We start from the raw sequence: 57,671 nt of genomic DNA on the forward strand, positions 1-57,671 counted from the left end.
GACGCTTGCCCAATCGGAACAAAGTCAGAGTTCATAATCTACAAATAATTTATACTTTTTACTATATTTTTATAGATTTATTTTAACAGTTAGAAGCCCAACAGCACTTGCAAATACAAGGACGCCATAGCCTGCCGAACTCCATCGTTAGGATAATCCACGAAAATCGTCTCTCCGGAAACAGATTTAATCGTTAAATAGCCTGTTTGAGTGAGTAGGCCGACATCTGTGAACGATTCCACATCGCTTGCCCCTGCCAGCTGTGCCATAGAAATGGATTTGGCTGCCGTGAAGTTGAGAGGGTCTCTTAAATTATGAGATTTGAGGTATTCGATAAGGACTCTTGGTTGGCCGGCGCTCTCGAACCAATAGTCTCTAAAACCTCTGCTCGGATAAGTGAAGAAGCTTAAGAGAGACCATGGCGCAAAGACTTTGATTTTTGCTGTTTCTTCGAAGCAAAAGCCATCATAGTACCTAACCAAAGAATCAAATAATTTTTCCGAATCAACTTCGAGCTCTTTAGCGGCCTTTTCTATGTAACCTGAAAAGTATTTTTTAACTTCATCATGGTGATACCCCACAATGTCGCCGTATTCAGGTATTAAAGAGATATCGGAAAGATTATTGAAGGCGGAAAAGATACTCGTTTTATTGAATTTTGTAATACCCGTAATAAAAATAAAACGGAAAGCTGAATCCTGGGACTTAATAGTCGAAAAGAACTGAGACAGATCCTCTCGGATCAAGGTAAACAGTTGATTGTCATTCAAACTCGTTGTCAGTGGAGAATCGTATTCATCCACTAACAAGACAAACGATCCAAGCTCTTGCTTACTTAACCAAGTAGACAGTTTTCCTAAAAGAACAGTTAAGCGGTACTCTTCACATTCAAAGCACATTCAAAGCCGAATTGACCAAATGCGTTTACAAGATGTACCGAGAAATTTAGCTCAAAGCGCTCTAATTTGATCGAGCTAATCTGTGAAAAATCTAATCTGACAACTTTATACTGCTTATCTTCTTTTCAAAGTTTTGCAATCTTCAATCCTTGAAAGTCCTCTAGTCCTATGCCGAACAGAGCTTCTAGTGTTGAGACAAGCAGAGATTTTCCAAAACGTCGGGGTCTGGTTAGAAAGACTCTGGACTGATTTTGAACCATTGAAAAAACCAAGTCCGTCTTATCAACGTAGATCCTATCGCCCTTACGAAGATTTCTAAAAGAAGATATTCCAAGCGGCAGAGCGCGAAGAACCACCAGACCCCCTCACAGTGTTAGATCTATTGTAAACAACGGCAACATGCCGCTCAAACTTGTTTGATTGCCGTTTATTCAATACCTAAAAAAAAATTTCTCATGAAGCGCCCCTAATGTCATCATCCATAAGGATTTTTAAAGATCTTCTCTGGTTTTCAAGACATAACTGAGCGTGAGGAACGCTTTATCAACTCTAAACTTCAAGCTTCCGTTATTGAGATCGTTCACAAAGTCATAAACAAAACGACCGATCCCGAAGGATCGGCCGGCTCGTTAGGTTAAGTTAGAAATTAAAGTTTAGAGACTTCAATACCGCACAATCTTCCGAATGTGAAGATGTCGCAGATGGCGTTGCCACCCAAACGGTTTGTACCGTGGATACCACCGGTAACTTCACCAACAGCATAGAGGCCGTCAATCGGTTTGCCATAACGGTCAATCACTTGGGAGTGCGGGTTGATAACGACACCGCCCATTGTGTGATGAACGCTCATTCCAGAGTAACCAGCCCAGAATGGAGCTTTCTCAATCTTGGTTAAGTTGCGGGGAGCTTTGCCAAGTTTGTCATTCTGAGCATCTACGCCGGCATTGAATTCATCAATTGTTGCGCGTAAAGCCTTCGGATCGACTCCCATCTTCGTGGCCAGCTCTTCAATAGTGTTGGCTTTCCAAGCGTCGCCCGTTTCAAGCCCCTTCTTTGCACCGTCCTGATGGCCCGGGTTCAAGTCTCCGAAACCTCTGGAGTCAAGGATAGAGAATGCAGTCTGAGTCGGAAGTGCAAGAACTGCATCACGGATATTGTCGCGGCGTTCGTCTTCACGAATGAAACGCTTACCATCCGGACCAACCATAATGAAGTTCTTAGCATAGAGGTGCAAAATGATGCGCTGTTTGCGTCCCGGAGGGCAACCAGGATTGCACTGAATGAAGTCCATACCGACGGTATCTGCTCCGATGTCCTGCATAAGAGGAATCAAGTCACCGGTAGAGCAAGGAAGGTTTGTGGTGGTCAAGTTGCGCATGCGTGGGTCATACTTGGCACGCATTTCCGGATTTGCACCGAAACCACCTGTTGCAACAATTACAGCCTTCTGGGCCTTCACTGTCTTGTGCTGACCGTCTTTATCCACGTATTCAACGCCGAGCACCTTGCCGGAGAGCTGGTTTTCTCTGAAGATGCGAACAACGCGGGAGTTCGTAAGAATGTTGATGCCTTCTTTATCGCACTGAGGCTTGAGAACTTTGATGTAATCGCTTCCTAAAGAGCCATAGGGAGCATGGCAGCGAGGATAAAGACCGCCATAGATTTGATATACGTCATCTTTGAACTTCATTCCCATATCCTGAAGCCACTTAATGGCATCGTAGGAATTGGCGGTCATCGTTTTTACGAGCTCAGGATTGGCACGACCGTCACCACCAGCAATAGTCTGCCGGGCGTGAAGTTCCGGAGAGTCTTTGATTTTTTGTTTTCCCTGTCTGACAGGGTCGACAGAGTTAAAGCCGCCGCCGGAAATAGAAGTATTGCCGCCGAAGAAAGGCATTTTTTCCAGAACTACGATGTTCTTAACGCCATGCTGAGCAGCAGAAACTGCAGATGCTAAACCTGCACCTCCGGCACCGACGACGAGTAAGTCAACCGTCTGGTCCCATTTTTGGGGAGCTTGGTCAGCCGCAAAAGCAGCTTTAGGCAGTGTCACAGCTGTAAGGAACCCGGCTGAACTACCAGCGAGGCTGCCCAAAAATCCGCGACGAGAAAGTTTTGTCATTTGTTTTCTCCTTGTTGAGTGATCAGCGAAGTATCTTCGCTCTTGAGAAAACAATAAAAGATCAGGCAAATTTTCCACACCCCACAAGGTGTATTGACTTTATTAAAATTATTTGCTAGCCAAGGTTTCTGCAGCTGTCATTCCAAAAGTGAGTGCGTCACAAATCCCGTTTGCCCCAATTCTATTTTTACCGTGGACGCCCCCGGTGCATTCTCCGGCAGCATAGAGCCCATCGATGGCCACTCCTTGCAGGTTTAGGCATTCTGCCGAGGAATTAATGGAAATTCCACCCATCGTGTAATGAATTGACATTGCTGACTTTGCTGCCCAAAAAGGCGCTTTAACGATTGGATGATGCTGGCTTCCCAAAACTGTAGTTGTACACAATCGGTTATATTCTTCTACGGAATTTGTGAGATTTTCCGGTGGAACTCCGAGCTTTTCGGCTAATTCTTTTAACGATGAGCCCTTATAGGCGTCACCGGTTTCAATACCTCTGACTGCGTCTCGCCTCATTAACAGGTCATAACTTTCAAAGCCTTCCCTATCGACAATAACAATACAAGATCTTCCCGGCTGAGATAAAACAGCATCCCTGAGGACGTCTCTTCGAGAGTCTTCGTTTACAAACCTCTTTCCGTCGGTGTTGATCAAAATAAAACGTGAAATGTCATTATGGAATCTAACGCGGATTTTCCCATTTGGAGGAACCCCCGGAAGACATTGAATATAGTTCATATCTTTAAGAACCGCCCCACACTTCTCCGCCTGCAGGAGCATTTCGCCTGTTGCTCCCGGGGCGCAGTTACAGGTCAAACCAGCCAGTCGGGGATCAAATTTTTCAACCATCGCTGGATTGGCCCCAAAACCGCCGGAGGCCAAAATCACACCCTTGTTAGCGTTTATTTTTTGTAGTTTTCCATCTTTTAGATAAGTTAATCCAACCACTGCACCCGATTTATCACTGTCCAAACTAACAACCGGAGATCCTGTCCTCAGTTCAACATTGTTTTGGACACTTCTATTGACTAACGTTGATATGTACCCATAACCGTTCGGTTCTTCCGGGACGTGACATCTCGGGAAATGTGACCCGTAGATCTCAATTAGTTCCGGCCTAAAACGCATCCCGGCTTTTTCAAGCCACTCGAGCATTTCCTTTGATTTTGAGACTAAATGATGAATAAGTTCCAGATCGCCCGTGTTGTCAGCATTAGAAGAAATGTCTTGAAAATGCTGTTCTTCTGAATCATGGATTCCATAGGGCAACTGACGCACGGGATCCACGACTCCCAGATAGCCGCCGCTTATCAACGTGCTCCCGCCGACGTGTTTGCTCTTTTCAAGAACGACTATTTTGCCCTTAATCAACTCAGAGGCTCTGAGCGCGGCAGACAAACCGGCACCCCCGGCCCCAACGATCACAACATCCGCTGTCTCTTCAGAGGAGAAAAGAGACGGCCAACAGTAAGCGGAGCCAGACGCGCTCGCCAACAATCCGGATAAAACAAATTCACGACGTCTCAATTGAACCTCACAACTTTCCTATACTGCGCAAGAACTCATTAAGTTCCACAGTCGTCCTTATTCCTAGCTTACCCATCAGTGAAGAGCGGTACTTCTTTATCGACTGCTCGGAAATGTTTAGATCAATTGCAATCACCTTATTTGCAGAACCCTTTGCCAACGGCAAAGCGATCTCCTGCTCTCTTGGAGTGAGCTCCGCAAACAAAGCCTCTTTTGTTTGTCTTTCAAATTTGATTGTCTTGTTTGTTACGTCTTTCTCTACTGCCGCCTTAACCGCCTCTTGAAATCTTTCTTCAGACGGCGGTTTAACCAAAAAATCAACAGCACCCTTCTTCATGGAACTCACCGCCATATCTATGTCTCCATGGCCAGTGAGAAAAATAATCGGAAGGTCTATGTTTCTCTGATTCATCAGCGACTGAAGTTCAATGCCGCTCATCCGAGGCATTCGAATATCCAGGACAACACATCCCGGCCGAGTGAAGTCATCTCTTTCGAGAAATTCTTCAGCAGATGAATACTCTGCCGTTTGCCAGCCGTCCATACGAACAAGGAAGCTTTCGCTTCTCAACACCATCTCATCATCGTCAACCAATCTAACTAGTGGAGAAAGTTTTTTCTGTTCAATCATTTTTTCCTCTGTGATCAGGTCGGTTGGACGGCATCAAAGGCCACTGTAACTTGCAAGCCGTTCGGTTCTTTTTGCTCAAAAGAGACGGTTCCCCCGTATTTTTCAGCTATCGCAAAGACAATTCCGAGACCAAGACCGGCGCCGTTTGCTTTTACCGTTTCCTGCAAAGCTTTTTGCATTCTCTGCAATTTTTCCGAAGTTATCTTTTCTCCGTTGTCTTCAACCTTAATTTCCGCCTTCCCTCCGGACAAAATCAAAGACACTGAGACAGCTCCTTCTGTGCCCAATGGTTCAACGGCCTCCGCAGCATTTTTCAGCAAATTAAAAATGAGAAGCTCGATGGCTAAAGGATCTGCTTCAATCTTGACGTCTGAAGGAATACTCTGCTTTATCTTTAATGAAGTCGAAACATAAGCTTCGAAAGAAGCCACAGCTTTTTCAATAACGTTTTTGAGGGAAATGACTCGAATTTCTGTTTTATCCTGCGCTCGTGCGAATCCTCGCACTCTTTCGACGATATTCGAAGCTCGTGTAATACCCCTTTCTATTCCGTTGACAGCCTCATGAATAATCGGGTCGTTGCTATCCTGCCTATTGACATATTTCCGAAGTCCTCTGACATAGTTCGAAACTGAACTCAGCGGCTGTTTCAATTCATGCGCGATCATGGAAGACATCTGAGAGACCATCCCTCTTCTTTCGATTTGATTCAGTCTTCTTAATCGTTCCTTGGCTATTCTGGCCACTTCATCTCTTTGCTTTATGGCCATCCTCAATTCTGCTGTCCTCTTCAGGACCAAACTATTTACTCTGACAATATGGAATATTAAGCAGCCAAGGAGGATAAACAATAGTAAAATTTCCGTCCGGTACTTATCCCAAAGCTCCTTAGGAGAAAGGAATGTTTTAGCGTAAGGACCGATTTTTAATTTCTCAAAGAGCTGTCCGACATTTCTAAAGTCATTAGCGATACTCCATTTAGACTTCATCAATTCTTCTGGCATCGTCAAAAGGCTGAGCGTGATCGAAGCGGCTGAGTCCGGCTCAACTTTAGGAAAAGAAGAAAACACTACATCCGGATATAAGTTCGTAGAACTTGCGCACTTAAGTGCGGAATTTTTAGGCTCCAAGATCCTGAAGCCGACATTCATAAACTGCCCATTCTGAATGATTCTCTCATACTCACAAGTCGGAAGAATTGCCACATCTGCACTGCCGCGAGCCAAATAAGACAAAGGCGAAGGTAAGTTATAGCGCGTCGGATGGAAAGATGAGAAAAATTTTTCAGGATCAAAGCCCTTTGACGCTATCTCATAGGCTGCACTTAACCAACCGGCCAAAGCGCTGTTGTCATAAGAAACGGCTCTCTTTCCTTTCAAATCTTCTAACTTCCGGAATGGAGAATCTTCTTTAACAACAAAAGTCGCCCCAACGGACTCGGAAGGATTTTGAGAACCTTCAGGCATTCTAGTTACAATCTGACGAAGTCCTGCTTCTTTCAAATTGGCTTCGAAAAAGCCGCTCGGTGAAATGAGAAAGTCAAAATCTTTATCCGCCAGTTCCGGGGCTGTTGTCTCCATCGGGATTTCTTCGGTCAGAATTTTCCAGTCTTTATGTTTTTCTCTGAGAAATTCCATCGTAGGGCCGAAGCAGTCGAGATAGAAATAAGGATCTTCGAGGCGCACAACGCCGATTTTTATGGTTTTCTTTTCTTCCGGCTGACTGAGGTTAACCTCGTTTGCGGCAACTAAACCGATCGCCATCTGTCCGGCAATGGCAAAGTATAGGATTACCGAAGGCACATGGCAGATTTTTCTCAGAGAGAACCGACGTTCCATTTGCTTCACCATTGCCCGAGGGATAAATTGTTTTAATACATTTCTCAAGATAATAATCCATGAAAAGATCATGAAGGAGAAGATACTCGTGGTTGCAGTTTAGGGGTTTCCCCATTGCTATCTTTCCTGATGTCTACTTTCTTCTCCGATTCTTTGATGCCATTCTCCAAACAACAACTATTTTTTTTGTAGAGATCTCTGTGGGCCCGATATAGGGACGATTCAAGATGAGGTCGCTACGATAACGGCGTCCTTTAAGGCGTTTCATATTATTTCAGAGAGAATTTTTTTACCTTGGCACTTGTTTTGTATCTTTTATTTTGAAATTTTCCAATTAAATTTTGAAAAGTCCTCTTCCCGAGGAGACAATCGGCGACATCGATAGGATCATTAGGAAATCAAGTCCCAATCATCTCAAGGAGCCACCATGGACGAGAACCATCGCGGGAAAATCAAAAAAGCACCCGCACCGGAAGTTGTGAAATATCTTATCAACCCGGCGATTAAAACAGACCTAGAAAGAAGTTATCAAACCATCCTCGATATCAACAAAGCTCATGTCTTAATGCTTGCCGAGGAAGGCATCATCAGTACCGACGTTGCAAAGAAGATCTTAGAGTGCACGCAGGAAATCTCTGCAATGGAAGGTCATCCGACCTTTGAAATCAATCCCAATGTCGAAGACCTGTACTTCAACTTGGAGAAGTATCTGCTTGAGCAAACCGGCGCCGAGATCGGGGGCCAGCAGCATACCGCCCGATCCAGAAACGACCTTTTTGCAACAGAAGCAAGAATGGACATCCGAGGTTTCTATCTGCGTCTGTGCGGCATGTTCAATGAGCTTCGCCAGAATCTTATAAATTTAGGAAAGGCAAATGTTGATGCCGTTATGAGCGGCTACACACATCTTCAGCCGTCAGAACCGATTACTTTCGGTCATTATTGCGCCGGAGTTCTAAATGCTCTGGAACGTGATTATGAAAGAATCCAAAATGCTTGGAAGGCCTTGAACATTTGCCCTCTTGGGGGCGGTTCCATGGGTTCTACCACTTTCATGATCAACCGAGACAGAACAAGTGCCCTGCTCGGTTTTGACGAACCCATGCAAAACTCCATCGACTGCACGGCAAGCAGAGATTACTGCCTTGAGATCATCGGCACGATGTCTGTTGCTTCCTGCACGCTTTCCCGCTTCGCTTACGACCTCTACATGTGGTCCACGCCTGAATACGGTTATGTCGAAGTCGACGATTCTGTTGCAGGGTGCTCTTCCATCATGCCGCAGAAGAAGAATGCTCTGACACTGGAATGCTGCAAAGGCAAAGCCGCTCATATGGAAGCTTTCTTCGTGTCAGTTTTCAGTTCACTGAAGAATATTCCGTTCACTCACTGCAGAGACTCTTCAACAGAAGCTATGCGATTTGTATGGACCGCTTTGCAGGAATTTGAAGCTGACTTGGCATTGTTAAATGTCACGATCAAGACATTAACGCTCAAGAAAGAAAGGATGCTTCAAGCTGCAGTCCAAAACTACTGTACAGTAACTGAATTGGCCAATTACCTCGTCCGTCATGACGGAATTTCCTTCCGCAGTGCGCACGGCGTTGTTGCCATGCTTGTCGGCTATATGCAGGAACATAACAAGTTGGCCAACGAAATCACCGTTGATGATATCAATCCGATCTGCGAGCTCCTTCTTGGTAAGAAGACCGGCCTTACCGATGAACTGATCCGTGAAGCGCTTGATCCGACGAGAAATGCTCAGTCGAAGAAGACGATCGGCGGTTCGAATTCTGAAGAAGTCTCCCGTCAGCTCAATCGACTGCAGGCAAACCTAGACCGAGACAACGGCATACTAGAAAGCAGAATCGGCCAACTTAAAGGCGCCAAAGAAGAATTAGAGCGCAAGGTCTCCGAAGCTATCGCATAAACTTTAACCTCCCACTTTTCCAACCAGGCGGCGTTCCATTTGGAGCGCCGTTTTTACGGCTGAAGGGAAGCTTTCAGACAAGTGGTTTTTTGACCATTGAGATTTTGAGGTTGCCTATAGGTCAATGAGCCTAATTACCTTTCTGTTCCTCAGTGGAAAGCTTTCGGAAATTCGAAGTACAGCTCCAAGCTGATGATCCTTCATATAATTATCAAGGAACACGAATGATCAGCTGAGCTTAGATAATGGATAAAAAACAGTGGTCGGAAAATTCCGGTTTCTTCAGTACCGGCACACAAGTCTTCTTAGTAATGGCCGAATGCGGTAATTTGTCGGAAGCATCTTCCGTCTTGGATATGCATCCGTCGACCATTTCTTATCATCTCTCCGAACTAGAAAAAAGCCTAAACCTTCCTCTGTTTGATCATTCCAAAAGGCCCTTAAAGCTCACTTCCGAAGGTTTGAATCTCTATAACGAGCTGAAATATCATTTCTCTTCGCTTAATGTTCGAGTTCAGAAACTAAGACAAAAGAACTTTCTGAAGCCTGTTATCCGAATCGGCATCATTGAAAGTCTCTCTCGGAACCTCGGCGTACATCTCATCGAAAAACTTTCCCCTTTGTCCAATGAGATTTCTCTTTTAACTGGGACTTCAGAAAGATTAATCGAGTTAGTTAAGACCCAGACCGTTGACATCGCTATCGCCTGCACTAAGAAAATCGACGAGTCTTTCTTTGCTCAAAAGTACCTGTTTTCTGAACCGTCAGTATTGGCGCTTCCTAAAGAACCTCGTTTTGAAAAGGATTCCTTTACTTGGGAAGAACTTAAGTTTTGCGGCCTGCCCTTCCTGAGATACAACCGATTCTCAGGAGGCAGCGAGATGACGGAGAATTTTCTGAATTCTTTGTTCATTCATTTGCCTAACCGAATTGAAGTCGATGACGGCGGCGTCATGCTGAAACTCATCAGCAAAGGTATCGGGTGGAGCTTGGTACGCCCCGCCACATTGGTTCAGCATCCTGACTTGGCCGCACGGGTCCACTTCTGCAAAATGCCGGATCCGGTTATGCAGCGAGAAGTGATTCTGATCTTCGGGAAAAGCGTCAATCCGGAATTGGTTGATATGGTCGAGGCATTAAGCAAGAATCTCTACGAGCAGGAACTTTGCCCACGGTTCAATAAGATAATGCCATAGAGTTGAACTCAAGCTAGCTTTAGACTCCTTGGCTAAATCCAGCACAAAACGTGGATTCTGAAGATTTGGCATCAACTTCTTCAGTGTCGCTTGGCTTGAGAAATGTCGGGCATTTTTCTACCCTGCTTTTCTCATTGAAATTCCGAAACTAATCAACTTCAACGGACTGCTTTGAAAGGATAAGAAGGTAAACGCATCTTAGAATAGCTCAAACAGTTCTATGGAGGCTCTAAGGTTGAATAATCCCTTTATGTTTTCACAAGAGCAGTCTGAATTTTTGGATAAAGCTGCCAAAAGGTATATTTGGTGGATGACAAAGGAAGAAGCAATGCTTGATCCGTTTTTTGTCATCTCTCAAGTCATGAATCTTGGAGATATCAACGATTCCGCTAAATTGTTCTGTATTTTTGACCACAAAATTCTCCGTCAGGTTTTATTGAACGCAAAGGCTGGATGGTTTAGCGACAAAAGATCATGGGGAACGTGGAATAACTTATTGTTTTCCGAACATGTTTTTGTAACCCCGGCGATGCCTGTGAGAAAGATTCCTGATTGGGACAGTCTTTGATGTACTTCAAACCTCATTTAGAAATCCTTTCTGAAGCTCAAAATTGGGTTTATCCTCAACTTCGGAATCTGAAAAAACATGGATTTGTCCTTTACGGAGGAACCGCCCTCGCACTCCAACTTGGCCAAAGACAATCTGTCGGCTTTGAATTTTTCTTGCACGAACGATTAACGCAAAAACTTCTTAGAGACGCCTGCCCTTTGTTAGGTGACGAAAGTCTTGTCACTCAAATTCACGATTCCGAAAACACCGTGACCTTTGAAATCTCTCATCCTGATAGCGGCAAAGGGACCGCAACAATTTCTTTTTTCGGAAACCGGGGTTACGGCCGTGTCGGAGAACCTCGATTGGCCGAAGACGGAGTCCTCGTTGTGGCCTCCGCTTTGGATATTTTTGCAACCAAGTTGAAAGGCATCATTCAAAGGCCATCAACCGAAGATTTTGCGGACATCATTCGGTTGATAAAAAGCCAAGAATCCCTTTTCGAGGCTTTAGAGGCTGCATCCATTCTCTTCGGTACAGATTTTTCACCAATGCTTGCGCTAAAAGCACTTTCCTACTTTGACGAACTTAAGCCGCCGCTGAGTCAAGTTGATGCTTCCTTTTTAATAGAACAAGTTTCTAACACTTTGAAAACTATTAGCGTTAGAAATATCAAACGACCTTCACTTTCTTTTAAAAATCTCTGCCAAAAGAATTTTCGAACTTCTAACTTTCTTTAAAAAACCATTTTTTCAATAAAGAGAAGAATGAAAACGTCCCCATGGCCAGCTCAGACTACCTTACTTCCTAGATTGGCAAAGTCTCTTTCTGCCTCTGAAAGTCATTCATGACACTTGATTAGGACATCATACTTATTCCCGTCAACGAGATCATTCTTGACTTTGATCTCATAAACCAATTAACCACAGACGAATCCGTCCGGAGAATCTTTCGACTCTCCGGACGGTTACTTACTTCAGGAGATCAAAGTTAGGTTTTTACTTCTGGTTTGCAGCCGAGTTGCCGGCAATGCGACCGAAAGTGAAGATGTCGGCAATGGCGTTGCCGCCTAAACGGTTCGTACCGTGGATGCCGCCGGTGACTTCGCCTGCAGCATACAAACCTTCAATAACCTTGCCCTGACGATCAAGTACGCGAGTTTCTTTGTCGATTCTCACGCCGCCCATCGTGTGGTGAACGGCCATACTGGACAAAGCAGCCCAATACGGAGCTTTTTCAATCTTGTGAGACAGATTGCGTTCTGCTTTGCCGAAGTCCGGATCTTTCTTCTGATCAACCATGGCGTTGTAGTCCGCAATTGTCTTCTTCAATTGATCGGCAGGAACGCCCATCTGCTTAGCCAAATCATCCAAGGTGTCGGCCTTGAAAGCATCGCCCGTCTTCAGACCTTTCATTGCGTCATCACGAACGACCTGGTTGTAGCTGTTGAAACCGTCGATATCGACAATGGCGTAGCCGAATTTTTCAGGCAAATTCAAGATGGCGTCGCGAAGAACGTCACGGCGGGCGTCCTCAGCCACGAAGCGTTTGCCGCGTTTGTCTACGAACACATAGCGGGAAACGTCAAGGTGCAGAGCCTGACGAGAGGTATGTCCCGGAGGGCAGCCGGGGTTGCATTGGATGTAATCCAGACCCATCAGGTAAGCGCCTGCTTCGTTGGCGGCAAGCATCACTTCACCGGTAGAACAGGCTTGGTTGTTGGTGGTTGTAAGCGTTAACATGCGAGGATCATGGATCGCGCGAAGACGCGGATTCGCAGCAAAACCACCGGCTGCCAAAACGATACCTTTTGTCGCACGGATGTAGAAAGGTTTGCCTTGTCTTTCGGCCATAACACCGAGTGCTCTGCCTTCATCAAACTGTTCACGAATGATCTTGACCAGCTTTGTATTGGTCATGATATCAACGCCAAGTTCTTTGGCTTTTGTGGAAAGCACGCGGATAAAACCTGTTCCCTTCGGTTCAGTAGCAAGGTGGGAACGAGGCCACAGGGCTCCGTAAACTTGCATGACGTCAGGACGGAACTTAAGACCCATGCTTTCGAGCCAATGCAGAGAGCCTAAAGCGTTAGAGCAAAGAATGCGGACCAACTCAGGATCGGCACGGCCGTCACCTCCCGCCAGAGTCTGTTCGATATGTTTTTCGATACTGTCTTCGATACCCTGTTTTTTCTGACGTTCAGGGTCGACGGCGTTGAAGTAGCCACTGGAAATCATTGTGTTGCCGCCGATGAAAGCTAATTTTTCAATCACGGTAACCTTTGCACCAGCCTGTGCTGCAGAAACGGCGGCTGCAAGACCTGCACCGCCGGAACCGACAACGAGTACTTCAGTCGTTAAATCCCATTTATCAGGAACAAAACTTGACTTCTTTTCCTGGGCAAAAACGGAAGAAGCCAGAGAGGCGGCAGAAGCTGCGACACCGGCGGACAAAAGACCGCGGCGAGATACAGTAAATTTGCTCATATATTCTCCTTGGTTTGGATGACTGCCTGTAGTTCAGGCTATGTCATCATCGTAAGGAGAGCGGGCTTTTTCTCATATCCGATGAAGATCGGATGTGCAGATCATCAAAGACCAACCGCGGCATTTTCTCCTGCAATCCGACCGAAAACAAAAGCATCCAAAAGGCCGTTTCCGCCGACTCGGTTAGAGCCGTGAACGCCGGTTGTCACCTCCCCTGCCGCGTAAAGCCCTTTGATCGGTTCTCTTTCCTTAGAAAGAACCTGAGCCTTTTCATTGATCACGATGCCGCCCATGGTGTAATGGACGGCCATTCTTACGCGAGCGGCATAAAAAGGAGGCGTTTCAATCTTTTGCGTCAGCATCCAAACCTCTCTGCCGTAAGGATCCTTTTTAGTCTCAACGGCTTGGTTGTATTCCTTAATGGTATTGACGAGATTTTCGGGAGGAACCTTCATTTTCTTGGCAAGCTCTGCCAAGTCATTACTTTCAAAGTGCTCGCCTTCGATCTCTCCCAAGATTCCCGCCTGCTGGAAAAGAGAACTTAAATTTTGGAATCCGTCCTTATCGACAATCGAATACACGATCTTATTAGGCTGCTGTAGCACAGCATCACGCAGGTAATCTCTCGCTCCGTCTTCTGCTACAAATCTCTTTCCGTGGATATTGACCAACACATGCCGAGTCACATCAAGATGGTATCCGGAACGATGGGTATAACCGACGTCCGGTCCGAGATTGCACTGGATATATTCCATATCAGAGACAGCAGCGCCTGCTTTCTCCGCAATACCAATCATCTCGCCCGTTGCCGAGGAGGCGCCGGTAAATGTCATTCCTTCTAAGCGGGGATCCATTTTTGCGTAAAGGGCTTTGTTCGCACTAAATCCACCAGAAGCAATAATGACAGCCTTATCGGCATAAAACTTTCGCAGCTGATTTTTAAATCGAGCTTCTACACCTACAACTCTTGAACCTTCCTTAATTAAAGCGACCACCTCAACATTCGTGAGAATCGGAATATCTTTTGCTCGGCACTGCTCTGACAAAGCTGCGACGTACCCTCTCCCGTGAGACACCGAAGGATAATGACCTCGAGGCCATAAACCCCCATAAACCTGAAAAACGCCTTTTTTGAATTTAACACCGATACTCTCCAGCCATTGAATGGTCTGATATGAACGATCTGTCAAAACTTTAACCAAGACAGGATCGGCTTTGTCGTGACCGGCCGCCAGCGTCTGCTTATAAAACCATTCATTCGAATCTTCGATACCTTGCAGTTTCTGATTTTTTTCATCCAGAGCATTTACCACACCGCTGGAGATCAAAGTGTTTCCTCCGATGATGGGCATCTTCTCAAGAACGACGGTCCTTGCGCCTTTATCCTTTGCAGCAATAGCAGCAGACATGCCAGCTGCTCCTGATCCGATGACGATGACATCAACTTTTTTCGGAAGCACTTCTTCTTTCTGAGCCTCGTCTTTAGATTGAGCGAAAGAGCTAAGGGGCAGCAAACCTAAAGCCAGGAGGCTTTTTAAGAGGTGCTTTCTTGTCCACATATTGTTCATACTATTAGCGAAGATTCAGGTTGCGAAGAAAATCAGCTATTTCTACCGCATTGATGAGATTGAGTTTTTTGCAGGCGACACCGCGATGCTGCTGCACCGTCTTCTCAGAGATCTTGAGTGTATCGGCAATCGTTTTGTTCATCATGCCTTTACCGACAAGTATTACCACGTCTTTTTCTCGATCCGTCAGAGAATCGAAACGCTTTCTGTCATAGGCAAGTTTTTCAGCCTGGAATTTCACATCACTTGAGACTGTCAGCGCCTTCTCGACAGCTTCAATCAGTTCTTTTTCGGCCGGAGGCTTCAAAAAGAAATCAAATGCTCCGTTTTTGAATGCCTTGACCGCCATGTTAACGTCACCATGGCCGGTTAAGATGATGATAGGACGTTTGTTGCCCTTTGCGTTCAGGCGTTCTAAGAGTTCTAATCCGTCAATCTTCGGCATACGAATGTCAAAGATAAAGCATCCGTCTGCAGCAAGTTCTTCATAATCGATTAGGAAGGTTTCGGGATCATTCCAAACACGGGTCCTCCATCCGAGAGACTCAAGGAAGAATGCCAAAGACTGAGCTGTTTCGGCATTGTCGTCAACTATGTAAATCGTTCCGTTTGTCATTGATTCTTCCTTATATCTTTTGCTGGTACAGCCATTGGAAGACAAAGCTTCATGACCAAATGACCTTGTTCGTTTCTTATGGCAGTCAAGCTACCTCCCTGCGATTCTGCTAAAGCCTTACATATTGAAAGACCGAGTCCAAGGCCATCCGTTTTCTGGCTGACTTTCGGGATAAAGATAGAGTTGACTAAATCCTCAGAAATTTCAGGTCCGTTATCTTGAATTTTGATGACTGTTTTCTGTTCTGACTGTTCAACACTGATAATGATTAAAGGCTCAGCTTCATTTTTGCAGGCTTCCAAGCTGTTCTTGAAGAGGTTATAGAGGACAAGATCACTTTCGAGCGGGTCAACTTCTACCTCAATTGTCTCAGGGCAATTCAAATCAAAACTCAGTCTAGAACCCTTGATCTGCTTGAACTTTTGGATGGATTTTTTCAAAAGAGCCAGGAGATTCACTCTAACCTTCTCCGCACTATGCTGCTTTGCATAAGCTCGCACTTTATTGACGATTTGAGCTGCAGTTTCGCTTTGATGAGTAATCCTCTGAAGCGTTTCCTGCAAGACTTCAGGATCCAAAGATCCGCGTTCATTTCGAATTCTCAGTCCCCGGGAAAAGTTTGTAATCGCATTGATCGGCTGCTGAAGCTCATGGGCTATCATCGAAGACAACTGTCCGACAATACCTGCTCTCTCCATCGCTGAGATCTTTTCTTGTTCAGAGTTCACAAGATGCTGAAGTTTTTGGGCTCTTTGCATTGATGCCGTTAATTGAGCCGTCCGTTTGCGAACCAGCCAAGAAACGTAAATCGTGTGAGCAAACAGCAAAAATAGGAAAATAACAAAGGCTCCCAACCATGGACCATATTTACTAAAGAAATTCTTCCAAAAAGCTTTGTCTTTATTTTCATCTTCCAATGCTGACAGCAACGATGCAATGGCGTCGTTGTTGCTCGGCGTTGACCACTCCATTAAACCTTGAAGTTTAGGAACCGTTGGCAAAACAGAACTAACTTTTAAGATGAGATTGCGTTCTTTTTCTGTAAGTTCTGAAGCCGGCTTAGATACAGCCATTACCCAGCCGGGATACAAACCTGTCGAGTGGCGGCAGCGAAGATCGCTGCTGTCACGCGGACTGATGACTTTTAAAGAGTCCGGAGTGATGTTGCCGTCACGCTCCATTCGCTCCAGGAGACAGGCGTCAATGATTCCTACGTCGCCTCTTCCTTCCAAGATCTCGTGTACAACCTTTTCAATCGGAGCACCGCTGAAGGAAACTTCCTTGGAGAAATGACCGGGACCGAAAATTCTTTGGAGTTCTCTTAAGCCGATCAGATAGCTCAATGATGAGGTCGGAGACATCCCTACGATTTTCTTGTCTTGCAGATCAGTTAACGAATTGATATCCGTCCGATCTTTCCGGGTAATGAAAGCGGCTCCGCTCGTATGAGAAGAGTCAATGGCCAAAGGATGTTTCATTGCAGCAACCGCCCAGGCCCCTGCCTCCGACAAGGCTGCGAAAGTCACCGCGTCCGTAATGAAAAAGAAGGCTGGATTATCTTTGGTCTTTTTAAGAAGGTCTTCCTTGGCAAGATAATTCAGTTCAAAGAACTCGTCGGATATTTCTTCGCGCAAGTGATCCAATGTAGTCGCTATCGTTTCGATCACACTTCTATCTTCTCCGATAACCTGGGCATCTAGAGTCACGGCATGTGCACAGCTTGTCCACGACCATATACAAGCTGCGGTGAACAGGATCGGGATTCTGGAGATTAAGGGATCGAAGATTCGGCTTGCGCCCATGACTGTCAAGGGTAGTTCTATTGGACGTAACTTTGCCACAGACGCAATCAGCGATCAATTGAGATAATTACTCAAGCTTCCACAGGCAGGGCTTATCCGACTTATGGCCAAAAGGACGTTTAAGGAAAAAGCTTGAACTGCATCAAGGGCTCTTGGAGTTTTCAGAGCAGTTCCTTGCAGTCCAGCCATTCTCTGTCTTCTAAATTGCGTCGAGTGCTTGCTTGAGCTTTCTCAAACTTGTCTAGAAGATCGTCTAAATGGAGTTTTCTACGTGTCCGACGAGATGCCGGAATGTCCGAGTCTTTATCCTCCTTAGACTTGATATCCTCTAACGTGTTTTGCAGCGATGTCTTCATTTCCGCCCTCCATCCTTTAAAGCTCATTTTGGCAGTGACCAGGAAATGTGGCCGACGGAAAGCGAGATAGAGCATTAAAATGATCTCGCCCTCCTCGGCCTCTTTACTGAACCCTATTACAGTTCTGTTTTCTTTCTAGTAAAGCTTGTATTCCTTAGGTTTGAACTTGCAGGGCGTTCCGTCGGTTAAGTAGATGATCTTCTCGTTCACATCGATCACCATGGACCAAACAGAACTATGTCGATGGTAAATCGGAAGTGTTTCATCATCATGTCTGCAAACGCCGTCGGGATAACCGGCATGGTCAGACAAGATTTCGAATATCTTTTCTACCGACAGCTTGTCCTCTTTCTTGACCAACCTTCTAGCTCGATCGAGTCTAATGAACGTTGAGTTGTAAGAATAGTTCTTGGCTTCGGGACCAAGAATCATTTTTAAGGACAGCCAGTGATTGCTGTGGCAGCAAGGTTCTCCCTCTGACAAAAGAATATCTAAGTCATTTGGAGCGTACTCAATGAACAAAAGCAAACCGTCGGCTCCTGCAAGACCCACGCAGGCACTCCCGGCTCTATTGGCTTTAGCAATCGCATCAATGGCTTTGGGAATCGTTTTACAAGACAAAGCTCCTCGGAGAAGGACTTGAAGCGGGACGCCAAGTTTTCCCTTCTTTACCGACATGGCGTTCATTGAAAGAGCTATTCCGCAGTCGTTCAATCCCTTTCCCCCGACAAGACCGGCCTCTGTGATGATTATGGCTTTAGCGAATGGCTTTTGTTCAACTTCCAAAAGTACGGTTGTTCCATATCCCATCGACCACCAGTCCCAGTTTTGGGCTAACAGTGTATGCCCGTTCTCGCTAGCTTCAGGCGGCACGCCGATCGTTGTGCACGCGTCTTCGGCAATATCTGCCTTAGCAAACATGATTTCGGAGCGACAATTAAGCGTGAGGATCGTATTGAAATCAAGACCGGCGCCGTCTGCAATTCCCTTCATCTCTTCAACAAGATCCGGACGATATTTTTCTATTTCTTTGCGATAAGGTTTAGAGAGTTCATACGCTTTGTCCCAGGTAATGAAGGCTTCTTTTTCAAAAAGGACTTTGTATTCTTCGATTACTTTATAGATTCTTTCCTTTGCCTGCGATCCGTATTGAAATCCTCTTTCATAGGGAGTCCCGGATACTTTGATGTATTGATGCATATCGCTTCTCCTTAACTTTTAGGCATTGAGTTATTGATCATTGGGATCTCGTAATTTAAAAGAACCAAGAAGTATTAAAACTATTGTTTTCCTTCTTCCAGTATTAGTTTTAGTTCTTTAACGTTGTTGACTTGTAATTTTTTATAGGCAACCTGGCGATGACACTCTATAGTTCGTCGGCTAAGTTTCAGTGCTTCGGCAATCTCTTGGTTACTTAAATCCTTTAAAACCAATTCAACAATTTGCCGCTCGCGTAATGTGAGACTTTCAACACGCCGCTCGGCTTCTTCTTTTGAGACGCTCCACTGCCGTCTCTTTATGTCCCATTCGACATGTTTTTCGACAAGCTGAAGCAGTTTTTCAGGATCCAAGGGTTTGACGAGGAATTCGGCTGCACCTTCTTTCATGGCTTCCACAGCCATCGGAATATCTCCATGCGCAGTCAAGAAAATTATCGGAACTTTCGACTCCCGAGCAATTAACTCCTTATGCACTTCAATGCCTGATATTCCGCCCATCTGGATATCCAGAATTATGCACCCCGGAACGGAAGGTGCTTCATTGACCAGAAATTCTTCGCCACTGGAAAAAACTTGTACTGTCCAATCTTCATTTTCCAAAAGAAACTGAATCGCCTTGGAAACCGCTCTGTCGTCATCGACAACACGTATCAACGCTATCGCTTTAGGATCCATTTCCCTTTTCTCCATTCACTAATCGAAGGTTGAATGAAACCAACAAACCTCCCAACGGACTACGGCTGTAAATCAAGGTGCCTCCATGACGTTCGACAAAAGTTTTCACGATTGACAAGCCCAGTCCTAGACCGTCAGCCTTGGTTGAACCGGAAGAATTTGAAATCTCACTCAGTTGCTCTTCAGAAAGTTGAGGACCGTTGTCCCAAACCTCTATTTGGAAATTGCCGCTCTTTCTCTCGCCCTTCAAATAAACCTGAGGTTCGGTCTTTTTCCCCACTGAAGCTTCATAAGCGTTTTTTATCAGATTAGAAATGATCAGTTCAATTTCCAATGGATCGCCCAGAACTTTCGCGGGGATCGTTTGCACTTGAATTTCGCAGTCAGGGTGGCCAAGTGAGAAGCTCTCAATCGTTTTCCTAAGAATTTGATCTAAGTCAACCTGCGTGAGATCCCTTGACTTGTCCTTCACGTAATCACGCACTTTCTGGATAATTTCGTCTGCCCGTTGAGCCTGCTCATTAATTTCCTCTAATCCGGAAGCAAACTTCTCTTTATCTAAGTTGCTTCCGGCTTTCATCGTTTGTTTGAGTAGGCTGTAGGCGTAACAACGTATCGCATTCAGTGGCTGCCTTAGTTCATGAGCAAACAGGCTGCTTATCTGGCTGACAGTCCCTAATCGTTGAAGCTTTCCGAGTGCCTCTTCACTTTTCGCTGCTTGAACCTGAAGCTTTTCTCTTTGTTTTAATGAAGCCTGCAACTGTGCCGTTCGCTTCTTTACTAGGGCCTCAGTTCGAACACTATGCGCCATTAGACCGAGAATAAGGAGCAGAAAACCGACAAATATATACCAATATTTATTCACGACATTTTTCATAGTCCACTTTCGTTCTGAAGCGTATGCATCCATGTCTAGACTTCTTAACAAACGGTCTACGCTGTCGTAATCAGAAGACGTACCCCAATACATTCCGCCTTTTATGGCTTCTTGGCCTAATAAAATTAACCTCAGTTTTCTAGATAACTCTGCCTGCACGGACGGAAGCATTGCAAAAGTAGTACTCGGATAAAGCGACGTAGAGTGAAGGCAAAGTAAATTCGGATGGTTCTTCTCATTCAACACTCGAAGGTTTAGAGTGTTGATCTCATTTTTTTCGGCCTCTTCTTCTAGAAGGCAACTGGGTAAGACAACGGCATCCAACTTTTCTTGAGACAAATCGTCAAGTAACTCCTTGACAGATTCATCTCGGGCTGTGAGCTTATTAAGAATCAACGAACTATCTTTACCTGATTGTTCAAGCTCTCCTTTGATTAAATAGACGGTCTCTTGTCCGTAGCGAGGATTAAAGACGACTGTCTTATCTTTTAAGTCAGCAAGACTGTTTAAGCCGTTAGCCCCTTCTTTAACAAGAACTAAAGCACTTAAACCTTGATTCGGATCAAATGCGCGATCAGATACCAAGGTAGCAATATCTCGGGCACCGCTTTTTGCCTCGGCTATAAAGAAGGGGGTCGAGGAAATGAAAAGATCGACTTCGTTATTTTGTATCGCCTTCTGTAGGTCCTTCGAAGAAAATTCGGAAACCTCTATATTTCTGTTAAGTTTTAACTTCAACGAAGAGATGGTTTCATTGATAAGTTCTTTTTCCTGCCCTTGAAGAATGGTTTCCTGAATCCCTATTCGAAGAGTCTGAGCACACCAAACTTTTCCTCCGAAGCAGAGAGCTATGAGCAGAATCAAGAACATTCTTACCATATTGCAAGCACTCCTGCCGCGGTTTCCCCTGCTACTCTTCCAAATGCCAGAGCCTTTCCAAAACCACAACCGGGTGTGAAGTTGACACCGTGAACGCCGCCCATGATTTCACCTGCGGCCAATAGGTTCTTCACAGGATGCTTACCCTGAATCAAGACTTGCGTTTTGGCATTTACACGAATGCCACAGTAAGTTCCCATAATTCCGCATGTAGCTGGCATTATGTAAAAAGGAGCTTTTTCGATAGGAACCGGTGTTCCGAATGCTCCGGACAATGACAAGCGTTTAAAGGAAATTTCTTTTCCTGTCTTAATGCTTTGGTTGTAGTTTTGGATTGTTCGAACGGTATTTTCCGGATTTAAACCGGCTCTTCTGGCGGCCTCAGACAAATCTTCAGCAAAATAAATATATTTACTATCCTGAGTTATGTTGCCAAACAGTCTTTTCTCAGGCGGTCGATTCTGCAGCTGCATGAGCCGAATGTTTTCATCAAAAACGATATAGCTTCGGCCGTTCGGTTGTACTAATGCAATGGGTCCGATATCTTTATAAGACATCGATTCGTCTACGAATCGTTCTCCGTTTTGGTTCAAGATAACGGCGCCGCTGTAGAAAATCATACTGAAGTCATTCGCGTCTGCGGCGTTCCTTATAAATCCATAGGATGGTTTGATATATTCCGTATCAATGAGTTCTGCTCCTAATGCCATCGCCATCTGATGACCATCACCCGTATTTCCGTTTCCCGAAAACACCTGGACGTTTTCCAAGTCACTGACATAGCGTTCAAGCATTTTTCTATTATTTCCGAATCCTCCGCTTGCTAAGAGAACGCATTTTGTTTTGACAACCTCGGTTTCGCCCAGCTTCTTGATTTCTACACCAGTGATTGATTGCGAGTTGTCCATTAACAACCTCTGTGCTTTTACTCCTGTTAATACTTTGACACCATGGTCAATTGCAAACCTCAACAGAGTTCTAACTAATTTATGAGGATCAAATACATGTCCTCGAGGGACTCCGGATCCTCCCGACGCCCATAGGCTGAATGGTTGGACGCCGAGAGAGTTCAGAAACTCATACTCTTCACGACCCTTTTCAATGAATACCTTTACAAGCCGAGGATCATTTTTCCACTGTCCGGCTTCCATCAAATCCGAAAAGAACCATTCATCTTTATCCTTGATATTTAATGAACGTTGATACTCTGTTTGTGAAACAGACCAATGTCCTCCGCATCGAATACTTGACCCTCCTATAAGAGGTTCTTTCTCTATTATCAGTACCTTTTTCATGCCCAGTTCAACTGCCCTGCAAGCTGCGGCTAAACCTGCTGCGCCGGCGCCTACTATCAATAGGTCAACCGACGTTTGGGTAGAAGCGATTGCAGATCCGGGAATTAGCGGAAGTACAGAAAGCGATAGAAAGGTTCTTCTAAACATGGTTGAGCGATTTTTATAGGTCGGTATAACTCAATCTTAGTGGGAGACAAGATATTTCGCCAAGGATTGATATTTATCAACCTACCTAGGTATTTTGCAACCTAAGATGAACTCAGGTTTTGAAATCTCAAGACTGATCAAATTCAAGGAGAGAAATATGACGTTATCCCGTAGAAATCTTCTCAAAACAGCCGGCCTGAGCTCTCTGGCCTTTATTCCCCTGAGCCAAGCTTCTGCTGCCGGTTTTGATAAAGAATATGACATCGTGATCATCGGTGCCGGCGGAGCCGGGTTAGCAGCGGCCTGCCGTGCCGGCGAATTAGGTCTTAAAGCCATCGTCCTCGAAAAAACCGGAATCATCGGCGGTTCCAGTGTTTTATGCGGCGGTCAATTTTCCACGTTCGGTACAGATTTGCAGGCAAAGAAAGGTAAAAAAGACACCGCCGAACTGTTCTTCAATGACATGATGAAGACAGGCAAAAACATGAACGATCCGAAAGTGGTTAAAGCTTTCGTCGATATGAGTAAGATTCAATATGACTTCTTAACGAAGACCTTAAATGTTCATCCAAGAGGCGTTATGGCTGCTTCCGGCATGAGCGTTCCTCGTGCCCATACCTTTAATCCTCCCGAAGTAATTAAAGCCATGACTAAGTACGCTAGAGATAAGGGTGTGGAAATTGTTCTTAACGCCTCTGCTCATCGTTTGGTCACTGACTGCACCTCTGGAAGAGTCATTGGAGTCAAAGCAACAATTAACAAGAAAAACGTTGTATTAGGCGCAAATAAAGGTGTCATTCTCGCGGCCGGCGGTTTCTCTCGGAATCCTCAGTTGCTGGCCAAGTTTAATCCGATTATGGCAAAAGCCGATGCGATTGCCGGCGCCGGTACTCAGGGCGACGGTATTCTTATGGCTCAAGCCATAGGTGCTGACACTCTTGACACAACTTACATTAAGGCCTCCTACGGCTTTAAACTTCATCCGACAATCATTCAGGACATGAGCCTTATCACCTACAGCGGTGCCATTATGATTAACAAAGAAGGCAAACGCTTTACGGATGAATCTCAGTCTTACAAACTCCAAGGCGACGCTTCATTAGCTCAGACAGACGGTTATTCTTACCAGTTATTTGATAAAAACATTCTGGACTACGATGTCAAAAACGATACTCAAGGCATCGAGATGATGACTGCTCTCACAAACGATCCTGCCGGTCAAAAATGGGTTTATTTCGGAGAAACACTGGAAGAAGCAGCTAAAAAAGCAGGTCTTGATCCTAAGGCCGTTAAAGAAACCGTTGAGAAATACAACAAGGGCATCAAAGGAGGCAATGATGAATTCGGAAGAAAATCCCTCACCAGCGGCTTCGGCAAACCCGTTCCTATTGAAAAGGGACCGTTCTACATCATGCCGACAACCGCTGCCCTGATCGGAACATATTGCGGTCTGAAGATTAACGAAAAAGCTCAGGTTATCAATGTGTTCAATGAAGTGATCCCTGCTCTTTACGCGGCCGGTGAATTAACCGGTGGCGTCCATGGCGCAGCTTATATGACCGGCACGGCTTTCGGCAAGGCGATCTGTTTTGGCCGTATCGCCGTGGATTCGATTGTCGGAAAGTAGGATTCTTAAGTTGAAAATATGAAACCGACTATCAATCGAATGATTAGTTAAGGTTTCAAAACCACCAGCCACACATCCGCCCGCTTGGGCGGATTTTTCTGAAAGATGAAGTAAGCTTTAAAGAACGGGTCTCCTACAATAAGCTTTGTTCTGCCGAGGCTGAGGGACTGTCTGGGTAACTTCGTGATGATTTTTTCTTCTTCAGAATAAGAAGCTTACAAATATCCTTAGCTAACTTGCGTGACTGGCGAAATAGGATGCTTTTGTGAAATAATTTCTCCCTGATTTAATTCTTCTTTAAAAAAATTAAGAACAGAGGATCGGAGTGTAGCTCAGTCAGGTAGAGCCGTGCGTTTGGGACGCAAAGGTCGCAAGTTCGAATCCTGCCACTCCGACCATCTTTCTTTAGTCAACCCCTATTTTTATCTTAATCTAACAATTCGAACGAGAGAACGCCAGAGAAGTATATATATTCAATCCTCTTTGGGTTCGAGGGATTCCCGCTTCAAATGAGGTAATGTTTATTTTGTTTTATTCAGTGTTATTTCTCGCACCGCAAAAATGATTCAGCAATCCATTAAAACATTTTTCAACAGAACCTTATTTTTTATAAAGAACAAGATTAATCAAGAAGTTTTTAAATCATCTAAGCAACGTTTTATCCTCAAGCATTATCAAACAATAAAAACATTTCATCTTCGTTTTTCTCTTTAAAGAAACATCGATTCATAATATTAAGGGTCATTTTTTTGACGGGAACTTAAAGCCGCAATCCTTTAATATCGTTTGAAGAACAGTACCTACAGATGTAGAGGGATTATTCTCATAGAATTTGAAACCATATTTCTGATTTGAGAGACCATTTTCTTCACAGTCCTTCAATATTAGTTCAGAATTTTCAATTGCTTGAAGAAAGTCTTGGAAAGTCAAGGCGTTTAGAATAGAACAGAAGTTATCGCGGTGTTTATACTCGCGAAAATCTTCAAATTTCTTGTTGAATATTTTATTGATTTCTACCAAATACTGTTTACGATCTGTAAATGACCTTCTTAAACATTTTTTGTGTAAAAGGAGCCAAAGTTCAAAACAAAAATTTGAATATGCTGGTCCATAATTCACTCTTTTTATACTCTTTGCTTCTTTTAATTTTTTAAATATCTCGTCTCTAGCTTTAATGTGGCAAGACGCAGGGCTTTCAAAGTCAAAAAAATGAAATATATTCTCGCCACCAAGAATAACTTCACTTTTTACCATGCTTAGAGGATTTTTCTCGACTTTAATATCAAAGGAGATTTTAAATTTCAAATCACTCTCTTCGTTGATTCTTTGTTGAAGCCATTCCAAGTACATTTTCTCTGTTTCGCCCTCTACAGAGAAATAATATTTTTTTGTCTGCTTCCTTTTATGGTTTTTCATGATGTTTCTTCTCTGTTAATCTGGATACGAGACTAGAGAAATCTACCCGGGATATTGCGCCATATCGATCAATGAAATAATTTTTCATATAATCATCAGTTTTTCTCACTCCACCCACACCACTTGTCCCAAAGTCAGACAGGGAGTAAATAGTACTACTGTTATTTTCCTCTCTATCTACGAATTTAATTTCATCCCTTCTGAAGAGATTAGCATTTAAGAAAATTGGATTATGTGTATTAAAAATCAACTGAGCTTTCTTCTTATTTATCTCTTCATTATGAAAGACGTTAATTAAGCTCATAATAGCCATCGGATGAATCGAGGCATCAAATTCGTCTATGAATAAAACCGTACCATTTTCAATCGCAGATAAAATTAAAGGAAACATATGCATGAATCTTACGGTGCCATAAGACTCATATATTTCTGAATTAATTGTTGTCCGCGCGCCCTTTAATTCTTTGACAACAGAATAAAGAACATTTTTTTCCTTGTCTGTACTTCCCTCGGTATCAAAAGAAAAAGATAAAGATTTTGATCCAATCGCTTTTGCAGCCGAACTAAGTATCTCTAATACAAGCTGATTAGTTTCAGAATTTGTGCTACCGCCAACGCGAACCTTTTCCGAATGATAAAGAATTCTAAGGTCATCCCTAAACCAAGAAAGTACTTTATTGGCAACTCCCGGACTTACAATATTTTTAAATCCATTCGATAAAAACAATTCTTGTGGATGCAACCCTTCATTTGAAAGCTGATTAATTAATTTCCTTCCTTCTTCAGTATTCATCCTGGCATTCGAAAGATTATTTTTTGCGAGTTCAATATTTCCATCTTTTCTTTCGAATAAAAGCTTCTCATTTATTTTGAGCGACTCTTGAGAGATGTGACGGTTATATGCGGTATCTAAGAATTCTCCTAGGTCCAACTTGATATCGTACTCTACCTTAAATTCTTCAGTTAAAAAAGTAATGCCGAGTGAAACGGGCCTTCTCTCAACTAACGAAGAGTTCGGGGCTAGAGGGAGGAAGGAGGAAGTTGGATTCAAGCCGTTAAAAGAGGCGCTATCCAGAATATTTCCCCTTAAAACCACGCTTCTAAGAAAATCTACTGCACAAATAATATTAGATTTTCCTGATGCATTAGGACCGTAGATTACAGAAGAACATAGGGCCTTTTGAACCTTTGAAATTCCATCTATCTTCTTTGTTAACAGACTGTACTGTAAATCCTTTTGTTTAGGGGCTGGAACCAACGAGAATACGGTAGGGTCCAGAAAGGATTTAAAGTTTTCAAGCCTAAATTCGAGAAGCATATCAACCCCACTTTTTCAGTAGAACAAATCAATAAATATCAAGAAATAAAGTGATTTCAAGTTACTGCAAAAATGCAAAATTTCCGCAACTCCTAGTTCAATAATAGCGAAAAACCTTAAAGTTGAGCATTAATTTTGCAGAATTTTTGCAAATTAGGAACAGCTTAATATCACTTTTATCATTGTTTCAAACTATAGAAAAATCGATTTATCGAGGCGAAAGACCCCACAATGACTCAGCATCAGCATTTATGGTGAGCTCTCAACCTCTCAGACAAAACATCTGAGTGAGCTATTGGAAGGATTTCATTCATTTGCAAATCAGTTACCCAAGAAACTCCTTTCTTATAAACACTTTCTCGAATGTTCTAGCTGAATGCCAACTTCTTGGTATCCGTTTTTCTATACTTCCTTTATTACCTCAATAACAAAGGAGATATTCATATGACCACACGTCGCAACTTTGTTTCAGGCTGCTTAGCTGCAAGTCTGACACCATCTTTTGCTTTTGCTGCCGCTAATGGCAATGCTTCCGATTTTGACATGAAGCAATATCTCAATGAACTCAAGGAGTTAGTATCTATTGACTCAAAATCCGGACACGTTGAAGGCGCTAACAAAATAGCTGACATCCTAGAAAAACGTTTCAAATCGATCGGATGGAAAGTGACTACAAGAGACTGCGCCGGAAGAGGCAAAGCATTAATTGCTACCAATACACCTAATCAAGATCATTACGATGTGGTGCTTTCTGTCCACTCTGATACTGTTCAGCCGGTCGGGAACGCTCAAAAGTATCCTCTGACGATTAAGGACAATATTGCTCATGGTGCCGGCGTCGCCGACGATAAAAGTTCCCTAAATGCAGTCTGGTGGATTTGCAAGAAGATCCCGCCGGAAGCCATGAAAAAACTCAACATAGCGGTAATCGTCAACCCCGGAGAAGAATCCGGATCTCCAGCCTCCCGTGCCTTCATGGATGAACAAGCCAAGAAAACCGATATTGCATTGGTTTACGAACCGGGCAGACCGGGCAACGGATTTGTGCGTTCTCGCAAAGGTTCTATGTTCTTGACGATCAATTTCCACGGAAGACCCGCTCATGCAGGAAACAATCCGCAGGACGGAAGAAATGCTATTGAAGCCATGGCGAAAGCCATTCCTGAAATCAAAGCGATTGCCTCTGAATATAAAGATGTCACTTTGAACGCTGACGTCGTCAAAGGCGGAACGACACCCAACACTATCGCTGAAGACGCAACCGTCGTATTTGATTTCCGTTTCTTCAACGATCAAACACGCGATGCCGTGTTGGACAAGATTGAAGCACTTTGCAAACGAGGTTTTGCACCTGACGTGACGTCTGAGCTGAAGTACGTTGCTAAGAGCTCTGCTCTATCGCATACAGAAAATTCTCAGAAATTAATTGAACTGGTGGATCAGGCATCCAAAGATCTGAACCAGCCTGCTCCAAAATGGATGGATGTCGGCGGCGCTTCCGACGGCAACCGTTTCTCCGGAGGCGGAGCAGCGGTTGCTTGCGCCATGGGTGTAGTCGGCGGAGATTTACATAATCCTGAAAAAGAATGGTCTGATCTCTCTACCGTCAAACCAAGAATTGAGCTCGGCAGAAAAGTTTTAGAACTCATTGCCAAGAACAAGGCTAACTAAGCGAGCACTATGTGCGTCCCCAAAAGTACGCACGAGAGCATTAAAACAGGAGCCGGTGGACCCCGAAAACTTTGGTTTCGGATCAATTCACCGGCTCTAAAAATTGGGTTTGGAGATTATTAAGAGAAATTACTTCTTCCAGCCGAAGTATTCACAAACAGTATTCCATGCGACTTCCTGGAGGAAATGGGCTGTCTTTTCTTCTACTTTCTCAATACCGTAGTATTTCAGGCCAACCGGAGAACGATGGTACATGCTGGCAAAGACAACACAGGCTTCCAGGTAGGTTCCTTCAGGGGACGGGTGTGTCTTATCGGCACGGTAAAGTTCTAACTTCGGATCTTGCTTGATCGCTTCGGCAAAAGCCAAACCAACCGGAATTACCATTGCATCGGCTTCGTTGCCGACTTTTGTTGTGGCATCTGCCAATTGCTGTGTCATTTCAGGCTTGTTCTTTCTTGCCCAAGTCATCATGATCAAAGGTTGGATGCCAAAACACTGCAGATCGTATGCATGCTGTTTTGCATACTTCTCAAAGATTTCTTTGCGCTGCGGATGGATCGGACCGGTGCTGTTGTCCTGAAGAATGACAGCCTCAAAAACCTTTTCTTTCCTGAAGTCAAACTTCTTGATTTTGCCGCCGTCGCTGTGGTCGACATAAGTAGAAGCCATTCCGGAAGGACGCACCAGTTCCCAGACATTGAACCAACCGAGGTCAGCTGCACCAATGGTCACCATACGGTTGCGTCTGACTTTGATTCCGGCAGCTTTTGCCAGACCGTTAACAGCGCCGGCAAGACCGCTCGAATAATATGTATAGGAATTGCCTACGAACATATAGCTGTGCGGGGCTTCAATGGAAGTAACCTTAGGCTTTACAGAGCACTCCAGAGATTGAGCAGCAAAAGGCAGAGAGCAAGCAACGATCAAACCGGTGAGAGCAAGGAATTTTTTCATAGTCATTTTCGATTGAGGGATTTGAGAATTTCATTTTTTCACCGACTATCGACATATCCAATGCATTCTAGGCAAAACAATTTTGCTACTTACGCAAAATGTCGGCGTGGAAATCTAATGTGAGAGTAGGACTTAATGAGAATTACTTTTTGGAGAGCTCCCAATTAAGAAGTCCTTATCTAATAACTTATTATCTTAATAAAAAAAATACCCCCTATTATCCAAAACTAGAACCAAGGTATTATTTTCTTTTTTTAGCTGCCTTCATAGACTGTAGCTGTTATTTTCCAAGGAGATAATATGAAAAGCTTTAAATTAGCTACGGTTACACTTTTAGTCGCGGCGGCAGCTTTATCAACTTCTGCCTTTGCTAAAGACGGAACCTACACTGCTCAGGAAGTAGGTAGAAACGGAGCCGTCAAAGTACAGGTCATCGTAAAGGGCAATAAGATCGAATCCGTTAAGGTTTTGGATTGGTCCGAAACGCATCCCGTTGCCGATTTAACTCAGACTCAATTGATTCCTGAAATCGTCAAATATCAGACAACAAACGTCAACAACATCTCCGGTGCAACGCTCTCCAGCTTTGCCATTAAGGCAGCAGTTAACAAGTGCCTGAAGGAAGCCGGCTTAGATGTTAAACAGTTCCAGAAGCCCGCTCCTAAACCCGCTCATTACAATGACACCGTTACTGAAGACACCAATATCGTGATTGTAGGTGCCGGAGGTGCTGGTCTTTCCGCTGCTGTTGCAGCGGCTGAATCCGGCAAGAAAGTTATTCTTCTTGAGAAGAACGGATTTGCCGGCGGAAATACTTCCGTATCCGGCGGCTGCTTCAACGTTGCCAATCGCAACCAAGACCATCTGACGATGTCTGAAGGACAGAAGAAGATTGTCGAAGGCATCATCAACCAAAAACCACTGAATCCGCTTCACGCCGAATTAATTAATAAAGTTAAAGACCAATGGACTAAATACAAAGAAAGCGGTTCAAACAAACTCTTCGATTCTCCAGAACTGCACGCTCTGCAGACATGGAAGTCAGGGGACAACCAGGCAAACCTCAACCTCGTCTACACCTTAACCAAGAACGTCTCCGGCACAATGGACCAGCTCTCCAAGATGGGCTTTGTCTGGCGGGGAAAGGCCAACCAGTTCGTCGGCGCTCTTTGGCCGAGATCAAACCGAGCCGAAAACTTCAAGTCCGGCGTCGGTTATGTTGACACCTACTTAGCCTACATCAAGGAAAAAGGACTTCCGGTCACTTTGATGCTCAACACAGCGGCTGATGACCTCATTGTTAAAGGCGGCAAAGTCATAGGTGTTCTAGCTCAAAACAAAAACGGCAGAAAATACGTCATCAACGCAAATGACGGCGTCATTCTGACAACCGGCGGTTTCAGCGCTAACGTTAAGATGCGTAACGAGTATGACGAACTTTGGGGCAAAAAACTCGGTAAGAATACTCCGACAACCAACCTTCCCTCTGCTACCGGCGACGGCATTAATTTAGCCAAGAAGGCCGGCGCTCATTTAACTCAGATGGGCTGGATCCAGTTGTTCCCTGCCGGTGATCCGAAGACTGGCGCAACAAGCTTCAAACTCGGCGAGAACTCCTGCATTTATGTAAACCGTAACGGCAAACGCTACGTGAATGAGTCCGAACGCCGCGACGTTCTTGCAAAAGCCAATCTAGCTCAGAAAGATCAGCTCTTCTTCGTGATTTCTTCCGCCAAGCGTGCTCTCGTTGATAAAGACGGCCGCAATGCTTACGGTGTGAAAGTCGAAGACATTCTTTCTTCGGGTAAATCCTTCAAAGCCGACACCCTTGAAGAACTGGCTCAAAAAGCCGGGATCAATGGTAAGAACTTAGTCGAGACTGTTAAGAAGTGGAATGAATTCTGCAAGAAAGGTACCGGTGACGAAATGGGACGTCCGACCTGTATGGATGACCATCGTCTTGACGAGGGCGGCCCCTACTACGCAACGCTTATGACTCCCTCTGTTCACCACACCATGGGCGGCGTTCAAATCAATGAAAAAGCCCAGGTTATTAATAACAGCGGCAAAGTCATCCCCGGTCTGTTTGCTGCTGGTGAAATCACCGGCGGTATCCACGGAACCAACCGCGTCGGCTGCAATGCGGTTCCTGATGCTCTGACATTCGGCAGAATCGCGGGTCTTACCGCTGCAGGTAAATAAACGGCTGAATAAAGATCGCTAGGCCAGGCGGAGTGCCTTCACGGTACTTCGCCTTTAATTTTAGCGGCTTGGCGTCCGGCAATACGTCCGAACACAATGGCATCCGCCAGTCCGTTTGCTCCAAGACGATTTTTACCGTGAACATTTCCTGTAATTGTTCCGGCCGCATATAAACCCGCGACCGGCTGATTGTTCTTGTTTAAACCCGAGTTTTTTCATCGATGGCGATACCGCCTTCAGTGTAATGGACCGTCATCCCTGCATAGCAAGCCCAGAAAGGGGGATGAGCAATCGGAAGCGTTAAGGAATGAATTTTCTTGCCCAAACGATCTTTACCCAACCTAACCCCTTCGTTGTAGTCTTCAACCGTCCGAATCAGATTATCGGCGGGAACACTCATTTTGTCGGCAAGCTCTCTAAGCGTTTCGCCTTTCCAAGCCTCCCCTCCTTCAATTGCCTTTACCGCTTCTTTCTGCACTAAGATTCCCGCCCTTCTAAACCCTTCGTCGTCGATAATGATGAATCCGTACTTTTCAGGCAGCGAGAGAACGGCGTCTCTGAACTCATCTCTGGGACTATCTTCACGGATAAACCGTTCTCCGTTTTTATTCACGAAAATGAAATGAGAGACGTCATTATGAAAACGGACACGATATTTTTTACCCGGCGGGCAACCCGGCAAACACTGAATAAATTCTAGATTGACGAGTTTTGCTCCGACTTTTTCTGCTGCCAACATGGCGAGCCCATTAGAACCGGGCGCATTGTTAGTCGTCAGCCCTTTGAGTTTCGGCGAGATCTTCTGTATTAAATCCGGATTAGCTGCAAAGCTTCCGGCCGCAAGCACCACTCCTCTGCGCGCATAAAACTGCTTATACTCATTTCCGCAATAAGCCCCGACACCAATGACTTTATTGTCTTTAGTCAATACTTCTCGAACTTCGCATTTAACCTTTAGTTCGACTCTCCGCTTTACACAAGCATCCGCCAAGGTTCGAATGTATCCTTGTCCGAGAGGCAAGACTGGAATGTGGGCTCTGGGCCAATGGGCGCCATAAAGTTCAAAAACTCGAGGCTGAAAATGCATACCTAATTTTTCCAGCCATTCGAGCGACTCCTGCGCCTCTGTCACCATTGTTCTCACCAACTTAGGATCTCCTAAACGGCCGCCGAGTTCATAAGTTTGCTGAACATGCAACTCTACAGAATCAGTAATTCCCTGTTTTTCTTGACGTTTTTTATCTACCGAGGCATAAAAGCCGCCGGAGATTAAAGTATTTCCTCCGATTTCCGGCTGACTTTCCAATAGAAGCACAGAAGCGCCGTTATCAGCAGCTTCCACGGCCGCTGATAATCCGGCCGCACCTGCTCCGACAACGATTACATCCCAAGATTTACCTTTACTGAAGATGTTTTCAATAAAACCGGCGTAGGAAGGTCCGGGAAGGATCGTTAAGAGAAAAGCGGAAAACAAGCTCCTTCTATTCATCTCCAGTAACCCTCCCGATATCGAGTAAAAATGCACTCGCATCCAAGGCTGAGCGAAGTCCGAGCTTATGCATCCGCATTACCTCGATGGATTTTGACGGTTTGCTCAGCAATATTTAGCTCATTAGCGATCTGTTTATTAAGCTTGCCTGTAGCGACTTCCCGAAGCACCTCTTTTTCTCTATCCGTCAGGCGTTCAAATTTATTGATTTTTTCTTGAATAAGTGCTTTCGACAACCGTAATTCCTTGTTCTGTTGCAGATGAACTTTAACCACTTCAAGAAGCTTTTCAGGCTTAGCCGGTTTTTGAAGAAAATCTACTGCGCCGTTTTTTAGAGCCATTACAGCTGCATCCACCGTCCCGTGACCCGTTAAAAATATAATCGGCAGATCGCTGCCTTTCTCCAGCAAACAACGTTGGAGCTGAAGACCGCTCATTTCCAGCATTCGGAGATCCAGAATAATACAGCCCGGAACGGTCAAATCATCTTTAGCTAAAAATTCTTCTGCTGAGGAATAGGCAGCAGCAGGAATTCCTGCAAGCTTGAAAATAAAAAGCTCTGAGTTTCTAACCGTTTCTTCGTCATCCACGATTCTTACTAGGGCTTCCACTCTAAATCTCCTTATTAGCTTTAGGCAAATGGAGCGTCACGATCAAGCCTTTGGAATTATTCGGCTTAAAGGTTAATTTGCCTCCATGGTTTTCTGCGATAAGACGGCAGATTGAAAGTCCCAAACCTAAGCCGTCTGAAAGGCTCTTGGCGGGATGCGAAAGCCGACTTAATAATTTATCTGAAATCACTTGACCATGATCAGATACACTTAACAGCCATTCGTTTGCTTCTTCCGACAATTGGACGCTTATTAACTTTTCTCGGCTGTCCTTGCTGGCTGCAGCGGCATTTTTGAGCAGGTTCACAATCAGCAATTCAAGTTCAAGAGCGTCGGCAAGAGCATCAGCTTTACCGGGAGCTTTTACCTCGACATCTATTCCTGAAGATAGAGACGATCTTCTAAATGAAACCAACGCCCGATCTACTATCTCGGATAAGTTTTCTTGCTTAACTTCGTGATGCTGCCGTTTTGCGTAGGTTCTGACTCTTTGAATGATTTTTGAAAGTCGATCTGCCTGCGTTGAAATTTCTAACAGCGCTTCCTGCACTAATGGATCTTCGCGTTTTCCTTTCAAATAAAGCTTTAGGCCGTCGGCATAATTAATTAGAGACGCGATCGGCTGATGGGCTTCGTGAGCAAACATCGCAGACAGTTCACTCACAACGCCAGCTTTTTCTAACTGGAAGAGATTTTCTCTGCTCTCGCGAGCCTCTTTTTCGGCTTTGTCTTTTTCCTTCAGTGCAATAGTCAGATCTCGGGTTCTGATGCTGACGATTCTTCTCACGGAAGCCGTATAAAGAAGAATTAAGATCAATAGAGTAGCGAAGCCATATAAATAATGACGGTATCGTTTTGCAAATCCTATGAATCCGGTTTCTTTTAAGTACTCATAGGGTCCGATTTCCAGAGAACGGTATAAAGAGGAAACCGGCGTAAAGTCGCTGGCAAAGCCCCAACTGTCTCCTCCTCTCGTCCGATCCATGGTAAGCAGTCCCACTGACACTGTCTTAACTAAATTCGAGTCTGCTTTAGGCAAGGAAGCAAAGACAACATCCGGATATAAGTCTGTGGACACTTTGCATGAAATTAAAGAGTCATTCTTAGGGTTTAGTACTCTTAGGGCTCCTTTTGCTATTGTCCCTTCCCTCTCGAATTGCTCCAGATCACAAGTCTTGAGTATCCCAACGTCAACCTGCTTATTGAGCACCATAGAGGCGACGTCCGGTATCCCATAACCCGTATAGGTAATAACTGAAAACAATCTTTTAGGATCTAAGTTTTGAAGAAGTAGTTCTCCTAGCGCAATAATCCAGCCATCGAAGGAATTTGAGTCCGTCGCAGCAACGGAAACCCTAACCAAATCGGAAAGAGTATTAAACCGAGAATCGTTTGCACGAACCACAAATACAGAGCCTACAGATTTAGAAGGATCTTTGGCTCCTTGCGGATGGCGTGTTGCAATATGGCGCGCGCCGGCAGATTCTGCCACATAGGCAAAGAATCCACTCGGAGCAATAAAGAAATCGAGTTCTCCTGCTTTAATCGCCTTTTGCAGGTTCTCGAACGACAACTCGACGGACTTGATTTCATATTGAGGAATCACCTTTCTCAAATGTTCCATCGTTGGCCCGAAGGTTTGAACATAAAACCAGGGGTCAATCGTATCTAAGATGCCAATAGTGATCGTCTTAGACCACACAGAAGTCGCACAAGCTGCGCCAAGGGCAATCAAGAATAAGAGTTTAGAAATTGACCTAAACACAACTTATCTCTCAAGGGGTTAAAAATTGAATCTCACTGAAAATAAAAGAATGAAGAATCAGGTCAGACAATATTTAACTGCTTCAGACTGTCTTGAATTCCACTAATCGACGAGTCGGAATTCGCTGAGCCCGGATCGTCTTGTATCCGAAACACATCGCACTAAAACATTCCTCGTCTTCTTTAATCCCCAAAAGCTCTCGAACTTCCCTGCTTCTTTTTGCGGCAGCGGTTGCATAACCGGCAAAACAGCAACCGATATTCATCGTTTCTGCTGCAAGATTGAAGTAAGTCAGATTAATCCCGCTCTCGACGCCGCCCCACACAGCAGTCTTGGGTCCAACACTAAAGACAACGGAAGGCGCATTGCGGAGAATCGGATCTTGTCCGGCACGATAACGCTCTAGGATGGAATCGATTTTGCTTGCATAACGTTTGCCGTAAACCGGATCGGTTCGACAGTCCCCGTCGAACCACTGTGCGATTAATTCCAAGAATTTTTTAGTCGTTTCCGGCTTTGTGATGATTAAACGCAAAAAACGGTTATTTCCACCCGAGGGCGCATACCCGACCACTTCAAGAATCTTTTCGAGATCGGATTGCTTCACCGGCTGAGAGGAAAAACTCCTATATGAACGTCTTTGTTTGAGGGCCTGAATAATTGTTTTTGAGGCTGAAGAAGAAGGCATTGATGTCTTCTCTAGATCGGCAGCCAAAATACCGTTGTGAATAGCGGCCCCTACCGGACAATATGCTGTGCATTGTCCACAGTCGTTGCAAAGATGCTCCCGTCCTTCGATCATTTTTGGACGACCATTATCAAGAATTAACAGGCGCTTCGGACAGACAAGAATACAGGTTCCGCAGCCGATGCAGTTATCAGAACTCGTTGTGCAATGAGATGGCATGATGTTCTCGCTTGGGTTGAGTTTGGTTTTTCTTCTATGAGTGAAATTTTCTCATCAATTAGGCCAGGAATTCGGTTTTCGACCCGGCGTTTGAACCAACGGGATAAGTGTTTTATGGCCCGAGTATCTGTGAAAGAAAAAATGGCTCCCGCGGCATGTAGCCGACCGGAAGCCATTAACAGGAGTAAACCTAAAGATAATCAATTAGATCTTAGAACTCGTGGCACAGACCCATAAAGAAAGATCTTGTGTTGACGCGTTCTACGGTGTGTTTCCATACCTTCTTGGATAACTTGGTGTTCTCAGATTTGCCGTGGATATATCCAACCGCGCCATAGGCATAGGTTCTCTTAGAGAGCGGATATTTGTAGCCTAACATTGCCTGATAGACATCCGCCTTGGAATCTTGGTAATCCCGCTTGGCATGTGCATAGCCGAGAGTACCGTTCAATTCGCCGCCGAATAATTTGATTTTCGTTCCGAGTGTGACAGCATTGGTGTCGTAACCTTCAGCTGCTTTGCTGTCTTTGGCGTCGTATTTCGCAGCAGCAATTGCATCTGCGTCACCCTGACGAGGTGTCTTAATGTTCTGACCAAACTGATATCCTAAATACATGCGTACATCGCCGAAGTCGTAGGTACCACCGATGTTGTAGGTTCTTTGGTCCTTCAGATTTTTACCGGCAGCAACTCCGGCATCTGTTTTGACGGCAGAGTCGTTATAGAACAGGTTATCGAATGCGGCGATCAATCTTAAGTTCTTGTATCGATAAGTTGCGCCTAAAGCGATGTAACGATTCTTCTGTGAGGAAACGACATCGTCATCGTCGATACCGTTTGAGTATTGGGCGTAAAGCTTAAAACCACTGAGTTCAGGCGACTCGTATTTGACCATGTTATTTACACGAGCTGCGACGTTACCGGCAAAGACTTTGGTCAATGCACCTTCTTTCCAGGTGATTCCAAACGGACTCATTCCTCCAACGATACCGCCGTGGGTACCTGCGGTCAGAGCACCTGTGCGGCCGAGTTCAAAAGCACCGAACGGAGTGGCTACACCCATGTAACTGTCACGATAAAAAGCGGAGTCTGCGTCTTTTGCGTCGCCGTTATCACTTTCAAAACCTTGTTCCAGCCGGAAATAGACTTTGTATCCGTTGCCGAGGTTTTCCTGACCTTCAAGGCCGAAGCGAGAACCCTTAGTGATACCGGAAGCCATTTCAACAATGGTTTTGCCATTAGAAGCATGATGAGCGTAGACACCTGTGTCCAATACACCGTAGAGTGTTACGTTTGAAGCTGGTTCTGCTGCAAACGCAAGGCTGCCGCTGAAGGCACAAAGAACAAGAGCCGTTGTTTTAGAAAGTTTCATCTGAATTCTCCTTGGTTAGTCATCTGAGATTTCAGATCATTCTGATGACGGCCATTTCTAAACGACAGGCAAAATTCAAAAGACTATTTTGCTTTTTATGCAAAGTCGTTATACCGGCTGAGGTGTAATCCAGTCTGTATAAGCAGAAACAAACAAATATTAGAAAATGTATTTTATTAATTATTCTTTAATTCAAAGAGATAGTTGTATTTTGCAGATCATGCAAGGACGTTGTGCAAGTAGTGTTTTATGGCGCGAAAATATCGGTCAGACCTGCATTATGAGCATGATTGAATGCTCCAATTCCTTATATTTCCAACGAACAAATTAGACAAAAGCCATTTCGCAATCAACTTTGATGCATTCTCAACATGGAAGAACCGCAGCTTAAACTTGGTGTCTTGGTTTCAACGACTATTGACCTATCTCCATGGCGGCTAGGAAGATCTTCGAAAAAAAAAGGAGCCCGAAGGCTCTAAAAACTTCTCTAGTTTTATGAAATTCACCCCAATGCTATTTCAATAAGACAAGAAGAAACTTTGATCTTCTCTTGGCCTTTTCTTTTTCCAGCTTCTGCAAAAAGTCTATTTCTTCAGCCAAGAGATGATCTGAATAACTAAGGAACTACATAACGGGACATCCGATCGGCTTCATTTCTCGATACTGTTCAACCTTAACCGGAATACCGGACCGACAAAATGCGCCGGCATAGTAGTCATTCAGCGCTTTAACTGCGCCCGGCCGAGTCGGATCCACAGGAATCAGTCGGTTAATGGCGGTTCCGCCTCCTCTCCTTCTCGCCACAGGCAGTGATTTGCCGTCAACTTCTCTAACCTCGGCACCGCCGGCCCAGTGACCGTAGGCATGAGGCACACAAACCGTCATTTCGGCAACACCGTCGTCGCAAGCCAGTACGCCTTCAGCAGTGACGCCGTCCGGACTTGTTAACACCACGCGTTCCTTGTCTTTGAGGCCAAACTGCTGGGCCGTATTCTTGTTCATGTAAATGAAGTTCTGCGGAGAGACTTGATTGCAGTGGTCAAAGAACCCGGAATAATTAGATCTGAGGATCGGTTTATAAGTAGATAAGACCAACGGATATTGATCTTTGTCCCAATGCTTTTCCCACTGATCGCCGTTGAAGAACTTCGGCTTCTCATAGACCGGAATACCGGGATAGGCTTCCCCGCTGAAGCAATGCTTCTGAGCTGCGATAGCAGGATTAAAGATCTGAAGGAATTTTCCGCCGCCGTTGGCTAAGAAGTCGCCGTTGTATTTATCCGATTTTTCATAGTAGCCGCCGCGGGAAAGCAGCGCTTCAACTTGTGCGCATTGTTCCGCTGTAAGCACGGGTTCCAAGGGCTTCATTGCCCGCGGCAGAGCCGCTAATTCGCGGTCGGAATCCGTTACTTCGGGCAAATGTTCGCACTGGGTGGCAACATTGCTCAAATAATAGGCATACCAGTCGTCGAATCGTTTCAGCGGAGCCTTTGACCCGTCTTTTCTTGCGACGGCTTGTTCTCCGAATCCCGGAAGATTTAATTTTTTTGCCACATCAAAAATAAATTCTTCCATGCAGATATGGCGGCCGTCTGCAGTTAAAGCGGTTCTCGGCGTGACAACTGGGACTCCGGCTACGACACACTGGTCAAAATTGCCCCATGTTCTGTCGCAGCCGTATTCTTCAAACATGACGCGATCCGGAATAATGTAGTCAGCATTCCTGTTGGTTTCGTTGACATAAGCATCAATCGCCACAAACAGCGGAAGTTTCTTGACGTCACGAAGGGCCTGTTCAGCCTCACAGGGCAGAGAACTGGCGCTGTAAACGGGATTGCTGCGCCAGTTAATCAGAGCCTTGGCCTGATAAGGTTCCTCGTTAGCAATCGTAAGCAGAACTTCAGCGGCATTGAGACCGGTATAGTCGGATGCCAAAGGATGGTAGACATGTTTGGCCGGATACGGATTTTCCTTGTTCTTCACGTGCTCGGCATACTCGGTGGAGCTTTCATAAGGATAGTTCCTGCAAACACTCACTACCCCGTCTTGAGATACTCCGCCTTCGACATTTTCCAGGTCATAGTTGCCGCTGAACCCCATGAAGGCTCCGTTGCCGTAAGCGGCACCGCCCTTTCTGTCATGAGAGCCGGCCAAAGTATTCAAAATACAAATCAGCCAAGAACTCATCACGGAATCCCAGCCGTTATTGCCGGTATTGGATACTGCAACCACTTTTGTTCCGTGAGACGTAAATTCTTTAGCCACCGCTTCAATGGTTTCGACCGGAACGCCGCAAACATTAGAAAGATATTTCAGGGAATGTTCGTTCGCGTTTTCTTTCAAAACCTGCAAGGCAGATTTGTAGCGAATATTTTTAGGCGCAGCATTTGTGAATACTCTGTCCACATAGAGTTCTGCCGGACCGCTCTTGGAGGCAGCCTGAAGAACGCCCTCGGAGTAAACCACGCCGTCACCCTTCTCACCGAGTCCGAATTCAGAAGCATCCGCCAATGTATTCGTCTCTGTATTGATGAGATAGGCAGCATTGGACCAGTTGATTTCGCCGATCTTTTTAGCTGCAGTTTCGTTCGGCGCGCTCAGGAATTTTTGATTTTCTTTGCCGGAATTCAGAATGACCTGAATCAAAGCAAGCAGGAACGCCGTATCCTCACCGGGACGAATAGGTACCCACTGAGCACCGGTTCCGTTCGTCACGTTGCTTCTTAGGATGGGATCTACGCAGACGTACTTAGCATTACGGTTTACTCGCGCTTTGCTTAAGCCCGAACCTGTTCTGTTGATACTGGAGCCGGAGCAGCCGGGCGCTGTTCCGATAAAAATCGCATACTCGAAATTATCCCAGTCCACGTCGCACATCCCTGCTCCGATCTCTGGAGCAAGACCCATGGCGTAACCGACGCCGACAGGAGCACCGCAGTATCCGTGTTTGGTTGTCACATTCACCGTTCCGAAGCCTTGACGCATAAATCTGCCGTAAAGGCTGCCGCGCATCGTATCTTCTTCGTTAAAGGTCGCAAACAGTTGATTGCTTTTAACTCCGAACTCAGAAACTCCGGGTACCACCGGCGTTTTTATGTCACGAATCGCACGCAGACCTTGAACCTGCCCTTCACCGAACAGGTTTCCGCCTTCAACGATTTCCTGCAGAGCCTGTTCATAAGGAATGGTGATCCAGCGATCTTCACCTCGTTTGCCGGCGCGTTTTAAGACTTTTAGAACACGGTAAGGATCATCGACGGAATCAAGACCGCTGGCACCTTTACCGCAGGAGGTCGCTCTAAAGATTTTGCCGTCCTTCCCGAGATAAAGCGCTTGATAGGCTTCCGCAACCGTTGTCTTCAGAGGAAGCGGCGCGCCTCCGGTCACAACTTCGCAATAAGGATTGCCGGCGAGTCGGGTAATTTTGTCGGTGGCTTCATCCACGCGATAACGTAATCCGCACATATTGTTGCAGGTAAAGCAGCGTGTGAAGCCCACTCTGACGCTCGGCTGCAGGGCAACACCGGCTCGGTTGACTTTCAGTTCGGGTGCAGCGTGGTTGCCGAAATGGTTTGCATTTTTTGTCATCGTTCTCTCCCCTTAGCGCTGCCAGTTTTTGAAATCAGCCTGCAGCCACTTCTTATCTTCAAAGTTCTCCGGCAAACCGATGTAGAAAATGTTCGGTTTTGTGCCTGCGGACTCAAGCAGCACATAAGGCTTATTGTTTTTAATCAGTTGATAGACTTCGCTGTTTTCGTCATTCAAATCGCCGAAAGTACGGGCGCCGCCGATACAGCTTTCTACACAAACCGGCAGCAGGCCTTCGTCCAGTCGATGGATGCAGAAGTTGCATTTTTCAGGCGGATTCTTGTGTGCCGGATCCGGCTTTCTGGCCCCATATGCGCAGGCCTTGGTGCAGTTCATGCAGTGAATACATTTGTCGTAGTCAATTACCACGATGCCGTCTTCCGGACGCTTGTAGGTCGCCTTGACCGGACAGGCCTTAACGCAGGTCGGATTCTCACAGTGGTTGCACTGATTCGGCAGCGCGATCATGGCTACGGCGTCGTCATTCTTTAAAGAGAGCTGGTTCACGACCGTGCGTTCGCGACCCGGTTCTGTTTGGTTTTCAATGCTGCAGTTGACCGTACAAGACAAGCAGCCCGTACACTTTCTGACGTCAAAAACCATGGCGTAATGCTTACCCGGGGTTTTGGCAAGCACAACTTGCGGGGAGACTGCCGTGAAAGCCGTGCCTGAGGCAATGAGTTTTAGTAATGTTCTTCTGTCTAACATTGTTTTAATCCTAGAGATTCTTTAGTTCGGCTCCGCTTAGGGGAGCGGAGCCGAAGAGGCTTTCTACTTGTTCTGACCCTGAATCTTGGCGTACCAGAGGTTATGGTTTTGTTTCGCCCAGTTTTCGTCACACTTGCCGCTCAGCATGTTTTCCATGCCGCCTTCGCTCATGACGGCGCCCATGTAGATATGAACTACAGAGAAGGCTCCGAGAATGATGGCGCTGCAGATGTGAATGATGAGAGCCAGGAGTGCACCGTTCTTAGACAGAGTTCCGAAAAGACCCGGGAACAGCAGGAGCAAGCCGGTCACCACCAAAGCCAAACCGAAGATCGTGAAGGTCCAGAAGAAGGCTTTCTCACCGGCGTTAGCAAAACCGGCATCCGGGTGCTTGGGTTTGCCGCCGAGATTGATGTATCCGCCGAGCGCAAGGAACCATTTGCCGTCACCGCTTTCGGGAAGCTGATTTCTGCTCCACTTCACCATGAGGATAACCGCTGCAATGATGAATGGAATAGCAAAGATGTTATGGAACAAAACGCTGGCGTAAACCAAGCTGTGGAAATGGGCCGGCGTCATCATGGGAGCCAGCCAAACTTTACCAGCGCCGATCACAAAACCGGACAAAATCAGGATGATGCACGGGACGGCTGCACACCAGTGAAGAACCACGTCGCCCACGGACCAGCGTTGAATCAGCTTGCCGGAAAATCCGTCGGAAAGTTTTGCGCGGCCGTTGATCAAGACGAACACCGCAAAAAGAACAGCGACGGCGATGATAGAAGCGAAGATTAAGTTTGAGATCATCTCCGCAGACTGCAGGAAGCCGAGATAGCCGGAAGAGACTGAGTTCGGATCATACGTCGACATGAGCAAACCTGCGTTGTCGGTATAACCCAAATACTGAGGAATATCTCTTTGAATCTGGTGTTCCACGACCGGAGACCAAAATTCAGGCTGCTTGACTGCTGTCTCTTGGGCAAACGCCGTTGAGGAGATAACGGAGACAAGTGAGAGTAAAAATTTATTCATGATAATTTCCCTTGGAACGGGGGCAAAAGTTAGACAGCTTGAGTACGGCGGAGCTCTGCTTTAAGCGCTTCAGAGGCCTCTTTCCAAAAACTTTGGTCGGTGTTTTCTGCGATCGCGTTTAAGAAAGCTTCGTACCATTTGTCAAAATGCTCGGACCTAAATGATTTCGACAAACCTTCAATTTCTTTCAGAAGCTGTTCGGAATGTTCCTTTTGGCGGGTTTCTTCTGCAACAGCTTCCAAGAAATAAAGAAATTCCAGTTCGTTGCCGAAGAAGTCCGGCAGTTCATTGAACATCGAGCCGCTGGTAAGGCCCGCGGAGGCATAGAAATTCGCCACATCGGCAGCCACCGGTCCGTTGAGCTTCCTGGAACTTGTCACCCAAGCCGATTCATAGGGGATCACAACCAGACGGTAGGGTCCGATACAGAGCCTATTGAACTCGGCTTCGGTTTCTTCCGGAGCGGCAGAAGCATCTGCAGCCTCCTTTGCGAGCGCCGGATAACCCGAACGTTCAGCCCAATCAGAAAGGTTCCGGTAGGTTGAAGCCAGCCCGGGTTTCAAGAACAGGTCTTTGAACACCTCAAGCGTCTTTCTCTGCCCATTCGATTTCATTTTCTTTCTCGGATGATGATCATGTTGGGTTTGTTCGGACCGTCGGTGTAGCCGATGCCTTCTTTCGAGGCAGAGGCTTTCTGGGCCAGAACCTGCGTAACGTTGCCGACCTGCAGGCATTTCACCGGGCAGCCGTCCACACAGGCGGGATTCAAACCGGCATCCAAGAGCTCGACGCAAAGGTTGCACTTAGCAGCTTTGCCGTCGATCTTGCTGATCGTAATAGCGTCGTACGGGCAGGCTTCCTTGCACAAACCGCAGGACGTGCACTTATTTCTATCCAGAACGACGATGCCGTCGGGACGCTTGGTAAAGGCTGCTGCCGGGCAGACCGCCAAACAAGTCGGGTTTGAGCAGTGCATGCAGGCGTGAGAGAACCAAACGTCTCTGACGCGGCCGTCTGCGGACCTCACTTCATAGAGGTCCACTTTGCGGAAGCGGACATCCTCGGGCAGTTCGTTATGAATCTGACAGGCAACAGAGCAGCCGCCGCAACCGACACAGTTTTCCTGTCTGAAAATGAAACCTTTTTGAAATTTGTTGCTCATTTCGTACTCCTATGCCTTGCTAAGGTTCACTCTGGTTGAGTGGTAAGCAGAACAGCCACCCATGTCCGTCAGCTTGCCGGTTGTCAAAGAATTGGTATTGGTGTTTTGACCGTATGGGTTGGTGCTTCTCCAGTTACACTTAGCCGTGCGGACCACACCCGGAGCGACACGCGTCGTCACGCGAGCCACAAAGAATGCTTCGCCTCTTTGATTGTTCAGACGAACTTTGTCACCGGACTTAATACCCAAGCGTTTTGCATCTTCCGGATTGACTTCACATTCATAGGCGTTGTAGGCGCGAATGTATTTAACGTTATAGAAAGAGGAATTGACGCGCTGAGGGATTCCGGGAGAAAGAAGACGGAACGGCAGGTTCTTTTCTTCTTCGGGCATTTCTTCTTCGCACAGCGTCAGATCGATCACCGGATCAAATCCCGCTTTCTTCATAATGTTGGAATAAAGCTCGATCTTGCCGGATTCCGTTTCTGCCTTACCGCCAGAGCGAACCGGGACGCTTTCGGGCATATCGAGATGGATGAACTTTTCTTTTTCTAGACGTTCAAGCGTAATGCCCTGATACCACGGTGTTTCTGTCTGCAGGAACTGACGGATAATGTCCTTCGGTGTGTCGCGGAAAGCCTGATCCTTGAAGCCCATTCTTCTGCCCCACTCTGCGAAGAAATCCCAATTTGGTTTGGATTCGCCTACCGGTTCAATCACTTTCTCGCAGATCTGGACGTACCAGGAGTGGTAATCGCCGATAATGTCATCGGTTTCGAACTGGGTAGAAGCCGGGAGGATCAAGTCGCAGTACTCAAGAGAGTCGGTCATGACCATGTCGAAGCCCACAACGAACAAGTCTTTGCGCTTGAGGTTTTCGATCACGGCATTGACGTTCGGAGAGACTGCCACCGGGTTGCCGTTATAGATCACTAAGAGGTGGATCGGCTTGATCGGACGATTTTCTGTGGTCGGATTTTCTGCCTTCAGGGCCATATCCAAGTCCGTCATATTGACATGCTGCTGTTTGCCTTTACGCAGATAGTTGCCGCGGCCGAGATTCAGGTTCATGCCGGTAATCGGACGAACGTTATCGTAAATAATGCCGCAGGACGGTTTGTCGAACATGCCTCTCATTGCCTGCATGATGGCAATGGCACGCGTCATACGAGCACCGTTGTAATTACGTTGCATACCGTAGCCGGCGCGGATAATGATTCGCTCGGCACGGCCGTACACATCGGCAAATTCTTCAATTTGCTTTTGCGTGAGACCGGTTACTCGTTCGATGTCCTTCCAATCGACGGAGTTGACTTTAGCGATCGCCTGATCAGCACCAATGCAGCAGTTCTTGAGGAAGTCGTGATCGATCATGTCATGGGCGATCAAATACTTCATGACACCGGTTGCGACCCATGCGTCGGTAGAAGGTTTCGGCTGCAGATAGATATCGGCCTGTGAGCAGATCGGTGTACGGTTCGGATTGACGGCTAAAACTTTGGCGCCTTTGTCTCTGGCTTCATTAATCAGCTTAATTCCGTGAACATTAGAGACTGTTTCATTGAAACCCCAGGAAACATAGCAGTCGCAGTTGGGGATGGTTTCGGGGTCAGGACCGTCTGTAGTGCCCTGCACGCTGCCGTAGCCCCACACACCTGCTTCCGTACAAACCAGGCGATCCAGAATGGAAGAACCGATGCGGTTGAAGAAACGGTCGGCGCCGCGCATACCGATAGCACCGTAGTTGCCTGAATAGGAATACGGAAGGATGGCCTCGGAGCCGTATTGCTCGATCACTTCATTGGTTTTCTTGATCAATATATCCCAGGCTTCTTCCCAGGTAATTCTTCTCCACTTATGAGAACCCTTTTCTCCGACTCTGACCATCGGATGAAGGATTCGGTCGGGCGCATAAGTGTATTCAACGTATGTCAGGCCCTTAACACACGGGCACGAGCCCGTTTTGTACTGTTCATCGGCACCTCTGACATAAGTCATGCGGCCGTTCTGAACGCTGAACTTCATCAGGCATCTGTCTGCGCAGTTTCTCAGACAGCTGCTGTATTTAATGGTTCCTGCTCTTTTTGCGAGAAGCGAAGTATTTGCGCCGTAGCTGTTCATCGCGAGCGCTTTGGTCGGAGCAAGTCCTGTCAGCGTTCCAAGGACAGCCGATGCGCCGATACCCTGAAGAAAATATCTTCGCGTAAGCTTCATCATGTTTATGACTCCTTTAGATTTGGGGTTTTAAATAGCGTCTTTTCCCAAGACAGCTCCGGATCCTGCCCTAGTTGACTGCTCTTTATTCATTGAGGGCTTTCTGCCACTCTTCAGTTAAACCTTTTTTGAGTTCCTGCTTTACCCAATCGAAGGCAGGAGACTGATTCGTATTGCCGTAAACGATGTAATTTCCGATCGGGCGCTCTGCGCTGCGCATTTTCTTAATGCGGTTGATGACCTGCCGCGGCAGCGTCATATAGGAGACGCCCGGAACCAGTTTGGAATACTGGCGGGTAAATTGATTGCAGACGACCGCCACCGAATCTGTAGACATCAGAAGCCGGAATGCGGCTGCCAAACTTTCGGTGTAGTTCGAGACCTGCATCTGAAGTCCCTTCTCTTCGCATACGCCCACCAACAGAGGACAGGCCACATCGCTGTAATTGTCGATTTCCAACAGCGGATAATTAGAAATATCATCGATCGAGAATTTCTTCTGTGTAAACAGCGGATGGCCGGTTCTTCCGAAAAGATAGATGTCGCTGGTTTCGGCGAAGCATTCGTAATTGAGACGCGGATCACCGAAACCTTCATAGACTACCGCGAAGTCCACTTCACCATTGATTAGCTCAGGGATGCAGTTGTGAGAGAGAATGCGGATATTGAAGCGCATCTTCGGGGCTCTAGGGAGCAGCTTCTCATTGATCACTTTCAGCGTCGGAAAGCAGAACTCGTCATAGACACGAAGTTCAAACGCACCTTCCGAGGTAAACGGATCAAACTTGGAGTGCTGCTTATCCATTTTACGGAAGAGCTGAACGATCTCGACCATCGTTTGCGAGACCTCAACGGCCTTCTGCGTTGGGCAGAAGCCGCTCTGCGTGCGAACAAACAGCGGATCGTCGTACATTTCCCGCAAGGAAGCGAGTGCACGACTAATCGCAGAATTGCTGATTCCGAGCTCAGTTGCAGCCTGACTTGCATTTCTTAACTTGAAGACTGCAAGAAAGATTTTGCAGAGCTGGTACGTTAACTGGTTAATTGTCATATTGGGGCTTCTTTGGGGCTTGAAGTTGGGTCAATTATATGAAGCCGCCATCCTAAAGAATTTGATAATTATCAAACTTCTTAAAATTGATTTTTTCGAAAAAACCAATTTTTAAATTATGAAAAACGTTTTAATTCAATAAGTTGTAAGTATCGTTTTGCAAGATAAGAAAAATTAAGAATAATGATTTACCCCAATTTACTTTTGACTTATCAGATGCTTAAGATTCTTTAAGAGATTGCTCTAATTGCCTTATTATTTTCGAATAAGTCACGAAGACTTTTGGGGGCCAAAAGTTTAAGGTCCACGAAGAATTGAGTAGCCGAAATTTGGGATGACTAGGAACTGACAACGCTGGATGCCGCTTGGACAATTCCCAGCCACCGCCGTTCGAACACATTTTTCAGAGTTCTCCTAATTTATTTTGTAGCTTCTAACTTCTAGACTTTATTCTCGTGTTCGTTATCACAATCGTCAGTGATGAAAAGACTTATCACGGGTTTATTCATTTTCCTTATTGGAGTAACTTCGGCCCACGCCGCTTCTGGTAGTTTGATGTTTGCTGCTACGGAAATGCCTAAGCCGGACCCATGTCTTCCTTTTATTGGTCAAACTTCTTCTTGGTTAAATGAAAATTTCTCCGGAAGGGTAAAGTTTGAATATTATGAAAGAAAGGAACTTGAGAAAGCTATTCGTGATGGCAAGGTTGACATCATCTTATCTGAGGCCGGAGAAGCCGCAAGACTGAGAAAATGGGGAACGAGGCCGCTCTTGACAGCCGTCAGTATTCGCCACCCTAACCCGCAAAGGGGCCAAGGTTCCGTGTTCTTTGTTCGCAATGACAGAAAAGATTTGACAGAATTAAAAGATCTTCGCAGCTTAAAGCTGGCAGCAACCGACGATAATGACTTTACCGGGTTCCATGCCGGGATGGGTGAATTGATCCATAGGGGATTTAACCCGGACAAGTTCTTTTCCCATATTCAGTTCATAGGCAGCAGCTCGAAAGTCGCCATGCACCACGTCGTGGATGAAGTTATTTCCGGCAAAGCCGATGTCGGTATCGTAAGGACTTGCTTCCTGGAAGACCTCGAAAAACTCAGCGGACAGGCTTATCCCGTAAAAGTGATCGGAGAAAAGCCGAAAGACAGTTTCGCATGTAAGCGTTCCACGGATCTCTATCCCAATTGGACGATCTCTTCTACTAAAAATCTTTCCTCCGAAGATCTAAGAGATGTCACCAAATTTCTGCTGGAAATGCCCAAAACCTCTGATGGAATGTATTGGTCGTTAGCCCCCGATTTAAGCAATGTTGAAAATTTAATGAAGGAACTAAAAATCGGAGAATACGACTTCCTTCGACACTGGTCCTTGAAGCAAGTCTGGGCTGAATACAAAACTTTCATACTTCTTATCCCATTTGTGATACTTAATTTGATCTGGTTCAGCTGGCGATCCTCTAAATTGGTCGAAAAAAGAACGAATCAGCTTAGAAAATCTTTCAAGGAGCGGGAGCAAATACGGGAAAAAGCCGAAAAAATTAAAGGAGAACTTGAGCAATTCCAAAAGGCTTCTATCGTTGGTCAGATGTCTAATATTTTTGCCCACGAAGTCAAACAGCCCTTACATGCCCTTTACTGTTATGCCCACGCTCTCCAAAGAAGCATCGACAACGGAAAATCCGATGAGGAGTTATTAAAAGAAGGATTAAATAAGATTCAGGACCAAGCTCAGCATATCGGCAAAATTGTCGAGGGCGTTCGAGTTTATGCAAAAGGGAAAGAATCGGAGAAAGAAAATGTTGATTTAAATCTTCTTCTCCAAAAAATTTGTACATCTCTGAAGAGAAAACACAAGCTCCTTCTGCGCCTACCCGAAGGGAATTTCTTCATAACTGCAAATCCTCTTGAAATACAACTCATCTTCACCAATATCTTAAAAAATGCAGTTGAAGCCTCTGAAAAAAACGATAACCCGGAGGTTTCAGTTGAAGTGAATCATGTTTCCGAGGGCCCTTCTCACCACTACGTTGTCACTGTTTCCGACAATGGTCCAAAGCTGACTGAAGCAGAGTTTAATGAGATCGGCCTCCCTTTAGTTACATCCAAAAAGAACGGCTTAGGGCTCGGAATTAACATTGTTAAAACCTTGCTTCTGAAATACGGGGGCAATTTAAAATTTATTCAAAAAGAGCCTGCAGGCATTAAATCGGTTATTACTTTACCGATAACTCAGAATAATGAAGAGAAACAATAATGAGTAAGGATTTGGAATTAAATTTTCTCCTTCGGGTGGTTGACGACGATCCACGAACGCTTGATGCCGTCACCTTCATGCTGAAGTGTGAGGGTTATGAAGTTGCCCCCTATTTATCGCCCGCAGATTTCTTCTCCAACGACATGCCTTCCGTCCCGGGCTGTGTCATCTCAGATATTAAGATGGAACCCATGAACGGCATCGAATTCTATAAGGAAGCGATGGCCCGAAGGTACACCCATCCGTTCATTTTCCTGACCGCATTTGCCGATATAGAACTAGCCGTCAATTCGATGAAGGATGGTGTTATTGACTATCTGGTTAAACCAGTTGTCGCTGAAAAACTCTTTTTGTCCGTCGCTCGAGCCATCCGAATTGATTCTCTTCAATATGTAGGCATTGAAAACAAAAGAGAATGCAGTAAACGCTGGGACAGGCTGACCAGCCGTGAAAAACAGATTATGGAACTGGTTGCATCGGGTAAAACCAGTGTGCAAATCTCTGTAATCCTCGCAATCAGTGAGAGAACCGTGCAGACTCATCGATCCAGTGCATTACAAAAACTTGAACTCTCTTCTCCCGCCGATGTCGGAATTTTGATTTCCCACTTAAAAGAATGAAGGATCTTTGACAACAATCAACATACGTACGTAGGTCCCGTCAAAGCGGATTTTTATACTTTTTTCATCGAATCCAAACAAACTCAACTAAGGAGAAAACGATGAAAAGTATATCCAGACGACAATTTTTCAAGGGTTCCACCGGTATTGCCGGCGCTGCAGCCTTGATGCCTTTTGCACAAGCACAGCAAATTCCTCCGCATTGCCAGAACGTTCCGACCAAATGGGACTTTACTGCCGACGTAGTGGTAGTAGGTGCAGGTGCTTGCGGAATGGCTTCTGCTATTCGAGCAGCCGATGCCGGTGCCGACATTTTAGTCGTCGATACAAACTATGATATCGGCGGCCATGCCATCTTATCGGCCGGTTCCATTGCATTAGGCGGCGGAACAGCGCTGCAGAAGAAATACGGTATCAAAGACGATCCGGAAACTTATTTCAAGGATTTAACCGACTGGACCGTGACAGAGACCGACGGTATGCCGGACTACCGTTTCTGCGACAGAGAACTTCAGCACTCTTTGGCTTACAACGGCGCAGCAGTTTTTGATTTTCTAAAAGCCAACGGTCTTCCCTTCGAAGACGAAGCACCCGACAATTTCCAGGCTAACCACGCTTCCGGTGTCTCTGCCCTTCGTTCTCATCACGTCAAATGGAGAAACGGAGTCGGCGGCCCGAGCCCATCCGGTACTAACGGAACATCGGTTATGCGTCCTCTCGATGCTTCGGCACGCAAGAGAAAGAACATCCGCTTCCTGTTCAACTACCACATGGATCAGATTTTTAGAGAACAGCCTCTTGCCGGCCGAGTCATCGGCATTGAAGCCCATTACACGCCGACCATCCTTCCCGGACAAGATAAACCCCTTGTCAGTTGGAATAAAGAAGGCAACGTGGAATGCAGTAAGCCCACTATCACCATAAAGGCTAGCAAGGGAATCGTGATCGCAACAGGCGGCAATACCGGCAACGTAGAATTCCGCAGAATGTTCGATCCGCGTCTGACCAAAGAATTTCAGTGTGCAGGTGCAGAATGGTCTCCGCAAGACGGTTCAGGTGAATTAGCTGCTATGGCCATCGGTGCCGCCCTTTGGGGAACATGCAATCAGGCTATGAACCGCAACGGAGCTCTAAGAAGAGGAGCCTTTATCGGCAGCCGCACCGGATATGTAGCCTGGAAACCTCAGAGTCCTATTTGGGGCAAAGTTAAAGCAACGGGCTTATTCGTAGGCAATTGGCAGGACTGCATTGCCGTCAACCAAGCCGGTCATCGTTTCTATAACGAAATCGCTGCTGCTTACCCCAACGGTACCTGCTACGGCTTCTATGATAAAGCCGGCGGTTACGTCAGAGGTGACTGGAGAAACCCCTCTAAAGTCCAACCTAAGTTTAAGAATTACATTGATGCCGCTTGCGCGATTAATGAGGGTTCAACCGGACCGGACTGGGCTGCAGGTCCTCAGTGGGCGATTTTTGACAGCGATGCAATTAAGCGCGAGAAATGGAATATCACTCCGCAGACCGGGGAAGAAGGCTACTTCTTTGTCGCCAATACTCTGGACGAGCTCCAGGACAAACTCACCCAGAATCCCTACCAAAACTACAAGATGCCAAAAGGCCGTCTTGCTGAAACTGTCGCTCGATACAACTCGATGGTAGATAAGGGCGTCGACGAAGATTTCGATAAACCGAAACCCAAATTCAAGATTGAAAAAGGCCCCTTCTATGCTGCCTGGTGCACTTTCAATACACACGATACCTATGCGGGTTTGAGAGTCAACGGAAAGAATCAAGTCGTCGATTTCAAAGGCGAAGTCATTCCTGGACTTTACTGCGGCGGTGAATCTGCCGGCGGTTTGAGCCAACATGGTATGGGAAGATGCTTCACAGCCGGCTACATCATCGGCGGCGAAGTCGTTAAAGGTTAATTTAGATTCTTGACAGGGCGGAAAAGGGAAACCTTTTCCGCTGCAATTATGAAATTTAGAAATCCTATCTTTCTGGCATTGCTGTCCCTGGCTTTTGTTTGTTCCACCTCAACCGCAGCAAATTTAGGCGCTGAAAAACATGCAGCAAAAGGCGTTAACTGCGCCGTTTGTCACGGAACCACAAACCCACCTATAGCTCCCGAGACCGCAACTTGCATACAGTGTCACGACAAGAAAGCATTAATGGAAAAAACATCAAAAATAAAACCTACCAACCCTCATACATCACCACACTACGGTGATGATCTGGACTGCACAAATTGCCACAAGATGCACTCTCCGAGCGAGAATTACTGCTCACAGTGTCACAACTTTGAATACAAAGTTCCTTAGACAACTCACCCCCCCCCGACTATTGATATTGCTTCAACCACCTCAACTTGTGATCCTTAAATGACATAGGGCGCCGCCGGCGCCCTATATGCATTAATTATTGCTCAATCAAGTTCTCAATTTTGCAAAGACTTAAGTGCTGTCTGAGCTGCGATCTTACCGAATACAATATTTCCGGTGACAGCGTTTCCTCCGTATCGATCCATTCCGTGCCATTCACCGACGACTTCGCCTGCGGCCAGAAGACCGGAGATTGCCTTACCATCTTTATCAAGAACCTGCATAGATGGATTTGCCTTTAATCCGCCTAAGGTTCCTCCGATCCCAGGGATCACTTCGATTGCATAAAGTTTTCCTCGCATACTGCTCAGAAGTTCTTTTCTATTGAAATCGGGGTCGGATTTGTTATCGAAGTATGTGCCGTACTGTTTAATCGTATTGGCAAAAGCTTCCTTCGGGAGACCTAACTTTTCGGCAAGTTCTTCGGGCGTTGCTCCCTCTTTCACAAATCCGAGTTTCACATAACCTTCGTGAACCTTCTTACGCTTCTGGACAACTTCATCGTTATAAATGAGGAAAGCAGAAGACCCCTGCTGCTTCAGAATTTCCGGCCCTAATTTGTTTCTTGCCGCCTGGTCATCAACAAAACGTTTACCGCTTCTGTTCACCAAAATGCCACCGTTGTTTCTAATGGCTTGGGTAATCATAATTGTCGTGCCCGCTGCCGCATTAGGATGGATTTGGACTCGTTCGAGGTGGTTGATCTGTGCTCCCGCGTTTCCTCCCAGCTGTAAGCCGTCACCATGCGAACCAGGCTGTGCTGTCGTGATAATGCCGTCGAATTGAGGATTATTCTGTGCGACTAATTTGCCATTGTTGGCATAACTTCCGGTGGCCAAAATAACTACTTTAGCGTTGATTTGATAGAGGCCTGAGTGTTTGCCTTTTACTAAGACTCCGGTGACAGTTCCATCAGCATTCTGCACAAGCTTGACTACTTTTGAATTGACTCGAACATCTGCTCCGGACTTCATCAAAGCTGGCTCCATAACTTCCACCATGTAACGTCCGATGCCTCCTGTCTTCGTATAGAGCTGGCGGGGATGTGTCGTTCCTCCGGTTTTGCCTTTCTGCAGATCCAGATGACCGCCCAGGTCTTCAAACCACTTATAAGCATCTAAAGATTGCTCTCCAAGCGTTTGGATCAATGCTTTATCGTTTTGCTGCTTGCCGAGCTTTAAGGAATCCTTTACGAAGGTTTCTACATCATCGTTTACACCAGCTTCTTTTTGCTGAGGTGAACCTACGACATTCATGCCGCCTGTTGCTAACAAGGACGAGCCGCCTAAGACCGGCATCTTTTCCAAAACGACGACATTTTTACCCACTTTTCTTAATTCGATTGCGGCAACCATGCCGGCTCCGCCACCACCTACAATGACGACATCCGTTGTTTCCTCATGATTCGGAACCGCATTCTTGTAATAAGACAAGTCTTCGGGGACAAACGGAACCTTGGCTCTGCCAAACTTCATGGGCATATTAAAGATATGACAGTTATTGCAATATGCAAAGCTTGCGGTATGGCCTTGATGGCATGTCGTGCAGCTGTCTATTGACAAGTGCCCTTGGTGCGCAGAAATAGCCAAGCCGTTTGACTTGTCTTTCTCTCCCATTTGAAGGTAGCTGCCGTGACAAGACTGACAATTCTTATCTATCTCTCTTTCCGAATCCGAGACTGTCCCCGACGGATGACAAGTATTGCAGGATGCATTTACTTTTTGAGCATGGAAGCCTGCTAAATAATCCGCTTTGACGCCGTTTGTATACAACTGCTGTCCCGACATTTCATTCATAGAAGATGCAAAAGCTCCGCTCATGGAAAGCAGAAGTGAAACAGCAACTGAGGTTAACTGAAAGTATGCAGTCATGATCTCTCCTTTGGGTTATATCCATGAGTGTATTTAACTTACAAAATAATTAAAATTGATATATTTTCATTTATCACATAAATATTTTTTATGGATATTATCAATCGCCTTCCTGAGCTCCGGGTCTTTCATATCGCAGCCGAAAATCTCAGCATGACTTCTGCCGCAAAACAGCTTTTCCTCACTCAGCCGGCGGTCAGCCACACGATTAAAGAACTGGAGAAACAATACGGCCATAAGTTATTCATTAGAGCCAATAGAAAAATCAGACTCACTTCTCAAGGTGAATTTTTATCCCAGCTCTGTGAAAAAATATTTGAGACTGTTCGGTCTCAGCAGATCAAATTAGATGAACACTTTAAGGTCAATAAAGGAGAGTTGAAGTTCAGTGCAACGCAGACGATTGTCAAATATTCTCTTATGTCCGCCATAAAAGAGTTTCATTTTTCAAACCCGGAGGCAGTATTTAAAGTCCAGTCGAGTTCTAAATTAGAAACTTATCGCTTGGTTTCTTCGGGTGCAGTGGAATTCGGATTCGTGACCACACCCCTTCCAGTTGGTGCCTTAAGCGCCGGCCTTAAATATCAAAAGCTCTTTGATATTGAGGATGTCTTCATCGGTAATTCGGATCGTTACGGCGACTTAAGCAGAAAGCTGACTTTTGATGATGTTTGCAAAAGTTCTCTCATTACCTTGGGGAAGAATTCTCTCTCACACCGATACCAAAAGGAATTTTTCGAACGCAACAATTACCCCTTAACCCCCGACATTGAGTGTGACAATTTGGATTTGGTAGTCGAGTTTGTAGAGGCAGGTCTCGGTATCGGGTGGATTACGGAAGCCGTTCTTATCGATGCCATCCAGAAAGAACGAAAAATTAAGAAGCTCGATTTCGCGACCCCTCTTCCGAGACGAGAAATCGGCATCATTTCCAAAGCTGACAAAGAACTCTCTTATTTGGCAGAAAAATTTGTAGACTTGGTCAAGAGCCTCAAAGGAAGTTAAGAAACGTGAACAACTCAAAATCCCTGTGGCTGATACTCGCCTCATTTTTCTTTTCATTAATGACCGTTACGACAAAAGCGGCCGGGGCAAGCTATCAGTTCTATGACTTGATGTTGTCTAAGTACGTTCTCGTCTCTGTATTGCTCTTTATTCTCCTGAGGATAAAAAAGATTTCTTTAATACCTCAGAATCCGTTACCACTGGGAGGTCGATGTGCCTGCGGAGTTTTGACAGCAGCAGCGAACATCTATCTCATCACCTGTCTGCCAGCATCCGTGGCGCAATGCTTTAACTACACGGCTTCATTTTGGATAGTCTTATTTTTGTTTATCTTTCTTCTTTCTCAAAACAAGCGAGTTCCGTTTTTTGCTCTGCTCCCCGTGATTTCGGGGTTTGCGGGCATTTTGTATATGGTTAGCCCCCAAAAAACAAATATCCCCTTTTACGTTTTATTCATTGCCATCGGATACGGACTGTTTTCCGGTGCGGCTTCTCTGTTCTTAAAGCGACTTGGAACCTTAGAAGAACCGACTTTAAGAGTAGCTTTTTATTTTTCTTTGGCCTGTTCAATATTCTCAGGGATCTTACGAGCTTGTAATGGCGGTGTTGGATTAACAACCCTCCTCACGGATCCGCTGATTTGGCTCACTGTAATCTTTGCCCTTCTCTATCAGGTTACTAAGACATATGCGTGGCAATTCGGCAATCCTTTCATCAACTCCGTCTTTCTTTTTCTTGGTATGCCGTTTGTCGTTGTGCTGTCAAAAGCGATCTTGAGTGAGAACCTTCTTCCTCATCAATGGATCGGAATGACGATCATCCTTGTGAGCGCCTCCTTTTGTTACTACATAAGAAAAAACCTCAAATCATAGTTATATCTTTTAGAGTAAGTTTGCTTACCTGAGTATAAAGTTCATCGACCTTAATTTTGCGTCCTCCACAAAAACAGAAATTATAATATAAATCATACTCCCTATTTATCTTCTATCTTGTATAATTCTGATAAAGAAAAATTAGTTATTTACTATTTTAGTAGTAACTAGAAAACGACCCTTCAATCCCTTCTCAATATTAATCTTTTATGAAAATATTTCTCAATAAAATTCGACAGATAGTTAGAGGCAAACTAGAAATAAAAAGAGAGTCTACCAATTCATACAAGCCCCCTTTTGGGTTCTCTATACCTGAAATTCCTCTAAGGAAAGATATTCATCCCAGAGACTATTCCTCTATTTCTTCATTCTTAAATGAGAAATCCCCGAGTTTTTCATGCCCAGTATGCGGTTTTAATCGTCTCTTCGCATCCACTTTAAATCCAAATGGTATGACCCCAGTTCTCCACGAATCAACTAAAGTCGAGCCAGCAAAGAACAATAAAGGGATATTAGAAGGATTTTTACCTAATCAAAAACAAAGAGCCAGACCAAAAGTTGAATATATTTGCCCAAACTGTGGATACGTAATGTCTTTTGATTACTTAACGATCATTGCAAACATGGAAAATAATAATGAATAATCAAATAGAAGAAAACGGTTATTATTATAAAAATCAACCAAGAGGCATAAGAAATTTCTCTGATTACATATTTTTTTGTGATGAATCCGGCGATCAAGGACTAAATAATAAAGGCAATAAAATATTCTTATTGAATTTTTGTATCTTTAATAAAGATGATTATTTAGAATTTTCTAAAAATTTAAAAGCGTTGAAGCTTAAATATTTTAATGATGATGTTTTCGTATTTCATGATAGTGAACTGACAAAAAGAAGATATCATAAAGAAAAATTAAAACGAAATAAAAACACTGAAGAAGCTCTACTTTCTCTAGA

46 protein-coding genes, 1 tRNA gene and 1 pseudogene (1 of these 48 running past the window's edge) are annotated in these 57,671 nt (G+C 45.4%); 16 read left to right on the forward strand and 32 right to left on the reverse strand.

Features of this window, described 5'->3' with window-relative positions; translation table 11 throughout:
• Positions 1 to 89 precede the first annotated feature (89 nt).
• The 6 genes from ACZND6_RS04450 to ACZND6_RS04475 all read right to left on the reverse strand — a co-directional run bounded on the left by ACZND6_RS04450 (position 90) and on the right by ACZND6_RS04475 (position 7,020).
• Positions 90 to 899 (reverse strand): AAA family ATPase, encoded by an 810-nt coding sequence (locus ACZND6_RS04450; protein ID WP_370747801.1) that lies wholly within the window; start codon positions 897 to 899, stop codon positions 90 to 92.
• A gap of 125 nt (positions 900 to 1,024) precedes the next feature.
• The gene (locus tag ACZND6_RS04455) at positions 1,025 to 1,255 is read right to left on the reverse strand and encodes an AAA family ATPase (protein WP_367181182.1); all 231 of its coding nucleotides are present in this window, start codon (positions 1,253 to 1,255) and stop codon (positions 1,025 to 1,027) included.
• A gap of 290 nt (positions 1,256 to 1,545) precedes the next feature.
• Positions 1,546 to 3,024, reverse strand: a complete 1,479-nt coding sequence (locus tag ACZND6_RS04460) for an FAD-dependent oxidoreductase (RefSeq protein WP_300874428.1) — start codon at positions 3,022 to 3,024, stop codon at positions 1,546 to 1,548.
• A 108-nt stretch (positions 3,025 to 3,132) separates the two neighbouring features.
• Positions 3,133 to 4,449 (reverse strand): FAD-dependent oxidoreductase, encoded by a 1,317-nt coding sequence (locus ACZND6_RS04465; protein WP_300874597.1) that lies wholly within the window; start codon positions 4,447 to 4,449, stop codon positions 3,133 to 3,135.
• A gap of 109 nt (positions 4,450 to 4,558) precedes the next feature.
• Positions 4,559 to 5,182: a response regulator transcription factor gene (locus ACZND6_RS04470; RefSeq protein WP_300874431.1), complete on the reverse strand. Its 624-nt coding sequence runs from the start codon at positions 5,180 to 5,182 to the stop codon at positions 4,559 to 4,561.
• 14 nt (positions 5,183 to 5,196) lie between these two features.
• Positions 5,197 to 7,020 (reverse strand): sensor histidine kinase, encoded by a 1,824-nt coding sequence (locus tag ACZND6_RS04475; RefSeq protein ID WP_489524412.1) that lies wholly within the window; start codon positions 7,018 to 7,020, stop codon positions 5,197 to 5,199.
• A 427-nt stretch (positions 7,021 to 7,447) separates the two neighbouring features.
• On the opposite strand from ACZND6_RS04475, the gene argH reads away from it, so the two are divergent.
• The 4 genes from argH (at position 7,448) to ACZND6_RS04495 (ending at position 11,436) form a co-directional block, all read left to right on the forward strand.
• Positions 7,448 to 8,950 (forward strand): argininosuccinate lyase, encoded by a 1,503-nt coding sequence (gene argH / locus ACZND6_RS04480; RefSeq protein WP_489524413.1) that lies wholly within the window; start codon positions 7,448 to 7,450, stop codon positions 8,948 to 8,950.
• Positions 8,951 to 9,195: 245 nt separating this feature from the next.
• Entirely contained in the window at positions 9,196 to 10,146 is a 951-nt protein-coding gene (locus ACZND6_RS04485; protein ID WP_278851804.1) for a LysR family transcriptional regulator, read from the forward strand.
• A 235-nt stretch (positions 10,147 to 10,381) separates the two neighbouring features.
• Positions 10,382 to 10,714 carry a hypothetical protein gene (locus ACZND6_RS04490; protein WP_278851806.1) on the forward strand — a complete coding sequence of 111 codons (333 nt, stop codon included), beginning with the start codon at positions 10,382 to 10,384 and terminating at the stop codon, positions 10,712 to 10,714.
• Complete coding sequence (locus ACZND6_RS04495) at positions 10,714 to 11,436, forward strand: nucleotidyl transferase AbiEii/AbiGii toxin family protein (protein WP_278851807.1); 723 nt, start codon at positions 10,714 to 10,716, stop codon at positions 11,434 to 11,436. The genes ACZND6_RS04490 and ACZND6_RS04495 overlap by 1 nt, the downstream gene beginning before the upstream one ends.
• A 258-nt stretch (positions 11,437 to 11,694) precedes the next feature.
• Here ACZND6_RS04495 and ACZND6_RS04500 read toward each other — a convergent pair whose 3' ends face one another.
• From ACZND6_RS04500 to ACZND6_RS04540, 9 genes are all read right to left on the reverse strand, one after another.
• On the reverse strand, positions 11,695 to 13,182 hold the full coding sequence (locus ACZND6_RS04500; protein WP_278851808.1) for an FAD-dependent oxidoreductase: 1,488 nt from the start codon (positions 13,180 to 13,182) through the stop codon (positions 11,695 to 11,697).
• A gap of 104 nt (positions 13,183 to 13,286) precedes the next feature.
• Positions 13,287 to 14,750 (reverse strand): FAD-dependent oxidoreductase, encoded by a 1,464-nt coding sequence (locus tag ACZND6_RS04505; RefSeq protein WP_489524414.1) that lies wholly within the window; start codon positions 14,748 to 14,750, stop codon positions 13,287 to 13,289.
• 4 nt (positions 14,751 to 14,754) lie between these two features.
• A complete protein-coding gene (locus ACZND6_RS04510) occupies positions 14,755 to 15,366 on the reverse strand; it encodes a response regulator transcription factor (RefSeq protein WP_278661038.1) in 612 nt (203 codons plus the stop codon).
• Positions 15,363 to 17,207 carry a sensor histidine kinase gene (locus ACZND6_RS04515; protein ID WP_489524415.1) on the reverse strand — a complete coding sequence of 615 codons (1,845 nt, stop codon included), beginning with the start codon at positions 17,205 to 17,207 and terminating at the stop codon, positions 15,363 to 15,365. The genes ACZND6_RS04510 and ACZND6_RS04515 overlap by 4 nt, the downstream gene beginning before the upstream one ends.
• A gap of 122 nt (positions 17,208 to 17,329) precedes the next feature.
• Entirely contained in the window at positions 17,330 to 17,524 is a 195-nt protein-coding gene (locus ACZND6_RS04520; RefSeq protein ID WP_155165838.1) for a hypothetical protein, read from the reverse strand.
• Positions 17,525 to 17,659: 135 nt separating this feature from the next.
• Positions 17,660 to 18,724 carry a C45 family autoproteolytic acyltransferase/hydrolase gene (locus ACZND6_RS04525; RefSeq protein WP_283387919.1) on the reverse strand — a complete coding sequence of 355 codons (1,065 nt, stop codon included), beginning with the start codon at positions 18,722 to 18,724 and terminating at the stop codon, positions 17,660 to 17,662.
• 80 nt (positions 18,725 to 18,804) lie between these two features.
• The gene (locus ACZND6_RS04530) at positions 18,805 to 19,419 is read right to left on the reverse strand and encodes a response regulator transcription factor (protein WP_418572666.1); all 615 of its coding nucleotides are present in this window, start codon (positions 19,417 to 19,419) and stop codon (positions 18,805 to 18,807) included.
• Complete coding sequence (locus tag ACZND6_RS04535) at positions 19,409 to 21,175, reverse strand: sensor histidine kinase (RefSeq protein ID WP_489524416.1); 1,767 nt, start codon at positions 21,173 to 21,175, stop codon at positions 19,409 to 19,411. The genes ACZND6_RS04530 and ACZND6_RS04535 overlap by 11 nt, the downstream gene beginning before the upstream one ends.
• Positions 21,169 to 22,617, reverse strand: a complete 1,449-nt coding sequence (locus ACZND6_RS04540; RefSeq protein WP_489524417.1) for an FAD-dependent oxidoreductase — start codon at positions 22,615 to 22,617, stop codon at positions 21,169 to 21,171. Before ACZND6_RS04540 ends, ACZND6_RS04535 begins: the two co-directional genes overlap by 7 nt.
• Positions 22,618 to 22,774: 157 nt before the next feature.
• Here ACZND6_RS04540 and ACZND6_RS04545 point away from each other — a divergent pair, with 157 nt between their 5' ends.
• Both ACZND6_RS04545 and ACZND6_RS04550 read left to right on the forward strand, forming a co-directional pair.
• A complete protein-coding gene (locus tag ACZND6_RS04545; protein ID WP_300874507.1) occupies positions 22,775 to 24,244 on the forward strand; it encodes an FAD-dependent oxidoreductase in 1,470 nt (489 codons plus the stop codon).
• Between the two features lie 321 nt (positions 24,245 to 24,565).
• Positions 24,566 to 24,642 (forward strand) — tRNA-Pro (locus ACZND6_RS04550).
• Between the two features lie 343 nt (positions 24,643 to 24,985).
• Here the strand turns inward: ACZND6_RS04550 and ACZND6_RS04555 are convergent.
• Positions 24,986 to 25,660 (reverse strand): RloB family protein, encoded by a 675-nt coding sequence (locus ACZND6_RS04555; protein WP_300874510.1) that lies wholly within the window; start codon positions 25,658 to 25,660, stop codon positions 24,986 to 24,988.
• Complete coding sequence (locus ACZND6_RS04560; protein WP_300874513.1) at positions 25,647 to 26,978, reverse strand: AAA family ATPase; 1,332 nt, start codon at positions 26,976 to 26,978, stop codon at positions 25,647 to 25,649. The genes ACZND6_RS04555 and ACZND6_RS04560 overlap by 14 nt, the downstream gene beginning before the upstream one ends.
• Before the next feature lie 444 nt (positions 26,979 to 27,422).
• On the opposite strand from ACZND6_RS04560, the gene ACZND6_RS04565 reads away from it, so the two are divergent.
• Complete coding sequence (locus tag ACZND6_RS04565; protein ID WP_489524418.1) at positions 27,423 to 28,649, forward strand: M20/M25/M40 family metallo-hydrolase; 1,227 nt, start codon at positions 27,423 to 27,425, stop codon at positions 28,647 to 28,649.
• A 129-nt stretch (positions 28,650 to 28,778) separates the two neighbouring features.
• Here the strand turns inward: ACZND6_RS04565 and ACZND6_RS04570 are convergent, their stop codons facing one another.
• On the reverse strand, positions 28,779 to 29,606 hold the full coding sequence (locus tag ACZND6_RS04570) for a hypothetical protein (RefSeq protein ID WP_418572702.1): 828 nt from the start codon (positions 29,604 to 29,606) through the stop codon (positions 28,779 to 28,781).
• Positions 29,607 to 29,906: 300 nt separating this feature from the next.
• Here ACZND6_RS04570 and ACZND6_RS04575 point away from each other — a divergent pair, with 300 nt between their 5' ends.
• Entirely contained in the window at positions 29,907 to 31,808 is a 1,902-nt protein-coding gene (locus ACZND6_RS04575) for a flavocytochrome c (RefSeq protein ID WP_279175434.1), read from the forward strand.
• 38 nt (positions 31,809 to 31,846) lie between these two features.
• Here the strand turns inward: ACZND6_RS04575 and ACZND6_RS04580 are convergent.
• The 13 genes and pseudogenes from ACZND6_RS04580 to ACZND6_RS04640 form a co-directional block, all read right to left on the reverse strand.
• Positions 31,847 to 31,966, reverse strand: a pseudogene (locus ACZND6_RS04580) (hypothetical protein); the annotation flags it as partial.
• 41 nt (positions 31,967 to 32,007) lie between these two features.
• Positions 32,008 to 33,297 carry an FAD-dependent oxidoreductase gene (locus ACZND6_RS04585; protein ID WP_489524419.1) on the reverse strand — a complete coding sequence of 430 codons (1,290 nt, stop codon included), beginning with the start codon at positions 33,295 to 33,297 and terminating at the stop codon, positions 32,008 to 32,010.
• A 65-nt stretch (positions 33,298 to 33,362) separates the two neighbouring features.
• On the reverse strand, positions 33,363 to 33,887 hold the full coding sequence (locus tag ACZND6_RS04590) for a response regulator transcription factor (RefSeq protein ID WP_489524420.1): 525 nt from the start codon (positions 33,885 to 33,887) through the stop codon (positions 33,363 to 33,365).
• 22 nt (positions 33,888 to 33,909) lie between these two features.
• A complete protein-coding gene (locus ACZND6_RS04595; RefSeq protein WP_489524421.1) occupies positions 33,910 to 35,673 on the reverse strand; it encodes a sensor histidine kinase in 1,764 nt (587 codons plus the stop codon).
• 82 nt (positions 35,674 to 35,755) lie between these two features.
• Positions 35,756 to 36,580, reverse strand: coding sequence for a nitroreductase family protein (locus ACZND6_RS04600; RefSeq protein ID WP_021868563.1), 825 nt, complete (start codon positions 36,578 to 36,580; stop codon positions 35,756 to 35,758).
• Between the two features lie 211 nt (positions 36,581 to 36,791).
• Positions 36,792 to 37,952, reverse strand: a complete 1,161-nt coding sequence (locus ACZND6_RS04605) for a porin (RefSeq protein WP_489524422.1) — start codon at positions 37,950 to 37,952, stop codon at positions 36,792 to 36,794.
• A gap of 624 nt (positions 37,953 to 38,576) precedes the next feature.
• Positions 38,577 to 41,540 carry a molybdopterin dinucleotide binding domain-containing protein gene (locus ACZND6_RS04610; protein ID WP_370747847.1) on the reverse strand — a complete coding sequence of 988 codons (2,964 nt, stop codon included), beginning with the start codon at positions 41,538 to 41,540 and terminating at the stop codon, positions 38,577 to 38,579.
• Between the two features lie 12 nt (positions 41,541 to 41,552).
• The gene (locus ACZND6_RS04615; protein ID WP_300874540.1) at positions 41,553 to 42,248 is read right to left on the reverse strand and encodes a 4Fe-4S dicluster domain-containing protein; all 696 of its coding nucleotides are present in this window, start codon (positions 42,246 to 42,248) and stop codon (positions 41,553 to 41,555) included.
• Between the two features lie 63 nt (positions 42,249 to 42,311).
• Complete coding sequence (locus tag ACZND6_RS04620; RefSeq protein WP_278661000.1) at positions 42,312 to 43,280, reverse strand: formate dehydrogenase subunit gamma; 969 nt, start codon at positions 43,278 to 43,280, stop codon at positions 42,312 to 42,314.
• A 29-nt stretch (positions 43,281 to 43,309) separates the two neighbouring features.
• Positions 43,310 to 43,894 (reverse strand): TorD/DmsD family molecular chaperone, encoded by a 585-nt coding sequence (locus tag ACZND6_RS04625; protein ID WP_300874544.1) that lies wholly within the window; start codon positions 43,892 to 43,894, stop codon positions 43,310 to 43,312.
• A complete protein-coding gene (locus tag ACZND6_RS04630; RefSeq protein WP_278660998.1) occupies positions 43,891 to 44,442 on the reverse strand; it encodes a 4Fe-4S dicluster domain-containing protein in 552 nt (183 codons plus the stop codon). The genes ACZND6_RS04625 and ACZND6_RS04630 overlap by 4 nt, the downstream gene beginning before the upstream one ends.
• A 9-nt stretch (positions 44,443 to 44,451) precedes the next feature.
• Positions 44,452 to 46,659 (reverse strand): molybdopterin-containing oxidoreductase family protein, encoded by a 2,208-nt coding sequence (locus tag ACZND6_RS04635; RefSeq protein WP_278851832.1) that lies wholly within the window; start codon positions 46,657 to 46,659, stop codon positions 44,452 to 44,454.
• 82 nt (positions 46,660 to 46,741) lie between these two features.
• Complete coding sequence (locus tag ACZND6_RS04640; RefSeq protein ID WP_293186022.1) at positions 46,742 to 47,707, reverse strand: LysR family transcriptional regulator; 966 nt, start codon at positions 47,705 to 47,707, stop codon at positions 46,742 to 46,744.
• 573 nt (positions 47,708 to 48,280) lie between these two features.
• On the opposite strand from ACZND6_RS04640, the gene ACZND6_RS04645 reads away from it, so the two are divergent.
• From ACZND6_RS04645 to ACZND6_RS04660, 4 genes are all read left to right on the forward strand, one after another.
• Positions 48,281 to 49,963, forward strand: a complete 1,683-nt coding sequence (locus ACZND6_RS04645; protein ID WP_489524425.1) for a sensor histidine kinase — start codon at positions 48,281 to 48,283, stop codon at positions 49,961 to 49,963.
• Positions 49,963 to 50,583, forward strand: coding sequence for a response regulator transcription factor (locus ACZND6_RS04650; protein ID WP_278660992.1), 621 nt, complete (start codon positions 49,963 to 49,965; stop codon positions 50,581 to 50,583). Before ACZND6_RS04645 ends, ACZND6_RS04650 begins: the two co-directional genes overlap by 1 nt.
• A 101-nt stretch (positions 50,584 to 50,684) precedes the next feature.
• Entirely contained in the window at positions 50,685 to 52,511 is a 1,827-nt protein-coding gene (locus tag ACZND6_RS04655) for an FAD-dependent oxidoreductase (RefSeq protein ID WP_300874559.1), read from the forward strand.
• 48 nt (positions 52,512 to 52,559) lie between these two features.
• Complete coding sequence (locus ACZND6_RS04660; RefSeq protein ID WP_278851838.1) at positions 52,560 to 52,904, forward strand: cytochrome c3 family protein; 345 nt, start codon at positions 52,560 to 52,562, stop codon at positions 52,902 to 52,904.
• A 116-nt stretch (positions 52,905 to 53,020) separates the two neighbouring features.
• Here the strand turns inward: ACZND6_RS04660 and ACZND6_RS04665 are convergent, their stop codons facing one another.
• Positions 53,021 to 54,835 carry a flavocytochrome c gene (locus tag ACZND6_RS04665; RefSeq protein ID WP_300874564.1) on the reverse strand — a complete coding sequence of 605 codons (1,815 nt, stop codon included), beginning with the start codon at positions 54,833 to 54,835 and terminating at the stop codon, positions 53,021 to 53,023.
• A 90-nt stretch (positions 54,836 to 54,925) separates the two neighbouring features.
• On the opposite strand from ACZND6_RS04665, the gene ACZND6_RS04670 reads away from it, so the two are divergent.
• From ACZND6_RS04670 to ACZND6_RS04685, 4 genes are all read left to right on the forward strand, one after another.
• Entirely contained in the window at positions 54,926 to 55,840 is a 915-nt protein-coding gene (locus ACZND6_RS04670) for a LysR family transcriptional regulator (protein WP_300874567.1), read from the forward strand.
• Positions 55,841 to 55,845: 5 nt separating this feature from the next.
• Positions 55,846 to 56,712, forward strand: coding sequence for a DMT family transporter (locus ACZND6_RS04675; RefSeq protein WP_300874570.1), 867 nt, complete (start codon positions 55,846 to 55,848; stop codon positions 56,710 to 56,712).
• A 209-nt stretch (positions 56,713 to 56,921) separates the two neighbouring features.
• A complete protein-coding gene (locus ACZND6_RS04680; protein ID WP_300874573.1) occupies positions 56,922 to 57,356 on the forward strand; it encodes a hypothetical protein in 435 nt (144 codons plus the stop codon).
• A protein-coding gene (locus ACZND6_RS04685) for a DUF3800 domain-containing protein (RefSeq protein ID WP_300874576.1) crosses the window boundary here: on the forward strand, positions 57,349 to 57,671 show its 5' portion. Its footprint extends 514 nt past the window's final position; only the first 323 of its 837 coding nucleotides appear in the window; its start codon is at positions 57,349 to 57,351; the stop codon falls past the right edge of the window. The genes ACZND6_RS04680 and ACZND6_RS04685 overlap by 8 nt, the downstream gene beginning before the upstream one ends.

It is taken from the genome of Parasutterella sp. (assembly GCF_057870745.1).

Bases quoted from the DNA above. Each gene is read 5' to 3' on its own strand.
- ACZND6_RS04635 (WP_278851832.1), bottom strand. From the start codon at position 46,659: ATGATGAAGCTTACGCGAAGATATTTTCTTCAGGGTATCGGCGCATCG.
- ACZND6_RS04630 (WP_278660998.1), bottom strand. From the start codon at position 44,442: ATGAGCAACAAATTTCAAAAAGGTTTCATTTTCAGACAGGAAAACTGT.
- ACZND6_RS04625 (WP_300874544.1), bottom strand. From the start codon at position 43,894: ATGAAATCGAATGGGCAGAGAAAGACGCTTGAGGTGTTCAAAGACCTG.
- ACZND6_RS04535 (WP_489524416.1), bottom strand. From the start codon at position 21,175: ATGGTAAGAATGTTCTTGATTCTGCTCATAGCTCTCTGCTTCGGAGGA.
- ACZND6_RS04655 (WP_300874559.1), top strand. From the start codon at position 50,685: ATGAAAAGTATATCCAGACGACAATTTTTCAAGGGTTCCACCGGTATT.
- ACZND6_RS04470 (WP_300874431.1), bottom strand. From the start codon at position 5,182: ATGATTGAACAGAAAAAACTTTCTCCACTAGTTAGATTGGTTGACGAT.
- ACZND6_RS04485 (WP_278851804.1), top strand. From the start codon at position 9,196: ATGGATAAAAAACAGTGGTCGGAAAATTCCGGTTTCTTCAGTACCGGC.
- ACZND6_RS04640 (WP_293186022.1), bottom strand. From the start codon at position 47,707: ATGACAATTAACCAGTTAACGTACCAGCTCTGCAAAATCTTTCTTGCA.
- ACZND6_RS04665 (WP_300874564.1), bottom strand. From the start codon at position 54,835: ATGACTGCATACTTTCAGTTAACCTCAGTTGCTGTTTCACTTCTGCTT.
- ACZND6_RS04615 (WP_300874540.1), bottom strand. From the start codon at position 42,248: ATGTTAGACAGAAGAACATTACTAAAACTCATTGCCTCAGGCACGGCT.
- ACZND6_RS04520 (WP_155165838.1), bottom strand. From the start codon at position 17,524: ATGAAGACATCGCTGCAAAACACGTTAGAGGATATCAAGTCTAAGGAG.
- ACZND6_RS04525 (WP_283387919.1), bottom strand. From the start codon at position 18,724: ATGCATCAATACATCAAAGTATCCGGGACTCCCTATGAAAGAGGATTT.
- ACZND6_RS04600 (WP_021868563.1), bottom strand. From the start codon at position 36,580: ATGCCATCTCATTGCACAACGAGTTCTGATAACTGCATCGGCTGCGGA.
- ACZND6_RS04540 (WP_489524417.1), bottom strand. From the start codon at position 22,617: ATGTTTAGAAGAACCTTTCTATCGCTTTCTGTACTTCCGCTAATTCCC.
- ACZND6_RS04660 (WP_278851838.1), top strand. From the start codon at position 52,560: ATGAAATTTAGAAATCCTATCTTTCTGGCATTGCTGTCCCTGGCTTTT.
- ACZND6_RS04575 (WP_279175434.1), top strand. From the start codon at position 29,907: ATGAAAAGCTTTAAATTAGCTACGGTTACACTTTTAGTCGCGGCGGCA.
- ACZND6_RS04475 (WP_489524412.1), bottom strand. From the start codon at position 7,020: ATGGAACGTCGGTTCTCTCTGAGAAAAATCTGCCATGTGCCTTCGGTA.
- ACZND6_RS04510 (WP_278661038.1), bottom strand. From the start codon at position 15,366: ATGACAAACGGAACGATTTACATAGTTGACGACAATGCCGAAACAGCT.
- ACZND6_RS04505 (WP_489524414.1), bottom strand. From the start codon at position 14,750: ATGAACAATATGTGGACAAGAAAGCACCTCTTAAAAAGCCTCCTGGCT.
- ACZND6_RS04560 (WP_300874513.1), bottom strand. From the start codon at position 26,978: ATGCTTCTCGAATTTAGGCTTGAAAACTTTAAATCCTTTCTGGACCCT.
- ACZND6_RS04500 (WP_278851808.1), bottom strand. From the start codon at position 13,182: ATGAGCAAATTTACTGTATCTCGCCGCGGTCTTTTGTCCGCCGGTGTC.
- ACZND6_RS04680 (WP_300874573.1), top strand. From the start codon at position 56,922: ATGAAAATATTTCTCAATAAAATTCGACAGATAGTTAGAGGCAAACTA.
- ACZND6_RS04645 (WP_489524425.1), top strand. From the start codon at position 48,281: ATGCCTAAGCCGGACCCATGTCTTCCTTTTATTGGTCAAACTTCTTCT.
- ACZND6_RS04570 (WP_418572702.1), bottom strand. From the start codon at position 29,606: ATGAAAAAATTCCTTGCTCTCACCGGTTTGATCGTTGCTTGCTCTCTG.
- ACZND6_RS04545 (WP_300874507.1), top strand. From the start codon at position 22,775: ATGACGTTATCCCGTAGAAATCTTCTCAAAACAGCCGGCCTGAGCTCT.
- ACZND6_RS04565 (WP_489524418.1), top strand. From the start codon at position 27,423: ATGACCACACGTCGCAACTTTGTTTCAGGCTGCTTAGCTGCAAGTCTG.
- ACZND6_RS04555 (WP_300874510.1), bottom strand. From the start codon at position 25,660: ATGAAAAACCATAAAAGGAAGCAGACAAAAAAATATTATTTCTCTGTA.
- ACZND6_RS04610 (WP_370747847.1), bottom strand. From the start codon at position 41,540: ATGACAAAAAATGCAAACCATTTCGGCAACCACGCTGCACCCGAACTG.
- ACZND6_RS04460 (WP_300874428.1), bottom strand. From the start codon at position 3,024: ATGACAAAACTTTCTCGTCGCGGATTTTTGGGCAGCCTCGCTGGTAGT.
- ACZND6_RS04530 (WP_418572666.1), bottom strand. From the start codon at position 19,419: ATGGATCCTAAAGCGATAGCGTTGATACGTGTTGTCGATGACGACAGA.
- ACZND6_RS04650 (WP_278660992.1), top strand. From the start codon at position 49,963: ATGAGTAAGGATTTGGAATTAAATTTTCTCCTTCGGGTGGTTGACGAC.
- ACZND6_RS04605 (WP_489524422.1), bottom strand. From the start codon at position 37,952: ATGAAACTTTCTAAAACAACGGCTCTTGTTCTTTGTGCCTTCAGCGGC.
- ACZND6_RS04585 (WP_489524419.1), bottom strand. From the start codon at position 33,297: ATGAATAGAAGGAGCTTGTTTTCCGCTTTTCTCTTAACGATCCTTCCC.
- argH (WP_489524413.1), top strand. From the start codon at position 7,448: ATGGACGAGAACCATCGCGGGAAAATCAAAAAAGCACCCGCACCGGAA.
- ACZND6_RS04620 (WP_278661000.1), bottom strand. From the start codon at position 43,280: ATGAATAAATTTTTACTCTCACTTGTCTCCGTTATCTCCTCAACGGCG.
- ACZND6_RS04450 (WP_370747801.1), bottom strand. From the start codon at position 899: ATGTGCTTTGAATGTGAAGAGTACCGCTTAACTGTTCTTTTAGGAAAA.
- ACZND6_RS04495 (WP_278851807.1), top strand. From the start codon at position 10,714: ATGTACTTCAAACCTCATTTAGAAATCCTTTCTGAAGCTCAAAATTGG.
- ACZND6_RS04670 (WP_300874567.1), top strand. From the start codon at position 54,926: ATGGATATTATCAATCGCCTTCCTGAGCTCCGGGTCTTTCATATCGCA.